This is a genomic window from Pseudomonas sp. 300 (genome assembly GCF_055803035.1).
Window position 1 is genome coordinate 601,380 of record NZ_JAVLRV010000001.1, and the last position, 43,742, is coordinate 645,121.

Annotated in this window: 39 protein-coding genes; 19 read left to right on the forward strand and 20 right to left on the reverse strand. The window is 58.8% G+C overall.

Annotated elements, in window-relative coordinates:
• Nucleotides 1-6 precede the first annotated feature (6 nt).
• Together nadE and pncB are read right to left on the reverse strand one after the other, a co-directional pair.
• Nucleotides 7-834, reverse strand: coding sequence for an ammonia-dependent NAD(+) synthetase (gene nadE / locus Q7W83_RS02730; RefSeq protein WP_150632430.1), 828 nt, complete (start codon nt 832-834; stop codon nt 7-9).
• Between the two features lie 4 nt (nt 835-838).
• Nucleotides 839-2,071: a nicotinate phosphoribosyltransferase gene (gene pncB / locus Q7W83_RS02735; protein WP_473655638.1), complete on the reverse strand. Its 1,233-nt coding sequence runs from the start codon at nt 2,069-2,071 to the stop codon at nt 839-841.
• A gap of 248 nt (nt 2,072-2,319) precedes the next feature.
• Between pncB and Q7W83_RS02740 the strand changes: the two genes are divergently transcribed.
• Nucleotides 2,320-3,411 carry an RHS repeat-associated core domain-containing protein gene (locus tag Q7W83_RS02740; RefSeq protein WP_473655639.1) on the forward strand — a complete coding sequence of 364 codons (1,092 nt, stop codon included), beginning with the start codon at nt 2,320-2,322 and terminating at the stop codon, nt 3,409-3,411.
• A gap of 32 nt (nt 3,412-3,443) precedes the next feature.
• Here the strand turns inward: Q7W83_RS02740 and Q7W83_RS02745 are convergent, their stop codons facing one another.
• Entirely contained in the window at nt 3,444-4,337 is an 894-nt protein-coding gene (locus Q7W83_RS02745; protein WP_473655640.1) for a LysR family transcriptional regulator, read from the reverse strand.
• 175 nt (nt 4,338-4,512) lie between these two features.
• Between Q7W83_RS02745 and amaB the strand changes: the two genes are divergently transcribed.
• From amaB to Q7W83_RS02785, 8 genes are all read left to right on the forward strand, one after another.
• On the forward strand, nt 4,513-6,003 hold the full coding sequence (gene amaB / locus Q7W83_RS02750) for an L-piperidine-6-carboxylate dehydrogenase (RefSeq protein WP_150634650.1): 1,491 nt from the start codon (nt 4,513-4,515) through the stop codon (nt 6,001-6,003).
• Between the two features lie 119 nt (nt 6,004-6,122).
• Nucleotides 6,123-7,406 (forward strand): L-pipecolate oxidase, encoded by a 1,284-nt coding sequence (amaA, locus tag Q7W83_RS02755; RefSeq protein WP_473655641.1) that lies wholly within the window; start codon nt 6,123-6,125, stop codon nt 7,404-7,406.
• 364 nt (nt 7,407-7,770) lie between these two features.
• A complete protein-coding gene (locus Q7W83_RS02760) occupies nt 7,771-8,904 on the forward strand; it encodes a branched-chain amino acid ABC transporter substrate-binding protein (protein WP_008035383.1) in 1,134 nt (377 codons plus the stop codon).
• A gap of 171 nt (nt 8,905-9,075) precedes the next feature.
• Complete coding sequence (locus tag Q7W83_RS02765) at nt 9,076-9,990, forward strand: ABC transporter permease subunit (RefSeq protein WP_017336280.1); 915 nt, start codon at nt 9,076-9,078, stop codon at nt 9,988-9,990.
• A gap of 3 nt (nt 9,991-9,993) precedes the next feature.
• Entirely contained in the window at nt 9,994-11,277 is a 1,284-nt protein-coding gene (livM, locus tag Q7W83_RS02770; RefSeq protein WP_150639583.1) for a high-affinity branched-chain amino acid ABC transporter permease LivM, read from the forward strand.
• On the forward strand, nt 11,274-12,149 hold the full coding sequence (locus Q7W83_RS02775; protein WP_150634653.1) for an ABC transporter ATP-binding protein: 876 nt from the start codon (nt 11,274-11,276) through the stop codon (nt 12,147-12,149). Before livM ends, Q7W83_RS02775 begins: the two co-directional genes overlap by 4 nt.
• Nucleotides 12,146-12,862 (forward strand): ABC transporter ATP-binding protein, encoded by a 717-nt coding sequence (locus tag Q7W83_RS02780; RefSeq protein ID WP_150634654.1) that lies wholly within the window; start codon nt 12,146-12,148, stop codon nt 12,860-12,862. The genes Q7W83_RS02775 and Q7W83_RS02780 overlap by 4 nt, the downstream gene beginning before the upstream one ends.
• Nucleotides 12,863-13,704: 842 nt before the next feature.
• Nucleotides 13,705-14,472 carry an SDR family oxidoreductase gene (locus tag Q7W83_RS02785; RefSeq protein ID WP_150634655.1) on the forward strand — a complete coding sequence of 256 codons (768 nt, stop codon included), beginning with the start codon at nt 13,705-13,707 and terminating at the stop codon, nt 14,470-14,472.
• 118 nt (nt 14,473-14,590) lie between these two features.
• On the opposite strand, the gene Q7W83_RS02790 is transcribed toward Q7W83_RS02785, so the two are convergent.
• The 7 genes from Q7W83_RS02790 to Q7W83_RS02820 form a co-directional block, all read right to left on the reverse strand.
• Nucleotides 14,591-15,718 carry an AGE family epimerase/isomerase gene (locus Q7W83_RS02790; protein ID WP_473655642.1) on the reverse strand — a complete coding sequence of 376 codons (1,128 nt, stop codon included), beginning with the start codon at nt 15,716-15,718 and terminating at the stop codon, nt 14,591-14,593.
• 173 nt (nt 15,719-15,891) lie between these two features.
• Entirely contained in the window at nt 15,892-16,464 is a 573-nt protein-coding gene (locus Q7W83_RS02795) for a HupE/UreJ family protein (protein ID WP_473655643.1), read from the reverse strand.
• A gap of 34 nt (nt 16,465-16,498) precedes the next feature.
• Nucleotides 16,499-17,113 carry an urease accessory protein UreG gene (gene ureG, locus Q7W83_RS02800; RefSeq protein ID WP_150634658.1) on the reverse strand — a complete coding sequence of 205 codons (615 nt, stop codon included), beginning with the start codon at nt 17,111-17,113 and terminating at the stop codon, nt 16,499-16,501.
• A gap of 23 nt (nt 17,114-17,136) precedes the next feature.
• On the reverse strand, nt 17,137-17,811 hold the full coding sequence (locus Q7W83_RS02805) for an urease accessory protein UreF (protein WP_473655644.1): 675 nt from the start codon (nt 17,809-17,811) through the stop codon (nt 17,137-17,139).
• On the reverse strand, nt 17,808-18,308 hold the full coding sequence (gene ureE / locus Q7W83_RS02810) for an urease accessory protein UreE (RefSeq protein ID WP_150639586.1): 501 nt from the start codon (nt 18,306-18,308) through the stop codon (nt 17,808-17,810). Before ureE ends, Q7W83_RS02805 begins: the two co-directional genes overlap by 4 nt.
• 246 nt (nt 18,309-18,554) lie before the next feature.
• Nucleotides 18,555-19,187 carry a TetR family transcriptional regulator gene (locus Q7W83_RS02815; protein WP_150634661.1) on the reverse strand — a complete coding sequence of 211 codons (633 nt, stop codon included), beginning with the start codon at nt 19,185-19,187 and terminating at the stop codon, nt 18,555-18,557.
• Nucleotides 19,188-19,344: 157 nt separating this feature from the next.
• The gene (locus tag Q7W83_RS02820) at nt 19,345-19,857 is read right to left on the reverse strand and encodes a hypothetical protein (RefSeq protein ID WP_150654540.1); all 513 of its coding nucleotides are present in this window, start codon (nt 19,855-19,857) and stop codon (nt 19,345-19,347) included.
• A gap of 388 nt (nt 19,858-20,245) precedes the next feature.
• Between Q7W83_RS02820 and Q7W83_RS02825 the strand changes: the two genes are divergently transcribed.
• Nucleotides 20,246-22,315 carry an AsmA family protein gene (locus Q7W83_RS02825; protein ID WP_150633412.1) on the forward strand — a complete coding sequence of 690 codons (2,070 nt, stop codon included), beginning with the start codon at nt 20,246-20,248 and terminating at the stop codon, nt 22,313-22,315.
• 69 nt (nt 22,316-22,384) lie between these two features.
• Here Q7W83_RS02825 and Q7W83_RS02830 read toward each other — a convergent pair whose 3' ends face one another.
• The 4 genes from Q7W83_RS02830 to Q7W83_RS02845 form a co-directional block, all read right to left on the reverse strand.
• Nucleotides 22,385-23,056 carry a hypothetical protein gene (locus tag Q7W83_RS02830; protein ID WP_150633411.1) on the reverse strand — a complete coding sequence of 224 codons (672 nt, stop codon included), beginning with the start codon at nt 23,054-23,056 and terminating at the stop codon, nt 22,385-22,387.
• Nucleotides 23,057-23,136: 80 nt separating this feature from the next.
• Complete coding sequence (locus Q7W83_RS02835; protein ID WP_150633410.1) at nt 23,137-23,907, reverse strand: hypothetical protein; 771 nt, start codon at nt 23,905-23,907, stop codon at nt 23,137-23,139.
• A 161-nt stretch (nt 23,908-24,068) separates the two neighbouring features.
• Complete coding sequence (locus Q7W83_RS02840) at nt 24,069-24,599, reverse strand: ferritin-like domain-containing protein (protein ID WP_150633409.1); 531 nt, start codon at nt 24,597-24,599, stop codon at nt 24,069-24,071.
• A gap of 54 nt (nt 24,600-24,653) precedes the next feature.
• Nucleotides 24,654-25,616, reverse strand: coding sequence for a LysR substrate-binding domain-containing protein (locus tag Q7W83_RS02845; RefSeq protein ID WP_224787858.1), 963 nt, complete (start codon nt 25,614-25,616; stop codon nt 24,654-24,656).
• A gap of 108 nt (nt 25,617-25,724) precedes the next feature.
• Here Q7W83_RS02845 and Q7W83_RS02850 point away from each other — a divergent pair, with 108 nt between their 5' ends.
• The 3 genes from Q7W83_RS02850 to Q7W83_RS02860 all read left to right on the forward strand — a co-directional run bounded on the left by Q7W83_RS02850 (nt 25,725) and on the right by Q7W83_RS02860 (nt 27,668).
• Complete coding sequence (locus Q7W83_RS02850) at nt 25,725-26,363, forward strand: FMN-dependent NADH-azoreductase (RefSeq protein WP_150633407.1); 639 nt, start codon at nt 25,725-25,727, stop codon at nt 26,361-26,363.
• Nucleotides 26,364-26,669, forward strand: coding sequence for a DMT family transporter (locus Q7W83_RS02855; protein WP_150633406.1), 306 nt, complete (start codon nt 26,364-26,366; stop codon nt 26,667-26,669).
• A gap of 108 nt (nt 26,670-26,777) precedes the next feature.
• On the forward strand, nt 26,778-27,668 hold the full coding sequence (locus tag Q7W83_RS02860; protein ID WP_150633405.1) for an esterase/lipase family protein: 891 nt from the start codon (nt 26,778-26,780) through the stop codon (nt 27,666-27,668).
• Nucleotides 27,669-27,766: 98 nt separating this feature from the next.
• Here the strand turns inward: Q7W83_RS02860 and Q7W83_RS02865 are convergent, their stop codons facing one another.
• The gene (locus Q7W83_RS02865) at nt 27,767-28,654 is read right to left on the reverse strand and encodes a DMT family transporter (protein WP_150633404.1); all 888 of its coding nucleotides are present in this window, start codon (nt 28,652-28,654) and stop codon (nt 27,767-27,769) included.
• A gap of 96 nt (nt 28,655-28,750) precedes the next feature.
• On the opposite strand from Q7W83_RS02865, the gene Q7W83_RS02870 reads away from it, so the two are divergent.
• The 3 genes from Q7W83_RS02870 (at nt 28,751) to Q7W83_RS02880 (ending at nt 31,150) form a co-directional block, all read left to right on the forward strand.
• On the forward strand, nt 28,751-29,545 hold the full coding sequence (locus Q7W83_RS02870) for an AraC family transcriptional regulator (RefSeq protein WP_191623736.1): 795 nt from the start codon (nt 28,751-28,753) through the stop codon (nt 29,543-29,545).
• Nucleotides 29,546-29,609: 64 nt separating this feature from the next.
• Nucleotides 29,610-29,915 carry a PsiF family protein gene (locus Q7W83_RS02875; protein WP_150654543.1) on the forward strand — a complete coding sequence of 102 codons (306 nt, stop codon included), beginning with the start codon at nt 29,610-29,612 and terminating at the stop codon, nt 29,913-29,915.
• Nucleotides 29,916-30,136: 221 nt separating this feature from the next.
• Nucleotides 30,137-31,150: an AI-2E family transporter gene (locus tag Q7W83_RS02880; protein ID WP_150633401.1), complete on the forward strand. Its 1,014-nt coding sequence runs from the start codon at nt 30,137-30,139 to the stop codon at nt 31,148-31,150.
• A gap of 125 nt (nt 31,151-31,275) precedes the next feature.
• Here the strand turns inward: Q7W83_RS02880 and Q7W83_RS02885 are convergent, their stop codons facing one another.
• Nucleotides 31,276-32,550, reverse strand: coding sequence for an Hsp70 family protein (locus Q7W83_RS02885; protein ID WP_084319259.1), 1,275 nt, complete (start codon nt 32,548-32,550; stop codon nt 31,276-31,278).
• A 75-nt stretch (nt 32,551-32,625) separates the two neighbouring features.
• Nucleotides 32,626-32,859 (reverse strand): hypothetical protein, encoded by a 234-nt coding sequence (locus tag Q7W83_RS02890; RefSeq protein WP_150633400.1) that lies wholly within the window; start codon nt 32,857-32,859, stop codon nt 32,626-32,628.
• On the opposite strand from Q7W83_RS02890, the gene Q7W83_RS02895 reads away from it, so the two are divergent.
• Both Q7W83_RS02895 and Q7W83_RS02900 read left to right on the forward strand, forming a co-directional pair.
• Nucleotides 32,849-33,796 (forward strand): DnaJ C-terminal domain-containing protein, encoded by a 948-nt coding sequence (locus Q7W83_RS02895; protein ID WP_150633399.1) that lies wholly within the window; start codon nt 32,849-32,851, stop codon nt 33,794-33,796. The two genes, Q7W83_RS02890 and Q7W83_RS02895, sit on opposite strands and share 11 nt — an antisense overlap.
• A gap of 23 nt (nt 33,797-33,819) precedes the next feature.
• Nucleotides 33,820-34,125 carry a chaperone modulator CbpM gene (locus Q7W83_RS02900; protein WP_473655645.1) on the forward strand — a complete coding sequence of 102 codons (306 nt, stop codon included), beginning with the start codon at nt 33,820-33,822 and terminating at the stop codon, nt 34,123-34,125.
• A 94-nt stretch (nt 34,126-34,219) separates the two neighbouring features.
• Here Q7W83_RS02900 and Q7W83_RS02905 read toward each other — a convergent pair whose 3' ends face one another.
• Together Q7W83_RS02905 and Q7W83_RS02910 are read right to left on the reverse strand one after the other, a co-directional pair.
• Complete coding sequence (locus tag Q7W83_RS02905; protein WP_473655646.1) at nt 34,220-35,158, reverse strand: RHS repeat-associated core domain-containing protein; 939 nt, start codon at nt 35,156-35,158, stop codon at nt 34,220-34,222.
• A 107-nt stretch (nt 35,159-35,265) separates the two neighbouring features.
• The gene (locus Q7W83_RS02910; protein ID WP_150654546.1) at nt 35,266-36,405 is read right to left on the reverse strand and encodes a sensor histidine kinase; all 1,140 of its coding nucleotides are present in this window, start codon (nt 36,403-36,405) and stop codon (nt 35,266-35,268) included.
• Nucleotides 36,406-36,643: 238 nt separating this feature from the next.
• Between Q7W83_RS02910 and Q7W83_RS02915 the strand changes: the two genes are divergently transcribed.
• A complete protein-coding gene (locus Q7W83_RS02915; RefSeq protein ID WP_473655647.1) occupies nt 36,644-41,926 on the forward strand; it encodes a dermonecrotic toxin domain-containing protein in 5,283 nt (1,760 codons plus the stop codon).
• Nucleotides 41,927-41,980: 54 nt separating this feature from the next.
• Here the strand turns inward: Q7W83_RS02915 and ureC are convergent, their stop codons facing one another.
• Nucleotides 41,981-43,681 (reverse strand): urease subunit alpha, encoded by a 1,701-nt coding sequence (ureC, locus tag Q7W83_RS02920; RefSeq protein WP_150639634.1) that lies wholly within the window; start codon nt 43,679-43,681, stop codon nt 41,981-41,983.
• Nucleotides 43,682-43,742: the final 61 nt, after the last annotated feature.

Sequence of the window (43,742 nt, forward strand, 5' to 3'; positions counted from 1 at the left end):
CCTTGCTTATGGTGCAAACGGCATCACTCGCTTGTGATGGGTCTTTTTGTAAGTGTCGCAAATGATCTTGAACGCTTCCTCACGTACCGGCTCACCGTGCAGGAACGCGTCGATCTCGGCGTAGGTCACGCCATGGGACGCTTCGTCCGGTTTACCCGGCGAAAGGTCTTCCAGGTCGGCGGTCGGGACTTTTTCCACCAGCGATTCCGGTGCGCCGAAACTACGGGCAATGGCCCGGACCTGGTTTTTCACCAGACCGCTCAACGGGGCCAGGTCGCAAGCACCGTCACCGAACTTGGTGAAGAACCCCATCACCGCTTCTGCCGCGTGGTCGGTGCCGATCACCAGGCCATGGGCCGCGCCGGCGATGGTGTACTGGGCGACCATGCGCATCCGCGCCTTGGTGTTGCCGAGGACGAAATCCACCGACACCGCGTGCTTGCCTTCGAAGGCTGCCACTTCATTGGCCAGGGACTTGACCGCCGGGCCGATGTTTACGGTGTGACGCTCGTCCGGCTTGATGAAATCCACCGAAGCCTGGGCGTCGTGTTCATCGAACTGGGTTTCGTACGGCAGGCGCACGGCGATGAACTTGTAGTTGTCATCACCGGTGCGGGTACGCAGTTCACACATGGCGCGCTGGGCCAGCAGGCCGGCGGTCAGGGAGTCCACGCCGCCGCTGATGCCAAGCACCAGGGTCTTGAGCCCGGAATTGACCAGGCAATCCTGGATGAAGGTAATGCGCCGGGCGATTTCTGCCTCGAGGGCGGCCTTGTCGGCGAATGGGGGTTGAACCTTGAGCTGCTCAGCAATCTCACGCTGTACGGCTTGCATGAATTCACTCCTTGCTTGGTGTGCTGGAAAGGGCGGCAGGAACTTTGAAAACGTGTCGCAAGTAGGCGACGAAATTCGGGTCTTTGCAGTGAGTCTTGCCAGGCTCGTCGGAGATCTTTGCCACCGGTTGGCCGTTGCAGGCCGCCATTTTAAGCACGATGCTCATCGGTTCGACACCTGGAATATCGCACGTCAGGTTAGTGCCGATGCCGAAGCTGACATTGATCCGACCGCGTAATGCGCGAAATATTTCCAGCGCCTTGGGCAGCGTCAGACTGTCGGAGAACGTCAGGGTCTTGCTCATCGGGTCGATGCCCAGCTTTTGATAGTGGGCGATCGCCTTTTCTGCCCAGATCACCGGATCCCCGGAGTCATGGCGCAAGCCGTCAAAGAGTTTGGCGAAGTACAGGTCGAAGTCGTTGAGGAAGGCATCCATGGTGATGCAGTCAGTCAAGGCGATCCCGAGCAAACCCCGGTATTCGCGGACCCAGCAATCGAGGGCGGCGATCTGGCTGTCGATCAGCCGCGGGCCGAGCTGCTGGTGCGCCATGATCCACTCGTGAGCCATGGTGCCCAGCGGTTTCATGTCCAGTTCCCGGGACAAATGCACGTTGCTGGTGCCGACGAAACGACCGGGGAAATCGTGCTTGAGCACGTTCACTACTTCTTCCTGCACGCGGTAGGAAAAGCGACGGCGAGTACCGAAATCGGCTACCTGCAATTCCGACAATTCGTCGCTGCCGGCGTTAGCGGTCAGCCAGTCGAACTTGCGATAGAGCTGCTCACGCGCCTGCTCCAGTACGATTTCGCGATAGCGATAGCGATAGCGGTTGCGCACTTCGCTGACGATGGACAGCAGCGGCACTTCGAACAGGATCACATGCAGCCACGGTCCGCGCAGGCGGATGAACAATTCTCCGTTTTCGATGCCGGTGTGGACGTAGCGCAGGTTGAAGCGGAACAACCCGAGGAACCGCAGGAAATCCGGCTTCATGAAGCTGATGCGCTCCATGAAACTCAACTGGTCGGCGGTCAGGCTCAACTCGGCCAGGCGCTCGATCTGGACGCGGATTTCCGCCAGGTACGGGCGCAGATCTTCACTGTTGCGGCAACGGAACTCCCATTCGACATCCACGTTCGGGTAGTTGTGCAGCACCGCCTGCATCATCGTCAGTTTGTAGAAGTCGGTGTCGAGCAGGTTCTGCACGATGCGATCGGCAAACACACTCTCGCTCATCGGGGGCGCTCCAGGCTTTACTGGCCGCAGGCACGACCATATGAAATACAAATCTAAGTCACAGTTCCTTGAGACAGGATTCAGTGACCATTCAGCGATTCATTGAAGAGCGAATATAATGCCAGCCGGTCAGGGGCGTTGGCAGTTTTCTTTCAGGCTTCGCACCTATCAGTTCTGCTAGCAGACTACGATGGGCAACCGATTGATACTGAGGGGCGAATTTCGACATCTTTCAGGACGTCCAGCTCATGTCTACTCCGCGTGAAAGCTTGCACTATCACTACGATGCCCTTGATCGATGGGTCTGGAGTGATGTCCCTAAATGGCCAAGTGTTCAGCGTTTCTACCTGATGGACCGACTAGTGACGGAAATACAGGGGCTGAACCATTGCTCGACCTTTCAGCAGAACGATCACCTGCTTGGCAAAACATGTCTGCTTGAGGGCGCTGTAGAGACGGCTTTACTTGCAACCGATCATCAGCGCTCCGTGCTTCATTCGGTCGAAGCACCCACGTCCAGTTTTTTTGCTTATACGCCATACGGCCATCGCCCATCGGATGGTTTGCTCGGCCTGCCCGGATTTAATGGCGAGCGGCCCGCTCCGTTGACGAGGCATTATTTGTTGGGCAACGGCTATCGAGCGTTCAACCCGGTATTGATGCGGTTTAACAGTCCAGACAGCTGGAGTCCGTTTGGTGACGGTGGATTTAATGCCTATGCGTACTGCGCGGGGGAGCCGATTAACAGAAGTGACAGGACCGGGCATGCGTTCTTGCTTAAGGCGTTAATGATGTTCAAGGAGGCGAATGCAGGCACACCCTCCGGAAATTTCAAAATGCTCTCCGGAGCGCCTCACATTCTGGAAAATATTGCCGGGAATTTATCTGGGAAGGATCTTGCTAGTTTTTCCAAGGCATCAACGATTTCAAACTCGGTAGCACGGTCAATAATCAAAAAAAGATTTGGCTCGTTATCTGCGTTGCTGGGTGACCCGCTAAAGAAAATAGCGGGCTATCTTCCAGGAAATGATTTAGTCAATTTTTCTCTTGCTTCAAAAGGGACACGAGAAGTCGCTCGATCCATCCAAATACCTTTTCCACCGGTGGCATTGGACGGTCGGTTACCGCAAGAGCGTATCGTACTGTTGCGAGAAACAGCGCTGGGGAGGGCACCAGGTCGTTTGCCTGGTGAGGTTCTTCGAAATGAGCAACTGCTCGAGCTTGCCAGCTCTTCAGACTATCCAGATGCCCACCTTTTCAGAACAGAGTTCGGTTTCAAAAAAACTACCGATTTGCTCAGTAGTCTCAGCCGATACAAAAAGCGCAGACATAAGCGTTGATGGATTGCAGGTTTGTTTTCAGGATAATCCGTTCAACTATCCAACTGCTCCAGCATCCACTTCACAAAATCCCGCACCTTGGGCACTTCCGCCGAGTGCTCTGGATAGGCCAGGTAATAGGCGTCGGAACTGGGCATCGCGTGCTGCCAGGGTATGACCAGCTTGCCGTCGGCCAATTCCTCTTCCACCAGAAACCGCGGCAACAGCGCCACGCCGCAGCCGACCTGCGCGGCGCGGATGCACATGTAGAAGGTCTCGAAGCGCGGCCCGTGGTAGCTGTGTTCGGTGTGGTAGCCCTGGCTGTCGAACCAGTCGTGCCAGGCCTGCGGTCGGGAGGCGTTTTGCAGCAGGACCAGGTCGGTGAGTTGGGTCGGATCAGTGAACGGTGTAGCCGGCAGGCTGCCCGGTGCGCACACGGGAACAAGCTCTTCGCCGAACAACTTCAGGCATTCGGTGCGGGGCCGTGAGCCCTGGCCGAAATAGAACGCCAGATCGCTGCGACCTTGCAGCAGGTCATCGGCTTCCTGCTCGCTGCACAGGTCCAGATGAATCGACGGATGACGCAGTCGCCAGCCTTTCAAGCGAGGCACCAGCCAACGGGCGCCGAACGTCGGTGGTGTCGAGACGCGCAGGACTTCGGTCTCACCGCCGTAGGAACGCAGGTAATGGGTCGACATCTCGACTTGCGTGAGGATTTTTCGTACCTCAACCAGGTACAAATCACCGGCAGGGGTCATTTGCAGGCGTCGGCGCACCCGACGGAACAACAGGTGCTGCAACAATTCCTCGAGTTGCGCGACCTGCTTGCTGACGGCGCTCTGGGTCAGGTTCAGCTCTTCGGCGGCCCGCGTGAAACTCAAATGCCGGGTCACGGCCTCGAAACACTGCAGCGCGGTGATCGACGGCAGGTAGCGTTTATTCAGCATGGGTTGTCCTTTTTTCTTGTTTCTTGCTGACCAGCAATTCGCAGCATGAATAAACGGAATGATATCTCTCTTAAAGGTCGTTTGTTGGGTAACCTCCGGCGAGCTAAAACTACAGGCCTGATCAGTCGTGATTTTCCGACTGCACGTTTTCTGTTTTTTGCTTGAGGAGTGACCCATGGTTGCCGCATTGCTTGATCGTCTTGGTGTGAACCCGGCCCTGTACCAGAACGGCAAAGTGCCGGTGCATTCGCCGATCGATGGCAGCAAGATCGCCTCTGTGAACTGGGAAGGCGCCGCTGAAGTCGAGCAGCACATCAGTCGCGCAGATCATGCGTTCGAATTGTGGCGCAAGGTCCCGGCACCGCGCCGTGGCGAACTGGTACGCCAACTGGGCGACATCCTGCGTGAATACAAGGCCGACCTCGGCGAGCTGGTGTCCTGGGAAGCCGGCAAGATCACTCAGGAAGGCTTGGGTGAAGTTCAGGAAATGATCGACATCTGCGACTTCGCCGTCGGTCTGTCCCGTCAGTTGTACGGTTTGACCATCGCTTCCGAGCGTCCTGGCCACCACATGCGCGAAACCTGGCACCCGCTGGGCATCGTTGGCGTGATCAGTGCGTTCAACTTCCCGGTGGCGGTCTGGGCCTGGAACACCACGCTGGCGCTGGTCTGTGGCAACCCGGTGATCTGGAAACCGTCGGAGAAAACCCCGCTGACCGCACTGGCCTGCCAGGCGCTGTTCGACCGTGTACTGAAAAACTTCAGCGATGCACCTCCGCACCTGAGCCAAGTGATCATCGGTGGCCGCGATGCCGGCGAGGCGCTGGTCGATGACCCGCGTGTCGCGCTGATCAGCGCTACCGGCAGCACCCGCATGGGTCGCGAAGTGGCGCCGAAAATCGCCGCGCGATTCGCCCGCAGCATTCTGGAACTGGGTGGCAACAACGCCATGATCCTCGGCCCAAGCGCCGATCTGGACATGGCTGTTCGCGCGATCCTGTTCAGCGCCGTCGGCACCGCCGGTCAGCGTTGCACCACGTTGCGTCGCCTGATCGCTCACGAATCGGTGAAGGAAGAAATCGTTACCCGCCTGAAAGCCGCTTATTCCAAAGTGCGCATCGGCAATCCGCTGGAAGGCAACCTGATCGGCCCGCTGATCGACAAACACAGCTTCGACAACATGCAGGACGCGCTGGAACAGGCCTTGAGCGAAGGCGGCCGGGTCTTCGGCGGCAAGCGTCAGCTGGAAGACAAATACCCGAACGCTTACTACGTCTCGCCGGCCATCGTTGAAATGCCGGAGCAGAGCGACGTGGTCTGTCATGAAACCTTCGCGCCGATCCTGTACGTGGTCGGTTACAAGGACTTCGACGAGGCCCTGCGCCTGAACAACGCCGTGCCGCAAGGCCTGTCCTCGTGCATCTTCACCACCGATGTGCGTGAAGCCGAGCAGTTCATGTCGGCGGTGGGCAGCGACTGTGGCATCGCCAACGTCAACATCGGCCCGAGCGGCGCAGAAATCGGCGGCGCGTTTGGTGGCGAGAAAGAGACGGGTGGTGGTCGTGAGTCGGGTTCCGATGCATGGCGCGGGTACATGCGCCGCCAGACCAACACCGTGAACTATTCGCTGGAGTTGCCGTTGGCGCAGGGGATTACGTTCGACTGATCGGGCCCCATCGCTGGCAAGCTAGCTCCTGCACGGCCTGTGTCGTGGCGCATCACCTGTAGGAGCTGGCTTGCCAGCGAAGCTTTTTCTGTTTGTTAGGTTTCTGTTGGAGTCTGGCAATGCCGTTACGCGAAGAGTGTCTGTGGGAAAAACTGACGCCGCAAAGGCCTGATAATGCGGCGCTCAAGAGCGAAGTAACGGCCGATGTTTGCATCATCGGCGCCGGGTTTACCGGTCTGTCGGCGGCGGTGCATCTGCTGGAACAAGGCAAAACGGTGTGTGTGCTGGAAGCCCATCGTGCCGGTCATGGTGGTTCGGGGCGCAACGTCGGGCTGGTCAACGCCGGGATGTGGATTCCACCGGACGACATCGAGGCCGGGTTCGGCGAAGCGGTGGGCAGTCAGCTCAATCGCATGCTGGGGGCGGCACCTTCGTTGGTGTTCAGCCTTGTGGACAAATACAACATCGATTGCCAGTTACGCCGTGAAGGCACGTTGCACATGGCGCATAACGCCCGTGGTGAAGCGGACCTGCGCAGTCGTGAAGAACAATGGAAGCGTCGCGGTGCGCCGGTCGAACTGCTGACCGGTCAAGCCTGCGAACAAGCGACTGGCACCAGGAAAATCGCCGCCGCGTTGCTCGATCGACGTGCCGGTACGATCAACCCGATGGCGTACACCACCGGTTTGGCCAAAGCGGCCATCGGGCTTGGCGGTCGGTTGTTCGATCATTCTCCCGTGACTCGACTCGAACGTCAGGGCCAGCGCTGGTCGGTGCAAACGGCACAGGGTTCGGTGCTTGCCGAGCAAGTCGTGATTGCGTCCAACGCTTACACCGAAGGTGACTGGACGGAACTGCGACGCAACTTCTTTCCCGGTTACTACTATCAAGTGGCCTCGGTCCCGCTGACTGACGATGCCTCGCAACAAATCCTCCCCGGTGGACAGGGTTCCTGGGACACCCGTCAGGTCCTCAGCAGTATTCGTCGCGACAAAGATGGCCGTTTGCTGCTGGGGAGCCTGGGTAATGGCAATCAGAAGCCGACCTGGTTCCTCAAGGCTTGGGCCGACCGGGTTCAGCAGCACTATTTTCCGTACCTCAAGCAGGTGGAATGGGAGTGCACCTGGACCGGTTGCATCGCTTTTACTCCCGATCATTTGATGCGCCTGTTCGAACCGGCGCCCGGTTTAGTGGCAGTCACTGGCTACAACGGTCGAGGGGTGACTACTGGCACTGTAGTGGGCAAAGCCTTTGCCGATTATTTGTGTAACGGAAATCCTCAGGCACTGCCGATTCCTTTCGCACCCATGCAGCCACTGGCGGGGGTGGGGCTGCGCAGCTGTCTGTACGAGGCCGGATTTTCGCTGTATCACGCGGGCCAGTGCTTGCGGATCGTGATTTGATTGTTGAAATTTGTTGCGGGGAGCGGCGCTTTTCGGCGCAGCGACTAGCCTGTAAAAGGTGCGGGTTGTAGCAGTACCGCACCAGCAGTGTGCACTTCGGTGACGTACGTTGTTACAGGCTGGTTGCACTTCGTTTGGCGCTGCGGTTGCAATGATGGCGCACGCGGGTTGCGCCTTAATAAATAAATGGTTCCACCTTCAGCGGTTTAGACGGTTGCACGTCCAATGAAAATGGACTCGAAACAGTCGAAATAACAATAAAGCAGCGACTTTTTTCAGAATAAAAAACCGATGGCACGGCCCTTGCTCTGAGCATTCAGTGAAGTCGCAGTGCCAACTAAAAAAAACCTTGGAGCACCACCTCATGTCCCAGACGTTTTACAAGAAAGGCTTTCTGGCCCTCGCAGTGGCAGCTGCGTTGGGTGTTTCTGCGTTTGCACAGGCTGACGTAAAAATCGGTGTTGCGGGTCCTATGACAGGCGCCAACGCAGCATTTGGCGAGCAGTACATGAAGGGTGCACAGGCAGCAGCCGATGCAATCAACGCGTCGGGCGGCGTCAACGGGGAAAAAATCGTACTGGTCAAGGGCGATGACGCCTGCGAACCGAAACAGGCTGTGACGGTCGCCAAGGACCTGACCAACCAGAAAGTGGCAGGTGTGGTCGGTCACTTCTGCTCCTCGTCGACCATCCCGGCCTCCGAGATCTACGACGAAGCAGGCATCATCGCAATCACTCCGGGCTCCACCAACCCGCAAGTGACCGAACGCGGCCTGAGCGCCATGTTCCGTATGTGCGGCCGTGACGACCAACAGGGCATCGTTGCCGGCGACTACATCGTCGACGTGCTCAAGGGCAAGAAAGTCGTGGTTCTGCACGACAAAGACACCTACGGTCAAGGTCTGGCGGATGCCACCAAGGCTCAACTGGCCAAGCGCGGCGTGACGCCAGTGCTGTACGAAGGTCTGACCCGTGGCGAGAAAGACTTCAGCGCCGTGGTGACCAAGATCCGTGCAGCCGGTGCCGATGTCGTCTATTTCGGCGGCCTGCACCCGGAAGCCGGTCCACTGGTTCGCCAACTGCGTGAACAAGGCCTCAAGGACGTCAAATTCATGTCCGATGATGGCATCGTGACAGACGAACTCGTGACCACCGCCGGTGGCCCGCAGAACGTTGATGGCGTGTACATGACCTTCGGCGCCGACCCACGTCTGCTGCCAGACAGCAAGACCGTGGTAGACACCTTCCGCAAGGCCGGCACCGAGCCTGAAGGCTACACCCTGTACGCCTACGCTTCGGTTCAGACCCTGGCGGCTGCTTTCAACGGCGCCAAGTCCAACAGCGGCGAAAAAGCGGCTGAGTGGCTGAAGAAAAACCCGGTTAAAACCGTAATGGGCGAGAAGACCTGGGACGCCAAGGGCGACCTGAAAGTCTCCGACTACGTGGTTTACCAGTGGGACAAGGATGGCAAATACCACCAACTGGAAAAACAGAAGTGATATGAGCTGCTGAACTACCCGGCGCCTTGTGCGCCGGGTAGTCAACCAACATGTCCGTGCAGTACCTGTCTTTTCTCGTAGAGCTGCACACAACCGTGTTGCGCGGGTGGCTGAACCCCGGTCCGTCGCACCTGGCTTCTGTGCAGTCTCTCAAATGCGTGAGATTGCGTTATGGATGGTATTTTCCTGCAGCAACTGGTCAACGGCCTGACCCTCGGGTCGGTCTATGGCCTGATCGCCATCGGCTACACAATGGTCTATGGCATCATCGGCATGATCAACTTCGCCCACGGCGAGGTTTATATGATTTCCGCTTACCTCGCGGCTATCAGTCTGGCTCTGCTGGCATACTTCGGTATTGAATCCTTCCCTCTGCTGATGCTTGGCACACTGGTCTTCACCATCATCGTCACGGCGGTGTATGGCTGGGTCATCGAGCGTGTGGCCTACAAACCCCTGCGGAACTCCACCCGACTGGCACCGCTGATCAGCGCCATCGGTATTTCCCTGATCCTGCAAAACTATGCACAGATCGCACAGGGCGCCCGTCAACAAGGCGTACCGACCCTTCTGACCGGTGCATGGCGAGTGGAGGTCGGAAGCGGCTTCGTCCAGCTCACCTACACCAAGATCTTCATCCTGATTGCCGCATTCGCCGGCATGGCCCTGCTGACCTACGTCATCAAGTACACCAAGCTCGGCCGCATGTGCCGCGCCACCCAGCAAGACCGCAAGATGGCCTCGATCCTTGGGATCAACACCGACCGCGTCATTTCCTACGTGTTCATCATCGGTGCGGCAATGGCGGCCCTGGCCGGCGTGCTGATCACCATGAACTACGGCACGTTCGACTTCTACGCAGGCTTTGTCATCGGCATCAAGGCGTTCACCGCAGCGGTACTCGGCGGGATCGGTTCGCTGCCTGGGGCGATGCTCGGCGGGATCATTCTCGGGATTTCCGAGTCGCTGTTCTCGGGCCTGGTCAACTCGGACTACAAAGACGTTTTCAGCTTCTCGCTGCTCGTTCTCGTTCTGGTCTTTCGGCCCCAAGGCCTGCTCGGCCGTCCTCTTGTGTCGAAGGTGTAAGCGATGTCTTCAACCACTAAAAAAACCATTGATCTCAAAAGAAGCCTGGTTGACGCGATTCTTGCAGGTCTAGTCGCCCTCATCGTGTTCGGCCCGATTGTTGGCGTAGTCCTTGACGGCTACGGCTTCAACCTGGAAACGACCCGAGTGGCGTGGATTGTCGCCATCGTCATGGCCGGCCGTTTTGCCCTGAGCCTGTTCCTGCAAACGCCCAAAGGCCTGAGAATTCTCGAAGGCTTTGAAAGCACCGGCTCCGGGGTTCATGTACTGCCACCTGATTACAAATCCCGTTTGCGCTGGATCCTCCCACTGGTGGTTGTCATCGCCGTGGTGTTCCCGTTCTTCTCCAACTCCTACCTGTTGGGCGTGGTCATCCTCGGGTTGATCTACGTGCTTTTGGGCCTGGGCCTGAACATCGTGGTCGGCCTGGCCGGCCTGCTCGACCTCGGTTACGTGGCGTTCTATGCCATCGGCGCTTATGGGTTGGCGCTCGGTTATCAATACCTCGGGCTGGGTTTCTGGACGGTGCTGCCACTGGCGGCGATCACGGCGGGGCTGGCCGGTTGCATCCTTGGTTTTCCGGTGTTGCGCCTGCACGGTGACTACCTGGCGATCGTGACCCTCGGCTTCGGTGAAATCATCCGCTTGGTCCTCAACAACTGGCTGAGTCTGACCGGTGGTCCGAATGGCATGGCGGCGCCGCTGCCAACCTTCTTCGGCCTCGAATTCGGCAAACGGGCGAAGGACGGCGGTGTACCGTTTCATGAGTTTTTCGGCATCGCCTACAACCCGGACGTGAAGTACTACTTCATCTATGCGGTGTTGTTCCTGGTGGTACTGGCCGTGCTCTACATCAAGCATCGTCTGGTCAAAATGCCGGTCGGTCGCGCCTGGGAAGCCTTGCGCGAAGACGAAATCGCCTGCCGCTCCATGGGCCTGAACCACGTGCTGGTCAAGCTTTCGGCGTTCACCATCGGTGCGTCAACGGCAGGTCTGGCGGGTGTGTTCTTCGCCACCTACCAGGGTTTCGTCAACCCGACTTCGTTCACCTTCTTTGAATCGGCCCTGATCCTCGCCATCGTGGTACTCGGTGGCATGGGCTCGACCATTGGCGTGGTCATCGCAGCCTTCGTGCTGACCGTGGCCCCGGAACTGTTGCGTGGCTTCGCGGAATACCGCGTGCTGCTGTTCGGCATCCTGATGGTGTTGATGATGATCTGGCGACCGCGCGGCCTGATTCGGATCAGCCGTACCGGTGTGACCCCGCGTAAAGGAGTAGCGCCATGAGCGAAGTCGTACTCTCGGTCGAGAAGCTGATGATGCACTTCGGCGGCATCAAGGCGTTGAACGACGTCAGCCTGAAAGTCCACCGCAACTCGATCTTCGCGTTGATCGGCCCCAACGGCGCCGGCAAAACTACGGTGTTCAACTGCCTGACCGGTTTCTACAAGGCCTCCGGTGGCAAGATCGAACTCAGCGTGCGGGGCGAGCAGACCAACGTCATCCAGTTGCTGGGCGAATCGTTCAAACCTGCGGATTTCGTTTCGCCGAAATCCTTTCTCAGTCGGCTGTATTACAAGATGTTCGGCGGCACTCACCTGGTGAACCGGGCCGGCCTGGCGCGGACTTTCCAGAACATTCGCCTGTTCAAGGAAATGTCGGTGCTGGAAAACCTGCTGGTGGCCCAGCACATGTGGGTCAACCGCAGCATGCTCGCCGGTATCCTCAACACCAAGGGCTACCGCAAGGCTGAAAGCGATGCGCTGGACCACGCTTTCTACTGGCTGGAAGTGGTGGACCTGGTGGATTGCGCCAACCGTCTGGCCGGCGAGTTGTCCTACGGGCAGCAGCGTCGTCTGGAGATTGCGCGGGCCATGTGCACCCGGCCACAGATTATCTGCCTCGACGAACCGGCCGCCGGCCTCAACCCTCAGGAAACCGAAGCGCTGAGCGCGATGATCCGGCTGCTGCGCGACGAGCATGATCTGACCGTGGTGCTGATCGAACACGACATGGGCATGGTTATGAGCATTTCCGACCACATCGTGGTACTGGACCACGGCGTCGTCATCGCCGAGGGTGGACCCGATGCGATACGCAATGATCCGAAAGTGATTGCCGCCTACCTGGGCGCCGATGAAGAGGAAGTGGTGCTATGAGCCAACCGATCCTCGAACTCAAAGACCTGGACGTGTTTTACGGCCCGATTCAGGCGCTGAAAAAAGTCTCGCTGCACATCAACGAAGGGGAAACCGTCAGCCTCATCGGCTCCAACGGCGCGGGCAAGTCGACCCTGCTGATGTCGATCTTCGGCCAGCCGCGCGCGGCAGACGGGCAGATCATCTATCAGGGCGTGGACATCACCCATAAGTCGTCGCACTACATTGCGTCCCACGGCATTGCACAATCACCGGAAGGCCGGCGCGTGTTCCCCGACATGACCGTCGAGGAAAACCTGCTGATGGGCACCATCCCGATCGGTGACAAGTACGCCAAGGAAGACATGCAGCGCATGTTCGAGCTGTTTCCGCGTCTCGAAGAGCGGCGGACCCAGCGGGCCATGACCATGTCCGGCGGCGAGCAGCAAATGCTCGCCATCGCCCGTGCGCTGATGAGCCGGCCGAAACTGCTGTTGCTCGATGAGCCGAGCCTGGGGCTCGCGCCGATTGTGGTGAAACAGATCTTCGCCACGCTGCGGGAACTGGCCAAGACCGGCATGACCATCTTTCTGGTCGAGCAGAACGCCAACCACGCCCTGCGGTTGTCGGATCGGGCCTACGTGATGGTCAACGGCGAGATCCGCCTCAGTGGCACCGGCAAGGAGCTGCTGGTGAACGAAGAAGTGCGTAACGCCTATCTCGGCGGGCATTGAGTCCATCGTTGTAATCAACAAGCCCTGGCGAGCAATTGCCGGGGCTTTTTTACATCTCCAATACGCCACAAATCCCTGTGGGAGCGAGCTTGCTCGCGATAGCGTCATAACAGTCACAAATGAGGTGACGGACCCACCGCTATCGCGCGCAAGCTCGCTCCCACAAGTGTCCGTGGTGTGCTTTGGGGAAATTGTGGAAAACAAATTCACCAAGCTCTCAAAGCGCGACATAAAGCCGCTGCAAATAGTTGTTTTGTCACGGTTTTGACTTGTCCCCGTTTGCTGTGGAGCTGGCTGTGAATAACGTGGGAGTAGCTGGCTGAGAGCCTTTAAAATCATGGCCTGCAGAGATGTGATTGTTTTTTGATCAGGTGTTTTTGTCGGGCTTGGGGTCAGCATTGTCAACCTTTTTATTGGTGACGAAAGTGGCCTGAAAAACACGAGGTCAGCCTGTGGATAAGTCTGTGGTTAAACTCTGGAAAGACTCGGCTAACGGCCGTAGTTACTGGCTTGGCGCCATCGTTGGCTAACCCGGTCAATCGTGCAGAATGCCTTGGACTACACAGCCAGCACTTCAGGGTCAAGCGAAAAACTTTCTGATCTGCCCGCAAAGCCTTGTGCACAGCGGCTTCCAGCTTTTTCACTTGCCCCCGGAAACTGTGGACCGGCCTGTGGATAACGTGCGCGTACATGGCTGCAGGCCACGGTGTATATGGCGTCGCCAGCATTGATCATTTTTCGTACAGATTTTCTGATGGTTGCCGCTGTCGGCAAGGCCGGGCATGCTGCCAGCTGATTTTCTATTCCAATGGCGACCCGTGCGCCGAAGCAAGGAGAACACGATGTCCAACACCCTGTTTATTACCGGCGCGACTTCCGGTTTTGGCGAAGCCTGTGCCCGTCGTTTTGCCGAGGCAGGCTGGAAACTGGTGCTGACAGGTCGTCGTGAAGAGCGCCTGAATGCCTTGTGCGCCGAGTTGTCGAAGCAGACCGAGGTCCATGGCCTGGTGCTCGACGTGCGTGATCGCAAGGCCATGGAGGAGGCGATCGGTAATCTGCCACCTTCCTTCGCCAAGCTGCGCGGGTTGATCAACAACGCCGGCCTGGCGCTCGGCGTGGATCCGGCGCCAAAGTGCGATCTTGATGATTGGGACACCATGGTCGACACCAACATCAAGGGCCTGATGTACAGCACTCGCCTGCTGTTGCCGCGCCTGATCGCCCATGGCCGTGGCGCCGGCATCATCAACCTTGGCTCCATTGCCGGCAGCTACCCGTATCCGGGCAGTCACGTGTATGGCGCGAGCAAGGCGTTCGTCAAACAGTTCTCCCTGAACCTGCGCTGCGACCTGCAAGGCACGGGCGTTCGCGTCAGCAACATTGAGCCGGGCCTGTGTGAGAGTGAGTTCTCGCTGGTGCGTTTTGCCGGTGATCAGGAGCGTTATAACGCGACCTACGCCGGTGCAGAGCCGATCCAGCCGCAAGACATCGCCGAGACCATTTTCTGGGTCCTCAACGCGCCGGCGCACATCAACATCAACAGCCTCGAGTTGATGCCGGTGAGCCAGACGTGGGCCGGGTTTGCGATTGAGCGTAATGCGAAGGCTTAAGACCGTGTAACGGCCATCGCGGGCAAGCCACGCTCCCACAGACCTCGAGTTGTATCGCCAGTTTGCGAACGACACAAACCCTGTAGGAGCCGGCTTGCCGGCGATAGCAATCCTTGTGTCAGCGCAGATATTCAGCCAGTCCGCGATAGCAGGTCGCCAAGTGATAAGGCGTGGTCGAAGGCATGTCCTGTCGGCTCACTTCACCATTCTCATCGCGACACTCATACCAGCCCCCCGCATGCAGTGAGCGCTGTTGCAGCGTCTGCAATTGGTGCAATACCGATGATTCGCTGTCCGGGCGCAGTGTTAATGCGCGCAGGTATTCAGCCTGAGCCCAGATGCGTTGGGTGGCATCTTTCGAATGCCCGTCGAGCGTGAGCATCGCGCGCACGGCGCCACTCGATTGATCGACGCCCAGCTGCTCGGTGAGCGCAAAGGCGCGTTCCACAGAAGTGTGCAGTTTGGAGTCGCGCAATAACGGCGAAGACTCCAGCAGGAAATACCACTCGAACTGGTGCCCCGGCTCAAACCAGTTATCCACAGATCCGAGCGGCTTTTCCATCAGCACACTGTGTTGCGGATCGATAAAGCGCTGTTGCATGGCTGTGCATAACTCGACGAGCGCGCGTTGCACGGCGAGGTCTTCACGCACCGACAATGTGGCGAGAAACGCTTCGGCGAGGTGCATCAACGGGTTTTGCAGAGGCCCGGTGTCGAGCAAGGACCAATCACGCTCAAGGCAGGCTTCGTACAAGCCGTCGCCGGTACTGAAGCGCTGCGCCAACACTTCCAGCACGGCGTTGAGCACCGACTCCACCAGCGGCTCGCGAACCTTGTCCCAGTAATGGGCGCAGGCGAAGAGGATGAAGGCGTGGGTGTAGAGATCTTTGCGCTGATCAAGCGGCGCGCCCTGTGGGTCGATGCTGTAGAACCAGCCACCGTGTTCGGCATCGTGGAAATGTTGCTGCAACGAGCGGAACAACGCCGCCGCCCGCTCTTTCGCGCCCGGCACCTGGCCGATCAGGCTGGAAAACAGATACAGCTGCCGCGCGCAGGCCATGGCCCTGTAGCGTTGCGGTGGCAAGGGATGATGCTCGGCATCCAGCGCTTCGTAGGGCAGCGCCAGCTCGGCATTCCAGCCGGGGCCTTGCCAGAGGGGCACGATCACGTCCTGGAAATGCTGTTGCACGGTGGCAAACAGAGCGGTCAATTCAGACTTGGAGGCGGAGCGGGAATCGGGTGGCATTGGCTGGCGTCGTCACGGCAGAGTTGATTGCGCGACATGTTAACAGGCCTGAGAGTTGCGGTGTCTGTCAGGCCGCCTTCGCGGGCAAGCCCGCTCCCACATTCGAACTGTGTATACAGATCCAATGTGGGAGCGGGCTTGCCCGCGAAGAGGCCATCACTGGCGGTAAAGAATCAACCCGCCAACAACCAGACCCCAGCCGCCGCCGAAGCCGCCCCCGCCAGACGAACCAACGGCGCCGCCGCTTGCGGCAACACACGAACCAGCGCATAACCCGCTGCATGCAACGCCGCCGTCGCCGCCACAAACCCTGCGGCATATGCCCACGGGCTCGACATGTCGGGCAACTCCAGCCCATGCGCCACGCCATGGAACAGGGCAAACAGCGCCGTCGCACCCACCGCCAAGCCCAATGGCGGACGCACCGCGAGTGCCACCGCCAGGCCCAGCGCCAGCACCGACGCGGCGATCCCGCTTTCCAGCGCCGGCAGGTTCAGCCCTTCAAACCCCAACAGACCGCCGATCAGCATGGTGCCGACGAACGTGCACGGCAGCGCCCAGCGTGCGGCGCCTTTCTGCTGCGCCGCCCACAGCCCCACGGCGAGCATCGCCAGCAAGTGATCGAGGCCGCCAATCGGGTGGCTGATGCCGGCGATCAAGCCGTTATCGCCGTGACCGGGGTGGGCGAAGGCGATGGCCGGGGTCAGCAGCAGGGCCATGGCGCCGAGGATGCGTTTAAGTGTCATGGATAAGCTTCCTTGTTGATAAGTTTGATCGTGATCAGGCTGCAGTCAGCAGGCCCTGGCGCTCGATGAACGCGATGATTTGTTCCAGTCCAAGACCGGTTTTCTGGTTGCTGAAGACAAACGGTTTGCCGTTGCGCATGCGCTTCGTGTCGCTGTCCATCATCTCCAGCGACGCCCCAACCAGTGGTGCGAGGTCGACTTTGTTGATCACCAACAGGTCGGATTTGCAGATCCCCGGCCCGCCCTTGCGCGGCAGCTTGTCGCCGGCCGAGACGTCGATCACGTAGATCGTCAGGTCCGACAGTTCGGGGCTGAACGTGGCCGACAGATTGTCGCCACCGGACTCCACCAGAATCAGGTCCAGCCCCGGAAAACGGCGGTTCAGTTGGTCCACGGCTTCGAGGTTGATCGAGGCGTCTTCACGGATCGCCGTATGTGGGCAGCCGCCGGTTTCCACGCCGATGATCCGCTCCGGCGCCAGGGCTTCGTTGCGCACCAGAAAATCGGCGTCTTCGCGGGTGTAGATGTCGTTGGTCACAACGGCCAGGTTGTAGCGGTCGCGCAGGGCCAGGCACAGGGCCAGTGTCAACGCGGTTTTGCCGGAACCGACAGGGCCGCCGATGCCGACGCGCAGAGGTTGTGTGTTCATGTGATTCTCCAAAATAACAGGCCCTAGGAACGGAACAGACGGCTGTACTGACGCTCATGGGCCATGCATGCCAGTGACAGGCCGAAAGCGGCGCTGCCATAGTGTTCGGGGTTGATTCGGGTGGCGTCCTGCTGGGCTTGTTGCAGCAGCGGCAGCAGTTCGCTGGTCAGGCGTTGCGCGGCTTGCTGGCCCAGCGGCAGAGTTTTCATCAGCACCGCCAATTGGTTTTCCAGCCAGCTCCAGAGCCATGCGGCCAGCGCATCTTGCGCACTGATGTGCCAGGCGCGCGCGGCCAGTGCCCAGCCGAGGGCCAGGTGCGGTTCGGGGCGTTGTTCAAGAAAGGCGCGGGCCGGTGCATCGAGTTCCGGCAGACCGTTGAGCAGTTGCTGCAAGGAGTAGCCCATCTGTCGGCTCTCCTGATGCAACTCGCGGGTTTCCCGGCTGGCGCGGTGTTCTTCACAGCGTTGCAGCAGTTCGGCCCAGTTTTCTGTGGCGGCGGCCACGCAATGGGCGAGCAACAGCGGCGCTTCGAAGCGTGCGAGGTTGAGCAGTAATTGATCGCTGATCCAGCGCCGGGCGCTGTCGGAATCATTCACCCGACCGTTATCCACCGCCATTTCCAGGCCTTGGGAATAGCTGTAACCGCCAATCGGCAACTGCGGACTGGCCAGGCGCAACAACGCCCAGGCCGGATTCACGGGCGCACGCCGAACTGGTGCAGTTTCGGCGGGTAGTTGAAGTCCTCGTCGCCATGCCGCGAATGGTGATGTCCACCGCCATAGGCGCCGTGCTCAGGCTGGAACGGCGCTTCGATGTGTTCAACCTTGGCCTCCAGTTGTTCGAGCATGGCCTTGAGCACGTAATCGTCGAGCAGGCGCAGCCAGCCATCGCCGACTTGCAGGGCGACGTGGCGATTGCCGAGGTGATAGGCCGCGCGGGTCAGCTCGAAGGCATTGGCGCAAGTGACGTGCAGCAGGTGTTCGGGGCGGGCGCAGACGCGGACGACGCGACCGTCTTCAGCTTGTAGGCATTCGCCGTCAGACAGCGGCGACTGACCGCGCTCCAAAAACAACCCGACGTCTTCGCCCTCGGCACTGAAACAGCGCAAACGGCTTTTGCTCCGGGCTTCGAAGGTCAGGTGCAACTCGGCGGCCCAGACGGGTTGAGGCTCGATTCTGCGATGAATCACCAGCATCGGTAAGCTTCCAGCTATGGACAATAGTCAGGCTAGAGCAAGGGGCTTGCCAATCGGGGGGATGTGTAGGAAATGCCTGTCGGCGTTGAGGAGGTGTTTAAGATTGTTGCGGCAATTTGGTGCGAGGTTGTGCTGGGCGCACCAAATGACAGCGCACGGTGTGCTCCAGATTAGTCGCGCGTCGCACAACGTTGTAGGCACCAGATAGCCGGCTCCTGCCGGAGATAGGGGTGTTATGGAGAGGGATTATTCGGTGCTGCCCAGGCCTTGCCAATGCTTGAGGCCGATGAAGATAAAGCGCAGCTGTTGGGTAATCTTCGCTTGCGGCGTCAGATGCTCGGGCAATGCTTCGGCCGGTGGATCAATGATGTCCGGCAAGGTTGCGAACACGCTTTTAACGATGAGATCAGCCATGACACTCAGGCCGGCGATGTCCAGGTGTTGCAGTTTCGGCATTAAGGACAAATCGGCCGCCAGGTCCGAGCTGATGTCGTCGCGCAACCGTCCGATGGCCAGGCGCACCGGCAGCGAGCCGCCGTATTGCTCGCGGGCCAGAAACAGGAACTGCGAACGATTGGCCGACACCACGTCGAGAAAAATCCGCACCGAGGCGTCGATGATGCCGCCCATGACGAACTCGTTGTGGCGTACCAGGCGAATGGTTTCGCGGAAGGTTTGTCCGACTTCGCTCACCAACACCAAGCCCAATTCGTCCATGTCGGCAAAATGCCGATAGAAACCAGTGGGAACGATGCCGGCGGTTTTCGCCACTTCGCGCAGGCTCAGGCTGCCGAATCCTCGGCCGCACTCCATCAAGTGGCGGGCAGCGTCCATCAGGGCGTTGCGGGTTTGTTGTTTCTGTTCGGCGCGGGGCAGCATCGCAAGGGTGTTTTCTGGACAGGACAGCGGCGCACTCTAGCAAATCGGCTTTGCCGGCGTCGAACGACTATCGGGGGTGACGCGAGGGAATGTGTGGCTTCTATAAAGTCAAAAGCCCAATCCGTGGATTGGGCTTTTTTTCAGGGCCGCCATGGGCTTAGCTCACAGCGCTGTTGCGTTCGATCACGCGGTCACCACCGCCTTCAGCCAGGGTTTGGCCTTGTGGAGTGCGGTCGGAACCGTCAGCGGCCAGGGTTTGACCTTGTGGGGTGCGATCGGAACCGTCAGCAGCCAGGGTTTGACCTTGTGGAGTGCGGTCGGAACCGTCAGCAGCCAGGGTTTGGCCTTGTGGAGTGCGGTCGGAACCGTCAGCAGCCAGGGTTTGGCCTTGTGGGGTGCGTTCGGAACCGTCAGCGGCCAGGGTTTGGCCTTGTGGGGTGCGTTCGGAACCGTCAGCGGCAAGGGATTGGCCTTGTGGGGTACGGTCCGAGCCATCTTGAGAGATCAGGCCTTTTTCTTTCAGGCGATCGTTACCACCTTCGGCAACGGTCTGGCTGAACACCGAGTGATTCGATTTAACTTGGGGAGTTGCCTGATCTGCAGCTGGCAGAGCGAAAGCGGTGCTGGCCAGCATGGAGAGGGTAAGGCTAAGCAGTAATTGGCGTTTCATGATTGGGTGCTCCGTGGGGGGGCGATAAAGTGGGTACGAGGGCAATGCTACTCTCGATAAGTCGATATAAAAGTTCATAAACGCAATGGTAATAATCAACAGAATTGATTGTTCCGTGCGAAGGCTCTAGATCGGGCCTTTCCGGCGGACGTTTTCGCACTGAAGTGGGTATTTTCGACTCACATGCGCCGCGCAAAAGTGCGGGGGCGGTAACGCCGGATTTCGCGTGCAGGGTGTCCCCGACCGATTATTTGAACGTTAAGCGGCATTTCGGTTAAACCTGCACCGCGTTTCCCAGTCCTAGGTTTCATGGCAGGCCGGTTCTGGCCTAACGTTTCACACGTGCGTCGCGGTCAGGGCGCTCAGTCGTAATCAGGAGCCCTGTGCAATGACGCGCACCCCGAAAATTCTCGCCTGGACCTTTGCCAGCCTGGCTGTGCTACTGGCGCTAGTGGTTCTGATCATCGTGTTCTTCGATTGGAACCGGATCAAACCAACCATCAACACCAAAGTCTCCGAAGAGCTGCATCGACCGTTTGCCATCAATGGCAACCTTGCGGTGGTCTGGCGGCGTGAGCTTGACGAAGGTGGATGGCGCGCCTGGGTGCCGTGGCCTCATGTGGTGGCGCAGGACCTGACCCTCGGTAACCCGGACTGGTCGAAGCAGCCGCAGATGGTCACGCTCAAGCGCGTTGAACTGCGCATTTCGCCGCTGGCCCTGTTGGCGCAACGGGTGACGATCCCGCGCATTGACTTGACCGAACCCAGCGCCGACCTCCAGCGCCTGGCTGATGGCCGCGCGAACTGGACCTTCAAGTTCGACCCGAAAGACCCGAACGCCGAACCTTCAAATTGGGTGGTGGACATCGGCGCGATCGGCTTCGACAAAGGCCACGTCACCCTCGACGACCAGAGTCTGAACACTCAGCTCGACCTGATCATCAACCCGCTGGGCAAGCCGATTCCGTTCAGCGATATCGTCGGCGACAAAGCCGCGAAAACTGCACAGGAGAAGGGCGCTGCTCCCCAGGATTATGCGTTTGCGCTGAAGGTCAAAGGCCAATACCACGGCCAAAAACTGGCTGGCGAGGGCAAGATCGGCGGCCTGCTGGCCTTGCAGGATTCGGCCCGACCGTTCCCGCTCCAGGCCCAGGTCAAGATTGCCGATACCAGCGTCGAGCTCGCCGGCACGCTGACCGATCCGCTCAACCTCGGTGCACTGGACCTGCGGCTGAAACTGGCCGGCAGCAGCCTGGGTAACCTCTATCCACTGACAGGTGTGACCCTGCCGGATACACCACCCTACGCAACCGACGGTCACTTGATTGCCAAGCTGCATGAGCCAGGCGGTGCGGTGTTCCGTTACGAGGAGTTCAACGGCAAGATCGGCGAGAGCGACATTCATGGCAGCCTGGCCTACGTCGCCAGCCAGCCACGGCCGAAACTCAGCGGTTCACTGCTCTCCAATCAACTGTTGTTTGCCGACCTGGCGCCCTTGATCGGCGCCGACTCCAATGCCAAGCAAAAGGCTCGCGGCGGTGAAAGCAAACAGCCGGCGGACAAGGTGCTGCCGGTCGAAGAGTTCAAGACCGAGCGCTGGCGCGACATGGACGCCGACGTCGAATTCACCGGCAAGCGCATCGTCCACAGTGAAAAACTGCCGTTCAACGATCTCTACACGCACCTGGTGCTGACCGATGGCGTGCTCAGCCTCGAACCGCTGCGTTTCGGCGTAGCCGGCGGCAAGCTGGATGCGCAGATTCGCCTGAACGGACGCACCGAGCCGCTGGAGGGCAACGCCAAGCTCACTGCGCGGGGTTTCAAACTCAAGCAGTTGTTCCCGACGTTTGAGCCGATGAAGACCAGTTTCGGCGAGCTCAATGGCGATGCGGACATCAGTGGTCGCGGCAACTCGGTGGCCAAGCTGTTGGGCACGGCCAATGGCAATCTGAAGATGCTGATCAACGACGGTGCCATCAGCCGCGAGTTGATGGAACTGGCCGGTCTGAACGTTGGTAACTACGTGGTCGGCAAAATCTTTGGTGACAAGGAAGTGAAGATCAATTGCGCGGCGGCCGACTTCGACATCAAGACGGGACTGGCGACCTCTCGGTTGTTCGTCTTCGATACCGAGAACGCGATCATCTACATCGATGGCACGGCGAACATGGCGACTGAGCAACTGGACCTGACCATCACGCCGGAATCCAAGGGATGGCGCCTGATTTCCCTGCGTTCGCCGCTGTATGTACGGGGCAAGTTCATCAAGCCGGACGCCGGTGTCAAAGCGGTGCCGCTGCTGCTGCGCGGGGCAGGGATGGTGGCGTTGGGTGTGATTGCAGCGCCAGCGGCGGGGTTGCTTGCGTTGGTGGCACCGAGTGGTGGCGAGCCGAATCAGTGCGCGCCGTTGCTGGAACAGATGAAAGCGGGCAAGGCGCCGAAGACGGTCAAAAACTGACGTCTGTCAGAACGGTTCAATCGCTTTCGAGCGGGCGATTCAAGAGCGATTAATCCCTTTGTAAAGATTTCAGTTCAATCGGTTTGCCATGGGGATAAGTAGCAGGTCAGTAGTGATCTTGTCCCCGAGTTTATTGATCACCGTCTCTCTGACTTCGTTGTATTGGAGCTCATTCAGTGAGCTGCGCAGCAATCGAATATTGGGTTTTTCGTCGTTGCCTGACTTCAGCAACGGTTTGTCCAGGATGTCGATATCAATCACCTTGGGCGTTTTGAAGGATAGCTGCAGTGTTAATACGGTTTTGTCTTGGCGGACAATGTTCAACAGCGTGTGTGTTGCGCCGGCAGTCGCAGAGCCGCTGCTGTTGAGTTTGTCGATGATTGTATGAATGGCCAATGAGCCGCGTTCGAGTTTTTTTATTCGTGAAAAGGCGTTGGCCACGATGTGTTGTTCAGCTTGTGGCAGGGCGGGTCCCGCACTCTGAATCAAGAGCTTCAGCAAACTTGAATTGTCAAACGCCGTGCTCTGCGTTTCTCGACTGTTGATGATCCATTTGAACTTGCTCACTATTTCTGTATACGTTGTCCATAATGCTTCCCGATCACCACGGCGCTGCGTCGCCACCAGTTCGGCATAGAGGCTTGAATTTAAAATGTCGCTCTTGAACGTGTCAGTGTGAATGCCACAAAAAATGGTGATGTTGCCATTGACAAGATAGGTATCGAATGGGGAGATGTCCATTATTAACTCCAGGCGAGGGTTGTGCTCGGCAACGTTATTTAAATCGACAATTATTTGTCGATTTAAATATTCAATGGTAATTAGAAGTCAGGAAGATCCTTGATGAATTTTTTTCCGGCTTCAGTGAACCTGGAATAAAGTTCCGAGCGCAGTCCCGAGAAAACCTGAGTGTCCAGATAGGTGCGTACGGCACCTGTTTTTATGGTGGTGGACTGTTGGGTGGACTTCCAGAACAGAATGCCGCGCGTGCTTTCCCGTGCATCCAGGGAAATGCAATTGAGGAGCATGTTCGGTTGATTGTTTGTATCGACCCAAACCGGCGCGATATCAAACTTGGATTGTGTGCCGGTTTTCCTGTTTCGGTCAAAAATCTGAATGGCGCCGGGGTCTCTTTGCACTACGTCGACAGCCAATTGGGCCGCGTTTGCCAAAATGGCGGCGGGACCTGCTCCGATCAGAGCGGAGGCGACGTGAAGGGCCACCTGATCCATGGTCAGGCCGATTTTTCGGACGGTGACAGTTTCCATGTTTTTGTTTTGTATAACCCAGCCAAGATTGTCCAGGCCGCTCACATAGTATTTGTACCACTCGTAAAGTTGTGCATCTTCAGGATAAAGTTTGGTGGCGGCATTCTGCATGACTAACTTGCACAGATTGACGTCATCGATAGTTTGCTGTGAAACGCCGGGGAGGAATGCGTTGATCGTATCAGGCATGACGCTGGCGGTTGGCTTGTCAATGTTATGGTGCGGTGCGCTGGTCAGCGAACGGCGCATAATGATTCGTTCATTTGAAGCCGCTGGCAGGGGGGGCAGGGAGTCAATGAATTCGAGTCGTTCTTCCATGTGCATGGTTACAGTCCTTTATAGGTTTATTTAAACAACCTCTGGGTTGTGGTTGTTAGAATAAGTCCATGCTGGAAAATGTCTATGTGGTGATTGTAACTTTAGGTTTGAAGGGGGGTGTTTATAAAATCCTTATCGCAATTGCGCGATAAGGATTTAGTTGTTAGTTACAAGTCTTTCAATATGTCCGCCATGTCATCCGCATGCTCTTCTTCCTGAGCCAGGATGTCTTCGAAGATACGCCGGGTGGTCGGGTCTTTTTCGCCGATATACTGAATGATCTCGCGGTAACTATCGATGGCGATGCGCTCGGCGACCAAGTCTTCGTAGACCATCTCTTTGAGCGAGTTGCCGGCCACGTACTGCGCGTGGGAATTTTTCGACAGCAGGTCAGGGTTGAACTCAGGCTCGCCGCCCAGTTGCACGATGCGCTCGGCCAGGCGGTCGGCGTGCTCGGCTTCCTGGGTCGCGTGTTCGAGGAACTCGTCGGCGGCGACGTGGGCTTTCAGGCCGTTGGCCATGAAGTAGTGGCGTTTGTAGCGCAACACGCAGACCAGTTCGGTGGCCAGCGACTCGTTGAGCAGACGCAGAACTTCGTCGAGGTCGGCGCTGTAGCTTTCGGTCACCGCGCCATTCTCGACGTTCTGGCGGGCACGTGCGCGAAGGGTGGTTACGTCAGACAAATGCATGTCACTCATCTCGTTCTCCTTGGAGGCTGATCCGGTTTTGCGTCACTTTCTGGGAAGTGATCGCTACTTAGGTGTGAGTGACGAGCGCGGCGAAAAGTTTGATGAGATTTGTGATCTTGGCAACAGGCCAGACAATCGAGCTTCCTCCTGCAACCACGCAAAAAATGCGCGCACCGGCGGATGGCGCTCACGACCTGGTACACAGAGCGCGCTGTAGCCCGCGCCGTTTACCTGAATTTCACTCCGGTAAGCCACCAACAAACCACTGGCCACGCTCTCGGACACCAGAATATTGCTCGCCAGCACCAGGCCTTGCCCGGCGATCGCTGCTTGCAGTGCGTAATGCTCTTCGTCGTACTCCCGGACCGCCGTGTTTTCCGTCAGCCAGGTTTCTGCGGACCGCGAGCACCAAGCCTCCCAGCCATGGGCGTACAGCTTCGAGTTGTGCCACCGCACGCTGATCAACGTCGGTGCCCGGATAGAGGCCTGCGCAACCTGCTCCGGCGAGCCATAAACGCCGAACGATTCATCGAACAGGCACAGGCCATAAAGGTTCGGATAGTCATCAAGGCTGTAGCGCACCACCAGATCGACGCTGGCGTCCTGATGCAAATCGATGACTTCGCAGTGGGTATCCAGCCGTACGCTGATGTTCGGATGCCGGGCGTAAAACCGTCCCAGTCGCGGCACCAGCCACAGCGCGGCAAATGCGGCGGTGGTGGAAATCGTCAAGCTTGCGCCGCTGCGTTGCGGGCGCAAAGTATCGACGCTTTGCGCCATTTCCAGAAAAGCGCCGTGCAGGCTGTGGAACAGGCGCTCACCGCACTCGGTCAGGCGCACTTGCCGTGGCAGGCGCTCGAACAGCGGCACACCGAGCCAGGTTTCCAGCGAGCGGATCTGATGGGAAACCGCCGTGGGCGTCACCGACAGTTCTTCGGCGGCGGCCTTGAAGCTCAGCAGGCGAGAGGCGGATTCGAAGGCGCGCAAGGCGGTCAGCGGCAGCGAGGCAAACATTGAACACTCCATGGATGAAATGAATTCACCCAAGCTGATTTTTGCTCATTTGAGGCGAGGCGTTCGCGAGCACAAGCTGCACGCTACACGCCGTTCGAGTTTAGTCCTCAGGAGATTCAGATGAACAAAATTCTTGCCATTCACGCCAGTCCGCGGGGCGAACGTTCCCACTCCCGTCGCTTGGCCGAGGTGTTTCTCAGCGCCTGGCAGGCGCGTCATCCGCAAGCGCAACTGACTCGCCGCGAAGTCGGACGGGCGTTGATTCCGCCGGTCAATGAAGCGTTTGTGGCCGCCGCGTTTTACCCGCAACCCGAGGCGCGGCCGCTGACGATGCAGGCCGATCTCGCGTTCAGCGATGAACTGGTCGCGGAATTGCTGGGCCACGATCTGCTGCTGATTTCCACACCGATGCACAATTTCAGCGTGCCCAGCGGCCTCAAGGCGTGGATCGATCAAATCGTGCGACTCGGGCTGACCTTCAATCACACGCTGGACAACGGCGTCGCGCAATACGAGCCACTAGTACAGGGCAAGAAAGCGCTGATCGTCACCAGCCGTGGCGGGTTCGGTTTCGGTCCCGGGGGAGAGCTGGAGGCCTTGAACCATGCCGATACGCTGTTGCGCACCGCGCTGGGGTTCATCGGCATGACGGATGTCACCGTCGTGGCCGCCGAGGGTGAAGAGTCCGCCGCACGTACCTTCGAGATCTCCGCTGCCGAGGCCGAGCAGCGTTTGCTGGCGCTGGCCAGGGAGTTCTAGATGGCCTGGGTGTTTTTGCTGATCGCCGCCGGGTTCGAAGTCACCTTCGCCATGGGCATGAAGTACGCCGAAGGCTTTACCCGGCTCTGGCCGTCGATGATCACGGTCGTGGCGGCGGTGGGCGGGATCTACTTCCTGACCCTGGCCATGCGCGAATTACCGGTGAGCGTCGCCTACCCGATCTGGACCGCTGTCGGCTCACTCGGCACGGTGTTTCTCGGGTTTGCGCTGCTCGGTGAAAGCCTGACGGCGGTCAAACTGGTGTCGGTCGGGCTGATCGTGGCAGGGGTGGCGGGGTTGAAATAGGGGAGATGTCATAGACTGGTCGTCGAGTTGTCATTTTTGATGTCGATGCTTGGCTGATGTCTTGCATTCAGCCTTGCGTCACCTGACCGATCACAAGGATGTCCGCCCATGTCGCAAGGTTCTGCCACGCGTTATCCGTTGGTGCTGGTCCCGGGAATGCTCGGGTTTATCCGTCTGGTGCTCTATCCCTACTGGTACGGGATCGTGGCGGCGTTGCGCCGGGGTGGTGCGACGGTGATTGCGGTGCAGGTTTCGCCGCTGCACTCGAATGAAGTGCGCGGTGAACAATTGCTGGCGCAGATCGAAGAGATCCTGCGGGAAACCGGGGCCGAGAAGGTCAACCTGATCGGTCACAGCCAGGGCTCGCTCACGGCCCGATACGCCGCCGCCAAACGCCCGGATCGTGTGGCTTCTGTCACCTCGGTGGCAGGCCCCAATCACGGCTCGGAACTGGCGGATTACCTGCACAAACACTACCCGGCGGACAGTGCGAAGGGACGGCTGCTGGCGTTTTTATTGCGGGTGATCGGTGCGTTGATGAGCCTGCTGGAAACCGGTTATCGCGGGCCGAAGCTGCCGGTGGATATCCACGCCTCCCATGAATCGCTGACGACGGCGGGTGTGGCGCTGTTCAACCAGCGTTATCCACAGGGTCTGCCTGACACATGGGGCGGACACGGGCCGGAAGAGGTGAATGGCGTGCGCTATTACTCGTGGTCCGGCACGTTGCAGCCGGGCAAGACCGATCGCGGGCGCAATCTGTTGGACGGGACGAATCGCAGTTGTCGACTGTTTGCCAAAACCTTCGTGCGCGAAGTCGGGCATTGCGACGGGATGGTCGGGCGTTACAGCTCGCACCTCGGCACGGTGATTGGCGATGAGTATCCGCTGGATCACTTCGACATCGTCAACCAGTCGTTGGGGTTGGTGGGGAAGGGGGCGGAGCCGATCCGGTTGTTTGTCGAGCATGCGGCGCGGTTGAAGGCGGCGGGGGTGTAACGTCAGATAAACCGAATCATCGTTCATCGCGAGCAGGCTCGCTCCCACAGTTGACTGCATTCCCCTGTGGGAGCGAGCCTGCTCGCGATGACTTCATATCAGGCGACGCTAATCCTGCGGCCGAGCACGGTGGTCCAGCGCTCCGAAACAATCACCCCACCCAACGTCAACACCCCGCCCACCAGGTGATACATCGCCAATTGCTCATGCAACACCGCCGCGGCAATCAGTGCAGTAATCACCGGCAGCAAATTGAAAAACAGCGTCGTCCGGCTCGGCCCCAGACGCACCACGGCCTGCATCCACGCCAGCGGCGCAACCATTGATGCCAGCAGGCAGGCGTACAGCACCAGCGGAATATTCTGCAGCGTCGGACCGATTTTTGGTGACACGGCGAACAGCGGAAACAGCACCACCACCGCCACCCACACCTGCAGATACAACAACACCAGCGGCGGCAAACGCAGCTGCCATTTTTTCAGCAACGTGCTGTAAATCGCGTAGGCCAGCGTGGCGATCAACATCATCGCATCGCCCAGATTTACCCCGTGCTCAAGCAAGGCACTGAGGCTGCCGGACGACACCACCACCAACACGCCGGCAAACGACAACACCGCACCGGCCAGCGCTCCCGCCGTCAGACGCTGACCGAGGCTGATGATTGCCATGGCCAGCGACATCAATGGCATCAGTGACAGGATGATGCCCATGTTGGTGGCTGAGGTCAGCGTCGCGGCGAAGTACGCCAGGCTCTGATAAACCGCCATGCCCAGCACGCCGAGGATGAAAATCTTCCCCAGGTTCGGGCGGATGGCCGACCAGTGGGCAATCACGGTTTTGAGCATGAACGGCGTGAACAGCAATCCGGCCAGCAGCCAGCGGTAAAAACCGATCTCGGCCGGGAAGATCGCTCCGGCCGACATTTTGGTGATCACGGTATTGCCAGCCCAAATGAAAATGGCCAGCAGGGGATAAGCGTATTGCATCGGAAAAACCAGAAACGTTAATAAGGGCTGATTATCGCCTGTCTGGATGAAAGCCTATACTTCGATCCAGACAACCTGCCCCGGATGACGGACAGCATGACCAGTAAACACATCGACCTGCTGGACTTCAGCGAATTGCCTTCGCCGGTCTACTTCCGTTATGCCGACTTCGACACCCACGAATATGCCTCCGCCCACCGTCACCCCTGGGGCACCCTGGAGTATTCGGCCAACGGTGTCTTGCACATGGAAATCGGCAGCAGCCGTTTCATGTCGCCCCCGCAATACGCCGTGTGGGTGCCGCCGCAGATTGAACACAGTTTCTACAGCAATCAGCCCATCAACTACCGCGCGGTCTGCCTCGCGCCTGCGCTGTGCCGCGAGTTGCCAAAGCAGGCCTGCACCCTGGCCATCAGCGACATCCTCAAAGCGATCCTCAAGGACTTCGCCGCCCGTGACGTGAAGGTTCCCGAGCAAGAGGCCGACCAACGCCTGGCCCAAGTGCTGGTGGATCAGCTGCAGCAGGCGCCCGTCCACGACTGCTATTTGCCCTACGCCAGCAGTCCCGGACTGCTCGGCATTCTCGAAGCCTTGCAGGCTGAACCGGGAGATAACCGGCCGCTGTCGGCGTGGGCAGAGCAGATCCACGTCAGCGAGCGCACCCTGGCGCGGCAGTTTGTGCGCGAGTTGGGCATGAGTTTTGGCGAATGGCGGCAGCGCCTGCGCTTTTTGGCGGCGATCGAAGCGTTGGACAGTCATCGCAGCATTCAGGAAATCGCGTTCGACATGGGCTACAGCACCGGTTCGGCGTTCATCGCCATGTTCCAGCGTCAGGCTGGGTGTACGCCGGAGCAGTATCGCCGCAGCCATCTGTCGGGCAGGAAGGTGTAACAGGCTTTGTCTACACTCCAGAGCGAGGCCGCGCCCCTCGGTGCGGCAACAAGGAGAAAACTCCATGAAGATGTTGCGTGTCCCTTTGTTGATGATCGGTTTGCTGCTCTGCTCCCAGGGCTTTGCTGCCACTGCCCAACAGAACAAGATGACCACCTGCAATGCCGACGCTACCGCAAAAAGCCTCAAGGGCGATGAGCGCAAAGCCTTCATGAGCACCTGCCTCAAAGCGGCGCCAGCCGCCAATGACGCCAAAGCCCTGAGCCCTCAGCAAGAGAAGATGAAAACCTGTAATGCCGATGCCGCGACCAAAGCCCTCAAGGGGGATGAGCGAAAGGCGTTCATGAGTGATTGCCTGAAGAAAAAATAAGCACTGGACTGGGGCACTGTGAGGACCTCATCGCTAGCAGGCTAGCCCCCACACTTGGAATGCATTCCCCTGTGGCAGCTGGCCTGCTAGCGATGGGGCCGGTAAGGTCACTGCAAAAAAACATCCGAGCCCCGATCAAGGTCGACCCACACAATCCCTAGTGCTGACACCCGAACGCTGGCAGACTGCCAATCCTTTTACGCCGTTCGTTTTGAGGCTGTATGCCAACGTTTTCTCAACGCCAAGTCTTGCTGGTTATCAGTTGGGTCATCATCTTTGGTGGCTTGCTGCTGGTGATCCCGTTGCGCTTGCTGCCAAGCCTGTTGGCCGGCCTGCTGGTGTTCGAACTGGTCAACATGCTCACCCCGCAATTGCAGCGGCTGATCGAAGGTCGGCGTGCGCGCTGGCTGGCGGTGGCGTTGCTGGGGACATTAGTGGTCAGTGTGCTGACGCTGATCTTCGCTGGCGCCATCAGTTTTCTGCTGCATGAAGCGGAAAACCCCGGTGCTTCCCTCGATAAATTCATGCACGTGGTCGATCGCGCGCGCGGGCAATTGCCGCCGTTCATCGACGCCTATCTTCCGGCCAGTGCTGCCGAGTTCCGTGTGGCGATTGGCGAGTGGATGAGCAAACACCTCAGCGACCTGCAACTGGTGGGCAAAGACGCGGCGCACATGTTCGTGACGTTGCTGATCGGCATGGTGCTCGGCGCGATCATCGCCCTGCAACGGGTGCCAGACCTGACCAAGCGCAAGCCGCTGGCCGCTGCACTGTTCGATCGTTTGCACCTGCTGGTGCAGGCCTTCCGCAACATCGTGTTCGCGCAGATCAAGATTTCCTTGCTCAACACCTTCTTCACCGGGATTTTCCTGGCGGTGGTCTTGCCGATGTTCGGCATCAAGCTGCCGCTGACCAAGACCCTGATCGTGCTGACCTTCCTGCTCGGCCTGTTGCCAGTGATCGGCAACCTGATGTCGAACACGCTGATCACCATCGTCGGCCTATCGCTGTCGATCTGGGTGGCAGTGGCCGCGCTGGGTTACCTGATTGTTATCCACAAGCTCGAATACTTCCTCAACGCGCGCATTGTCGGTGGGCAGATCAGTGCCAAGTCGTGGGAGTTGCTGTTGGCGATGCTGGTGTTCGAGGCCGCGTTCGGCCTGCCGGGGGTGGTGGCGGGGCCGATTTATTACGCGTATTTGAAGAGTGAGTTGAAGCAAGTGGGGATGGTTTGATCCCAGAGATGTATTGCCTGATCTGACGCCATCGCTAGCAGGCTAGCTCCCACACTGGTTTTGTGAACACCACAGATCCAATGTGGGAGCTAGCCTGCTAGCGATGGGTGCACCCCGGTTTCGGGTCAGTCCATCGGGCCGTAACGCTTGGCCGCTTCGATCGCCAGGCCGCTGCCGATGCTGCCAAAGATATTCCCTTCCACATGCCGCGCATTCGGCAACATCGCCGAAACACTGTTGCGCAACGCCGGAATCCCGCTCGAACCGCCGGTGAAGAACACCGTATCCACCTGATCGACCCGCACATTGGCGTCGTTCAGCAACTGGGTCACGCTGTTGCGCACGCGCTCCAGCAGGTTGTCGATGGCCGATTCGAACAGCGCCCGGCTCAGCTCCACGCTCAGGCCCGGCTCGATGCGATCCAGCGGCACATGGCGGCTGTCGGCATGGGTCAGCTGGATCTTGGTTTCTTCCACTTCCATCGCCAGCCAGTGCCCGGCGCGTTGCTCGATCAGCTTGAACAGACGGTCGATGCCGCCGGTGTCTTCGATGTCGTAGCGCATGCTGCCCAAAGCCAGGGTCGACTTCTGCGAGTACACCGAGTTGATCGTGTGCCAGGTCGCCAGGTTCATGTGGTGGCTGGTCGGCATGTAGGCGCCGCTCTTCATGCGGCTGCCGTAGCCGAAAAGCGGCATCAGGCCTTGCAGGCTCAGCTGCTTGTCGAAATCGGTCCCGCCGATGTGCACGCCGCCGGTGGCGAGGATGTCATCGTGACGGTTGTCGTGGTTGCGGCGCTCAGGTGACAGGCGCACCAGCGAGAAGTCGGACGTACCACCGCCGATGTCGACGATCAGTACCAGCTCTTCCTTTTCGATGGTCGATTCATAGTCGAACGCCGCCGCAATCGGCTCGTACTGGAACGACACATCCTTGAAGCCGATGGCGCGGGCCACGTCCACCAGGGTGTTTTCCGCTTCCTGGTCGGCCATTTCGTCGTCATCGACGAAAAACACCGGGCGGCCCAGCACCACTTCGTCGAACTCGCGACCGGCGGCTGTTTCGGCGCGCTTCTTCAATTGGCCGATGAACAACCCGAGCAGGTCCTTGAACGGCATTGCCGTGCCCAGAACGCTGGTGTCGTGCTTGATCAGCTTGGAGCCCAGCAGGCTCTTGAGCGAACGCATCAACCGGCCTTCGTAGCCTTCCAGGTACTCGTGCAGCGCCAGCCGGCCGTATACCGGGCGGCGTTCTTCCATGTTGAAGAAGACCACCGACGGCAGGGTGATCTTGTCGTCCTCCAGCGCGATCAGCGTTTCCATGCCGGGGCGCAGCCAGCCGACGGTGGAGTTGGACGTGCCGAAGTCGATACCACAGGCACGGGCTGGAGATGCGTTTTTCATGTCTATCAGGTTCCGGTTAAAAAACGGCCGCGCAGTGTATGTCAGTGCGACGCAGATTCGAAGGCCGACTATCCGCTAAATCTCAGCCAATAGCGCCTTGATAAGCTGGCGGGATGCCCCAAACTTGTCTGCAATGAGCCTGGCAGCCATCGGACGGTCGCAAGAACCGCCTTCTGCTGCCGATAAACTTCTGATGCGCTGCCCGGTCACAAACTTGAGATCGGTCAACCCTGCGGCTGCCAAAGAGCGCATGCTGTCGGTGACGGCGCGATTTTGATAATGGATGGTGATTCCTACGATGGACTTCAAAGACTATTACAAGATTCTCGGTGTGGAACCGACAGCGGACGATAAGACGATCAAAGCGGCTTATCGCAAACTGGCGCGCAAATACCACCCGGACGTCAGCAAGGAAAAGGACGCCGAAGCCAAGTTCAAGGATGCCTCGGAAGCCTATGAAGCGCTGAAAAGCGCCGACAAGCGCGCCGAATACGACGACTTGCGCAAATACGGCCAGCACGGCCAACCGTTCCAGGGCCCGCCGGGTTGGCAGGGGCGGGGTGCAGGTGGTTTCAGTGGCGGCCAGGATACGGGCGATTTTTCGGACTTCTTCAGTTCGATCTTCGGCAACCGTGGTCCGGGTTTTGGTGGTGGGCAGTCGGGCCGCAGCGCCGGACGTCGAGGGCAAGACGTGGAAATGGAGCTTGGGATCTTTCTGGAAGAAACCCTCTCGAACGAATCGAAGAAGGTCACCTTCCAGGTGCCGCAGTACAACGCGGCGGGCCAGCACGTCAGCAACACCAGCAAAAGCCTGAACGTGAAAATCCCGGCCGGCGTGACCGACGGCGAGCGCATCCGCCTCAAAGGGCAGGGTGCGCCGGGAGTCGGTGGCGGGGCCAACGGCGATTTGTTCCTGATCATTCGCTTCGCGCCGCATCCGAAGTTCGACGTCGAAGGCGAGAACCTGATCATCACGCTACCGCTGGCGCCATGGGAATTGGCACTGGGCACCGAAGTGGCTGTGCCTACACTCACAGGCAAGATCAACCTCAAGGTGCCGGCCGGTAGCCAGAACGGCCAGCGCATGCGCGCCAAGGGACATGGCTTGTTGAACAAGGCCGGTCAACGGGGTTATCTGTTCGTGCAATTGAAGGCGGTCATGCCAAAAACCTCGAGCGATGAGGTCAAGGCGTTGTGGCAGGAACTGGCGAAAAAAGCTGCATTCGACCCGCGAGAAAATTTCTGATCCAAGAGACGGAGTAGCCCATCATGAGCAACCCCCTGATCGTTCAACTGGACATGGCAGAATTCTGTGAGGCGACCGAACTGTCGGACGTCTACGTGATCGAAATCGTCGAGCACGGCATCCTCGAACCTCAGGGCAAGCAGCCCAAGGATTGGCGTTTCAACGATTATGAGCTGGCGCTGGCCAAACGTGCCGCCAAGCTGCGGCACGACCTGGAGCTGGAGTGGGAAGGGGTTGCCCTGGCGCTGGATCTACTCGAAGAAGTCCAGCAACTGCGGGCCGAGAACCGGATGCTGAAGCAGCGGTTGGGGCGGTTGGTGGTGGAGTAGGTCGTAGGTTGTGGACGGGGGCGCCTCGACGCCTCCATCGCTTTACTGACCAGTGAGGAACCAAGGGCCCACCTCCTTTGGTAATGGTCAAAAATCAACCACCTGGTGCTGGTGGGTCCCTTCTGATTTGGTCTTGTATCGAGCTCAAATTCGCCTTTTCATAACTACTATGCATAACCCTGCCATCTTCAGTTACTTGACCACGGTAAAAACGGGTGGCACCGCTCTCTAGTCTTCTTGGCGCAAGAGGAGGGACTACATAGGTAGACGTTTCGGCTTGGACCCACGGCCGTCTTCCGGACGAGCCTGGCAACGAGGGGTTCTGCAATGGAGCCGGCGTTGTACTTCTTCCCGTTGGACCGTATGCGTTGCTGGCTACGGCGCTAAATACTTGACCAAGAGGAGATTCTGGTTTGAGGTAGCGCCTTGGCGGTGGAACTTGATAGTCCTCATACCCGTCCGGTAGCCCTCTACGTCTATTGTTTCGCACCGATGGGGGTGTTTGTGGGTTTGTGTTAGAGGGGAGGTTCACTGTTGACGTTGGAGTAGCCGTCGCACGCGAGCTCACTGGAAGTGGCACATATTCGTTGCGGCTAGTTCGTGGTCTGGCTTCGAGAGCAGGAAACGAATTTGTCGTTCTGGGTTTGAATATCCTCTTGATATTTCGCCCCCACTTTGCAGGGTTAAAGTGCCCCGACGGATCTGAACCCATCACTGGCTCACCCCCACAATACATATAGGCATTCAACCCGCCCGCTCCAAACGGACTCCAGCCGTCCGGACTATGGAAACACATCAAGACCGGGTTGTAAGCTCGATAGCCGTTGCCCAGTAAATACCATCCGATGTTGCTTTCGCGTATTTGACCGTTGAACCCTAGGTTCGTGGCTATCTTCTGCCGGGCGGTCTGGTAGCCATAGGCGGAATAAGCAACGGAGTTAGGACGCCCCCCCGCAAGTTCAGCGAATATCGAGTGCTTGCTGTCAGTCGCCAGCAACAGGGAGCGTGACGGGTGTGAAGGGGCGGAGGTCATGGGAGCCTTTCCTTGGTGAGAAAGTCGACTTTGATCAACGCCCTTAGTGTGCCTCTACTGCAGAGTGCCGGGAACTATCAGAACTGATAGTGAGGTGCCGGTGGCTCTTACACAGTGCTGCGGATATTGCGCGGCAACACCACCGTGAACAACGTCCCGTCGGTTTCGTTCGAACTGACTTTAATCGTCCCGGCGTGGGCATCGACCACTTCCTTGACGATAAACAAACCCAGCCCGAGGCTGGTGGAGGGCTGGCCGAGTTGTTCATCGGCGCTGCGCACCAGCGGGTCGAAGATCGTGCCCAACGCGTCGTCGGGAATCGGGGCGCCGTAGTTATGCACCGTGAGGCGAACCGCATCGGGCTCGCCGCTGAGGGTGACCGTCACATCCCGCTTGTTCAACCCATGCTGCAACGCGTTGCCGATCAGGTTTTGCAGCAGTTGAGCCAGGCGTCCGGCATCCCAGACGCCTGTCGTGTCTCCCTCGACATGAACCGTCGGATCACACTCCGGATTGCCGGCACACGCTTCGGCAATCGCCGCGTGGGCGGCATCGGCCAGGTCCATCGGTTTCGGTTCAATCGGCAGGCGCTTGCCCAGGCGACTGCGCACCAGCTCCAGTAAATCGCTGACCATCACCGCCATGTGCCGCGCGCCACGCTTGATATTGACCGCGCAAGCCAGCGCTTCGTCTTCAAGCGGGGCTTTGCGCATCAGCAATTCGGTGGACATGCTCACGGCTTGCAATGGCGCGCGCAGGTCATGGCCGAGAATAGCCAGGAAGATATCCCGCGAACGATTGACCTGTTCGGCATAAGCCGCCGTGGATTCGGCAAGGGCTTCATCGATGGCTTCATTGAAACGGATCATGTCCTGGAAGTAGGCAAGGTCCGGCGATTCCAGGCTGTTGACCCACAACCGGATCACACAGGCGCGCAGGTGGCGGAATTCGCTGGTCATCTGCACCAGATCAAAGCCCACGGTATGCCGCAGTTCACCATGGCTGGCGCCGGCTTCGTCGAGGCTCGGGGTTTTCTCCGGGCCTTCGCCTTTGGCCTTGGCGCGTTGTTCGCTGGCGGTTTGCGCGGTGGTCATGTCTCGAGCGGCGGCCAGCAGGATTTCCTTGGCGTGATCACGCAAGGAAACCCGATCCATGTTTTCGGCTGCCGGGGTAATCGTTCTGGCGAACTGCTCCCATTCATCGACGATACGGTCTACGTGTTGCCTGATGAATTCGGATAAGCGCATGGTCGGTTTCCTGGTGGCAATCTGGGGGCATCTTAGCCTCTTTGACGTCCCCTAAAAACTCCCATTGTGCCGGTCACCATACTTCGGTGGCTTCAGGGGGCTAATTAATTGTTTTTTAGATTCTGAAATTCAATGCAATGTTGATTTATCTCTATGTTCCCAGTGGCTTTTTAATCTTTTTTTTTAAACCGCATTCAGTAGTCTGGTGATTCTTTTTCATCGCATAAGGATTTGCGAAATGACCCAACTATCTGACGTTCCGGCGCTTCAAAATAATTCCGGACAGGGAGAGGGCAAAGATAATGTTCATCGTGATTATCTACTGGGCAAACTGCCTTCGCCGGTAAAAGACGCACCGGTTTCGCGACTGCTCACGATGGCTGATTCGACAGTGGATTTCCCGGAGTGGTATTTGAATGCACGCGCCATTGACCGTCAGTACCTCAAGCAACTGACCGATGAGCGCTGGCGTACCCAGGTTCCGCTGGACAAAGCGCTGGAGGATTTGCAGCAGGACATTTCCGCCTTCGCCGAACCCTTGCTCGTCAAAGCATTAAAGGAACAACTGAATCTCGATCTGGACGTCAATGCGACGCTCATTCGGCTGTATATCCCGGCAAAGCTGGGTTTTGGCATCGATACCAATGCCAGTCGATTGAGGCAGTCCACGTTGCTGGAAGCGGCGCTTCACAATTTCGAGGCGCCCGAAACGCAGGCCGGCGGTTTTCGCGATGGCTCTGGCATCTTCACCCTGGACGGCGAAAATCAGTTACTGCGGCATGCGCTGACCGTCGAACGATTTGCTGACCTGTGCCGCACGCTTGATATCGGAATGCACTATCAGCAGCACATAAAAGGCCTGCTGAGTCCGCAAGAAGGTACGGCCAAAGCGTTGGTTGAACGGCAATGCCTGGCCAGCGAAAAAGCCGCTTTCAACGAAGCCGCGCTGATCGCTTACTTGAAAAACGACATCAGTTCCTATGGCTACGGGAAACTCAAGCAAGTTAGTGACGATGAAAAGGGCATCCTTTGGAACAATCGCCCTTTGCAATGTCATCGACTTTCGCTGTTGGGGTTCAGGTTATCCGGCATCCTGTTATTCAGCGCAGTGGCAGACCCCACTGAAGTCAAAAGAATTTACGACAGTCTGGTTCCCGCGCACCAGCGCACACTGCTGGAATGGTCCAGTCGTTTGACGCTGCTGCCAGGCCAGGAATTTGAACAGTTCAAACTGCTCGAGGCGTTTTTCGCCAATGGCCCCGGCGGTCTCGTCGACGCCATGTTGCAAAGGGAAGATGGTTTTCAACAAAGCCGTCTCGACGGGGCGTTGATCGCCTATGTCCCGGATGATCCCAGGCACCCGCTCAAAGAGTATGCGTCCTTCACTGACTTCATGAAGGAACTGACGAGCCAGTTGCGCTCGCCGGACTATCAGCATTTTTTCAGCCGATTCGTCGCACAAAAAGACCATGGCAAATTCTTTGCCCGGCTTCGCGAACGTTTCACCACGTTCACCTGGACGCAGCGTGAGCCGCTGGACATGGGGCCGTGGTGGCGAGAGACCGCGGTTGAAAACGCCAACGCAGAGCCCATCACCAACATCATCTCAGGCGATCTCTGGCCGCAAATCGGTCGCTGGCGCAGGGACAAAGCGATTGCGGATGCGCGGCGCATCGCTGTGCCGACCGGGGACGAAGACGCGACCACCCGCTGGAATCGGTTGACCAGTTATCTGACCATCGGCTGGAACGTGTTCAACTTTGGCGCCATGTTGGTGCCCGGGCTCGGCGAAGCGATGCTGGCGGTCATGGTCGGGCAGATGCTGTTCGAAACCATGGAGGGCATTGAGGAGTGGAGCAAGGGCGACAGGGAGGAAGCGGCGGCCCATCTCACCGGGGTCATGATCAATTTTGCACAACTGGCGATCATGGCGGCGGGAAACGTTTTGCCCGCCGGTGCGGCGGCGTCGGTCAAACCGTCGGCCTTTATCGAACAGTTGAAAAAGGTTGAGCTGCCTGATGGCAAGACACGCCTGTGGAAACCGGACCTGTCGCCCTACGCCCATGACCTGACGCTGCCCAACGGAACGAGGCCAAGCGAACAGGGGCTTTACCGCCACAGTGAAAAAAACTTCCTGAAGCATGAAAGCAAACACTTCGAAGTCAGAAACGATCCGCGCACGGGTCAGCCACGCCTGCAACATCCGGAGCGGCCGCAGGCGTATCAGCCAGCACTCGAACACGACGGTGCGGGCGTCTGGAAGACCGAGCTCGACCGACCCGTCGAGTGGGACAAAACCACACTCATGCGGCGCATGGGGCCGGCGGTCGAGGGTTTCTCCGATACCACGCTGGAGCAGATTCGGCTCGTCAGTGGTATCGAAGAAGACCTGTTGCGCAGATTGCATGTGGTCAACGAACCGGCGCCAGCATTGCTGACCGACACCATCGAACGGTTCAAGACCTGGGCCGACGTGCAAAAACTGCCGGAGCAGATTCTGCGCGATGAGGTGCCTGAAGCGTTCATCGAGCAGGTGCCCCGTTTGCTGGTTGACCTGCCGAGATGGCCTGAGCAAAAAAGTATCGAGCTGTTTGACGGCGCTGGTTTTACGGGGCGTTCGACTACGTACGGCAATGTCGACGCGTCGCCGGCCAACACGCTGAAGATAAGCCGAGCCGAGGTCAGCGCAGGAAAACTTCCAGAGCTTGCCGTGAAGTTCATGAACGAAGCCGACGTCCACGCGATGCTTGGGCAGGGCATTTCGGCAGACGAGCACATCCGGATCGACGCGTTGAAAAACAAGATAGCCGTGCGGGCGGGCCATCAGCGTGAGTCGCTGTTCAACGCGCGGGATCGTCGTCTGCAACAGACCGACAATCGGCAAGTGCTGGCGCTCCAGGATGCGTTCAGCGGCCTGCCAACGGTGATCGCCCGGGAGTTGCTGGCCGACCTCGAACCGCAAGACCTGCTCCACATCACCGACTCTTCGCGCATCCCCTTACAGCTGCAAGAACGCACGCGGGCGACCTTGCAGGCGTTACGAGCGGCACGGGCCTACGAAGGGCTGTTTTTCGATGCCGCCTACGGCGTCGATACCGAGCGGCTGGCGTTGCACTCGTTGCAAGCATTGCCGAACTGGCCCGACAACGTGCGGATCGAAATCCGCGAGGATTCATTTGATGGACCGTTGCGCGCCAGTGTCGGCCCGGCGGATGCCTCCGTTCGCCGGGTCCTGGTCCGCGAGGACGGTCAGTACCAGGCCCGTGATGACGATGATCTGCACCTGCATGGGCCGGACGACCTCTACGTGTCCGTGTTGCATGCCCTGCCGGATGCCGAACGAAACGCGCTGGGGTATCACATCAATCAAGGCGCAACGCTAAAGCAGGCCGTTCAGAAAACGCCATTGCCACGGGACAGGTTCAACGTTCTTCTGACGGATAACCCTGTTCGCAAGCCCGCGTACGACCCGGCCACGATGCGGCTGCGTGGCGGCATGCGCGGGGTTTCTCAGGGCGTGCGACGGGTCGCCGGGCGGTTGACGCCGCAAGAGCGGGTCCGAGTCGTTCGTCCCGGATGGACGGAGGCCGAGGCGCAGGCTTATCTGGAGGCGGGTGGCAGCGACGTCAGTCCTGAGCAGAGGGCGAGTGCACTGGAAGGGGAATTCGATCGGCTCAATATCAATTTTCAACGTTGGTTGAGGTCACCGACCGAAGGGTCCTGGTTCACTGGCGCCGGTGCCGCCGAGTGGCAATCCAGAAACGCGGTATACAAAGCGATCAGGGAGTGTTGGCAGTACACCGGATTGCGCCATGTGGATTCGTTCGGCGAGCTGCAAGGCGTTGTACTCGACCTCGAGAACATGCCGTTGGGTCGTCATCTGCGCACCATGCCCATGCTGGAGGGCACCTTCGATCACGTCACCCGCCTCAATCTGACCCTGACCGAATTGACCGATGCGCATATTTCCCTGCTCGATCATTTTCCCCGATTGCGTTCGCTCAACGTCAACGGTAATTCGCTCACCCGGTTTCCTCGTGCCGTCGGTCGCATGCGTGCGCTGACGGAGCTGAGCATGCGAGGAAACCGCATTGTGCTGGATACGCAAGGCGCCGCGGACCTGCGCAACCTGACACGGCTTCAAGCCCTGGACCTGTACGGCAACCCTCTGGGCCGGGAACCGGATATTGGCAGCATGCGCATGTTGCATACGCTGATCCTGGCCGACACTGGCATTCGGACCTGGCCGGACGGTTTGTTCGCGCAGCCACGCTTCCGGCATTTTTACCTGGACATGCAGTACAACGAAATCACCTACGTGCCCATGGTCGCGCGTGGCTCCATTGAGGCGGAATTGCTGGCGCGCACGGTGTTGAGCCGGGACACGGATTATCTGCCGGCCTTCAATCTGCAGACGCTCAGGGAGTACATCGCGTCCGTCGGCATGGACCCCGATCGACCGTATCCGCCTCGTGGCGTGCGTGACAGCCTCGATTGGGAGGCCGGCATGACCCGACGGGAATGGGTGGCCAAACAGGCAGTGTGGAACAGCGTCGAGGATGAGATCGGCTCGCTCGGGTTTTTCAACGAGATTCGCAAACTCACCGAATCGGGGCATTTCAAACACGACACCGGGTTTCGGGTCGACATGACCGCCAAGGTCTGGCGAATGCTCGAAGCGATGTCGAAAAATACCGAGCTGCGGCAAAAACTCTTCACTATGACCACCGTGCCCACGGCGTGTGTCGATGCCGGCGCGCAGCTGTTCAACGCCATGGGAATGGAGGTGCTGATTCATGAAGCCTATGAACTGGCCAATCCCGCGCTGGTAGAGGCTGAACTGGTGACGCTGGCGCAGGGCAAGTCGCGTCTGGATGAGCTCAGCAGGATTGCCCGCAAAACGGTGTCCGAGCGCGAGGCGATGGGCGAGCAATTCAGGCGCGTCAATGCCGCGGGTGAGGTCACCGGCACGATTGATGAGGTTGAAGTTCACCTGGCGTTCATGACGGATCTTGCCGAGCGGCTGGACCTGCCCTGGCAGACGCGAAAAATGCAGTTCAGAAAAATCGCCGCGGTTACGCCAGAGATGATCGAGGATGCTTTTCGACGTGTGCTGGACCTTGAGGAAGGAGAACTTCTGGGGGATTTACTCGTCGATCAACCGTTCTGGGCATCCTACGCCGAGGGGGTCAATCGGGGGGTTATCAAAGGTTTCCGTCGCCGGATCGAAGCCACGATCGAGTTCTACTCAGCGTTGGAAAAACGCGCAACCGAGACAACACTTTCTCTGGAGCAAAAGGCTCAGTTAAAGGAAGAACTCAGGGTGCTGGGTGCTGAATTGAACAAACCGCAAAGCGCGTTTGCACCGGGACGCGTCATGACCGAAGCGGAATATGCCGCCGAGCTGGAAGCCATCGACGAGGACAGGAAAACGTTTATCAAAACGTTCACGCGCCAGGCGATCGAACGGGCAAAACTGCAACGGGTGGAAATGCCCTTCACCGTACAGCCGAACAGCTGATCGTGGTTGTTTGACGCCGGGGCCCGGCAGGGCCCCGGTGATCCAGTCGATCGATCAAAACAGGAAGTAACGCTGAGCCATCGGCAGCACATCCGCTGGCTCGCACCACAACAACACACCGTCGGCCTTGACCTGATACGTCTGCGGATCGACATCGATACTCGGCAGGTAGTCGTTGTGGATCAGATCGGTTTTCTGCACCTCGCGGCAGCCTTTGACCACGCCGATTTTCTTCTTCAAACCCAAGGCCTCGGGAAGACCGGCCTCCTGCGCCGCCTGACTGATAAACGTCAGGCTGGTGGCGTGCAACGAACCGCCGTAGCTGGCGAACATCGGGCGGTAGTGCACCGGTTGCGGTGTCGGAATCGAGGCGTTGGCATCACCCATCAGACTGGCGGCAATGGCGCCGCCCTTGAGGATCAGCGTCGGTTTGACGCCGAAGAACGCCGGACGCCAGAGCACCAGGTCCGCCCACTTGCCAACTTCAATCGACCCCACTTCATGGCTGATACCGTGGGTGATTGCCGGGTTGATCGTGTACTTGGCGATGTAGCGTTTGGCGCGGAAGTTGTCGTTGCCTTCGCCATCACCGGGCAACGGGCCGCGCTGTTTTTTCATCTTGTCGGCGGTCTGCCAGGTGCGCGTAATGACTTCGCCGACGCGGCCCATGGCCTGGCTGTCGGAGCTGATCATCGAAAACGCGCCGAGGTCGTGGAGGATGTCCTCGGCGGCAATCGTCTCGCGCCGGATGCGGCTTTCGGCGAAGGCTACGTCTTCGGCAATGCTTGGGTCCAGGTGATGGCAGACCATCAGCATGTCGAGGTGTTCGTCGATGGTGTTGCGGGTGAACGGCCGGGTCGGGTTGGTCGAGCTCGGCAGCACGTTAGCGAAGCCGCAGGCCTTGATAATGTCCGGAGCATGCCCGCCGCCCGCGCCTTCGGTGTGATAGGTGTGGATGGTGCGGCCCTTGAAGGCGGCGAGGGTGGTTTCGACGAAACCCGACTCGTTGAGGGTGTCGGTGTGGATCGCCACCTGCACATCGTACTGATCGGCGACACTCAGGCAGTTGTCGATACTCGCCGGGGTGGTGCCCCAGTCTTCGTGCAATTTGAGACCGATGGCGCCGGCCTTGACCTGTTCGATCAATGGCCCAGGCAGGCTGGCGTTGCCCTTGCCGGTGAGGCCGATGTTCATCGGGAAGGCATCCGCCGCTTGAAGCATCCGCGCCAGGTGCCATGGGCCGGACGTACAAGTGGTCGCGTTGGTGCCGGTGGCCGGCCCGGTGCCGCCGCCGATCATGGTGGTGACGCCGCTCATCAGCGCCTCTTCGATCTGCTGTGGGCAGATGAAGTGGATGTGCGTGTCGATGCCGCCGGCGGTGAGGATCATGCCTTCACCGGCGATCACTTCGGTACCGGCGCCGATGGCGATGGTGACGTTCGGCTGTACGTCCGGATTGCCGGCCTTGCCGATGCCGGCGATGCGCCCGTCCTTGAGACCGACGTCCGCTTTGACGATGCCCCAGTGGTCGATGATCAGCGCGTTGGTGATCACCGTGTCGACGACTTCGGCGGCCAGTAGCTGGCTCTGACCCTGGCCGTCGCGGATGACTTTGCCGCCGCCGAATTTCACTTCTTCGCCGTAGGTGGTGAAGTCTTTTTCGACCTCGATCCACAGTTCGGTGTCGGCCAGGCGGACCTTGTCACCGACGGTGGGGCCGAACATGTCGGCGTAGGCTTGACGGGAAATCTTCATTCGTTCGCCTTGAGATTCAATTGAATTTGAAATCGTTCGCTGCGCTCACTATCGCGAGCAG

Excerpts from the sequence above, each read along its gene's own strand:
- Q7W83_RS02830 (WP_150633411.1), bottom strand. The coding sequence starts at position 23,056 with ATGGACATCTCCCCATTCGATACCTATCTTGTCAATGGCAACATCACC.
- livM (WP_150639583.1), top strand. The coding sequence starts at position 9,994 with ATGTCTTCAACCACTAAAAAAACCATTGATCTCAAAAGAAGCCTGGTT.
- Q7W83_RS02795 (WP_473655643.1), bottom strand. The coding sequence starts at position 16,464 with ATGACACTTAAACGCATCCTCGGCGCCATGGCCCTGCTGCTGACCCCG.
- amaB (WP_150634650.1), top strand. The coding sequence starts at position 4,513 with ATGGTTGCCGCATTGCTTGATCGTCTTGGTGTGAACCCGGCCCTGTAC.
- Q7W83_RS02780 (WP_150634654.1), top strand. The coding sequence starts at position 12,146 with ATGAGCCAACCGATCCTCGAACTCAAAGACCTGGACGTGTTTTACGGC.
- Q7W83_RS02765 (WP_017336280.1), top strand. The coding sequence starts at position 9,076 with ATGGATGGTATTTTCCTGCAGCAACTGGTCAACGGCCTGACCCTCGGG.
- Q7W83_RS02865 (WP_150633404.1), bottom strand. The coding sequence starts at position 28,654 with ATGCAATACGCTTATCCCCTGCTGGCCATTTTCATTTGGGCTGGCAAT.
- Q7W83_RS02845 (WP_224787858.1), bottom strand. The coding sequence starts at position 25,616 with ATGGAGTGTTCAATGTTTGCCTCGCTGCCGCTGACCGCCTTGCGCGCC.
- Q7W83_RS02885 (WP_084319259.1), bottom strand. The coding sequence starts at position 32,550 with ATGAAAAACGCATCTCCAGCCCGTGCCTGTGGTATCGACTTCGGCACG.
- Q7W83_RS02785 (WP_150634655.1), top strand. The coding sequence starts at position 13,705 with ATGTCCAACACCCTGTTTATTACCGGCGCGACTTCCGGTTTTGGCGAA.
- Q7W83_RS02895 (WP_150633399.1), top strand. The coding sequence starts at position 32,849 with ATGGACTTCAAAGACTATTACAAGATTCTCGGTGTGGAACCGACAGCG.
- Q7W83_RS02870 (WP_191623736.1), top strand. The coding sequence starts at position 28,751 with ATGACCAGTAAACACATCGACCTGCTGGACTTCAGCGAATTGCCTTCG.
- Q7W83_RS02740 (WP_473655639.1), top strand. The coding sequence starts at position 2,320 with ATGTCTACTCCGCGTGAAAGCTTGCACTATCACTACGATGCCCTTGAT.
- Q7W83_RS02840 (WP_150633409.1), bottom strand. The coding sequence starts at position 24,599 with ATGAGTGACATGCATTTGTCTGACGTAACCACCCTTCGCGCACGTGCC.
- Q7W83_RS02880 (WP_150633401.1), top strand. The coding sequence starts at position 30,137 with ATGCCAACGTTTTCTCAACGCCAAGTCTTGCTGGTTATCAGTTGGGTC.
- ureE (WP_150639586.1), bottom strand. The coding sequence starts at position 18,308 with ATGCTGGTGATTCATCGCAGAATCGAGCCTCAACCCGTCTGGGCCGCC.
- Q7W83_RS02855 (WP_150633406.1), top strand. The coding sequence starts at position 26,364 with ATGGCCTGGGTGTTTTTGCTGATCGCCGCCGGGTTCGAAGTCACCTTC.
- Q7W83_RS02905 (WP_473655646.1), bottom strand. The coding sequence starts at position 35,158 with ATGACCTCCGCCCCTTCACACCCGTCACGCTCCCTGTTGCTGGCGACT.
- Q7W83_RS02825 (WP_150633412.1), top strand. The coding sequence starts at position 20,246 with ATGACGCGCACCCCGAAAATTCTCGCCTGGACCTTTGCCAGCCTGGCT.
- Q7W83_RS02820 (WP_150654540.1), bottom strand. The coding sequence starts at position 19,857 with ATGAAACGCCAATTACTGCTTAGCCTTACCCTCTCCATGCTGGCCAGC.
- Q7W83_RS02850 (WP_150633407.1), top strand. The coding sequence starts at position 25,725 with ATGAACAAAATTCTTGCCATTCACGCCAGTCCGCGGGGCGAACGTTCC.
- Q7W83_RS02790 (WP_473655642.1), bottom strand. The coding sequence starts at position 15,718 with ATGCCACCCGATTCCCGCTCCGCCTCCAAGTCTGAATTGACCGCTCTG.
- nadE (WP_150632430.1), bottom strand. The coding sequence starts at position 834 with ATGCAAGCCGTACAGCGTGAGATTGCTGAGCAGCTCAAGGTTCAACCC.
- Q7W83_RS02860 (WP_150633405.1), top strand. The coding sequence starts at position 26,778 with ATGTCGCAAGGTTCTGCCACGCGTTATCCGTTGGTGCTGGTCCCGGGA.
- Q7W83_RS02875 (WP_150654543.1), top strand. The coding sequence starts at position 29,610 with ATGAAGATGTTGCGTGTCCCTTTGTTGATGATCGGTTTGCTGCTCTGC.
- Q7W83_RS02745 (WP_473655640.1), bottom strand. The coding sequence starts at position 4,337 with ATGCTGAATAAACGCTACCTGCCGTCGATCACCGCGCTGCAGTGTTTC.
- ureG (WP_150634658.1), bottom strand. The coding sequence starts at position 17,113 with ATGAACACACAACCTCTGCGCGTCGGCATCGGCGGCCCTGTCGGTTCC.
- Q7W83_RS02835 (WP_150633410.1), bottom strand. The coding sequence starts at position 23,907 with ATGCACATGGAAGAACGACTCGAATTCATTGACTCCCTGCCCCCCCTG.
- Q7W83_RS02910 (WP_150654546.1), bottom strand. The coding sequence starts at position 36,405 with ATGCGCTTATCCGAATTCATCAGGCAACACGTAGACCGTATCGTCGAT.
- pncB (WP_473655638.1), bottom strand. The coding sequence starts at position 2,071 with ATGAGCGAGAGTGTGTTTGCCGATCGCATCGTGCAGAACCTGCTCGAC.
- Q7W83_RS02760 (WP_008035383.1), top strand. The coding sequence starts at position 7,771 with ATGTCCCAGACGTTTTACAAGAAAGGCTTTCTGGCCCTCGCAGTGGCA.
- amaA (WP_473655641.1), top strand. The coding sequence starts at position 6,123 with ATGCCGTTACGCGAAGAGTGTCTGTGGGAAAAACTGACGCCGCAAAGG.
- Q7W83_RS02775 (WP_150634653.1), top strand. The coding sequence starts at position 11,274 with ATGAGCGAAGTCGTACTCTCGGTCGAGAAGCTGATGATGCACTTCGGC.
- Q7W83_RS02815 (WP_150634661.1), bottom strand. The coding sequence starts at position 19,187 with ATGCTGCCCCGCGCCGAACAGAAACAACAAACCCGCAACGCCCTGATG.
- ureC (WP_150639634.1), bottom strand. The coding sequence starts at position 43,681 with ATGAAGATTTCCCGTCAAGCCTACGCCGACATGTTCGGCCCCACCGTC.
- Q7W83_RS02900 (WP_473655645.1), top strand. The coding sequence starts at position 33,820 with ATGAGCAACCCCCTGATCGTTCAACTGGACATGGCAGAATTCTGTGAG.
- Q7W83_RS02915 (WP_473655647.1), top strand. The coding sequence starts at position 36,644 with ATGACCCAACTATCTGACGTTCCGGCGCTTCAAAATAATTCCGGACAG.